This is a genomic window from Mesorhizobium sp. M7A.F.Ca.US.011.01.1.1 (genome assembly GCF_003998295.1).
Lineage (GTDB): Bacteria > Pseudomonadota > Alphaproteobacteria > Rhizobiales > Rhizobiaceae > Mesorhizobium.
In genome coordinates, this window is record NZ_RZRT01000015.1 from 1 (window position 1) to 56714 (window position 56714).

At 63.6% G+C, this 56714-nt stretch carries 53 protein-coding genes and 1 tRNA gene (1 of these 54 running past the window's edge); 26 read left to right on the forward strand and 28 right to left on the reverse strand.

Annotated features, from left to right (window positions below):
• Positions 1-132 precede the first annotated feature (132 nt).
• From EOA13_RS16410 to EOA13_RS16420, 3 genes are read left to right on the forward strand one after another with little or no spacing between them, the layout of a single operon-like run.
• A complete protein-coding gene (locus EOA13_RS16410; RefSeq protein ID WP_127294078.1) occupies positions 133-1644 on the forward strand; it encodes an ABC transporter ATP-binding protein in 1512 nt (503 codons plus the stop codon).
• Positions 1644-2699 carry an ABC transporter permease gene (locus tag EOA13_RS16415; RefSeq protein WP_127294080.1) on the forward strand — a complete coding sequence of 352 codons (1056 nt, stop codon included), beginning with the start codon at positions 1644-1646 and terminating at the stop codon, positions 2697-2699. The genes EOA13_RS16410 and EOA13_RS16415 overlap by 1 nt, the downstream gene beginning before the upstream one ends.
• Positions 2696-3640, forward strand: a complete 945-nt coding sequence (locus tag EOA13_RS16420; RefSeq protein ID WP_127294082.1) for an ABC transporter permease — start codon at positions 2696-2698, stop codon at positions 3638-3640. The genes EOA13_RS16415 and EOA13_RS16420 overlap by 4 nt, the downstream gene beginning before the upstream one ends.
• 252 nt (positions 3641-3892) lie before the next feature.
• Here EOA13_RS16420 and EOA13_RS16430 read toward each other — a convergent pair whose 3' ends face one another.
• Positions 3893-4660, reverse strand: coding sequence for an SDR family oxidoreductase (locus tag EOA13_RS16430; RefSeq protein ID WP_127294086.1), 768 nt, complete (start codon positions 4658-4660; stop codon positions 3893-3895).
• A gap of 289 nt (positions 4661-4949) precedes the next feature.
• On the opposite strand from EOA13_RS16430, the gene EOA13_RS16435 reads away from it, so the two are divergent.
• Both EOA13_RS16435 and EOA13_RS16440 read left to right on the forward strand, forming a co-directional pair.
• Positions 4950-5105 carry a hypothetical protein gene (locus EOA13_RS16435; protein ID WP_081738744.1) on the forward strand — a complete coding sequence of 52 codons (156 nt, stop codon included), beginning with the start codon at positions 4950-4952 and terminating at the stop codon, positions 5103-5105.
• Positions 5106-5214: 109 nt separating this feature from the next.
• Positions 5215-6156 (forward strand): LLM class flavin-dependent oxidoreductase, encoded by a 942-nt coding sequence (locus EOA13_RS16440; protein WP_127294088.1) that lies wholly within the window; start codon positions 5215-5217, stop codon positions 6154-6156.
• Positions 6157-6392: 236 nt separating this feature from the next.
• On the opposite strand, the gene EOA13_RS16450 is transcribed toward EOA13_RS16440, so the two are convergent.
• The 5 genes from EOA13_RS16450 to EOA13_RS16470 form a co-directional block, all read right to left on the reverse strand.
• Positions 6393-7067 carry an isochorismatase family cysteine hydrolase gene (locus EOA13_RS16450; RefSeq protein ID WP_127294090.1) on the reverse strand — a complete coding sequence of 225 codons (675 nt, stop codon included), beginning with the start codon at positions 7065-7067 and terminating at the stop codon, positions 6393-6395.
• Between the two features lie 35 nt (positions 7068-7102).
• A complete protein-coding gene (locus tag EOA13_RS16455) occupies positions 7103-8827 on the reverse strand; it encodes an ABC transporter ATP-binding protein (RefSeq protein WP_127294092.1) in 1725 nt (574 codons plus the stop codon).
• Positions 8828-8936: 109 nt separating this feature from the next.
• A complete protein-coding gene (gene fhuB, locus EOA13_RS16460; protein ID WP_127294093.1) occupies positions 8937-10940 on the reverse strand; it encodes a Fe(3+)-hydroxamate ABC transporter permease FhuB in 2004 nt (667 codons plus the stop codon).
• On the reverse strand, positions 10937-11797 hold the full coding sequence (locus EOA13_RS16465; protein ID WP_127294095.1) for an ABC transporter substrate-binding protein: 861 nt from the start codon (positions 11795-11797) through the stop codon (positions 10937-10939). The genes fhuB and EOA13_RS16465 overlap by 4 nt, the downstream gene beginning before the upstream one ends.
• A gap of 25 nt (positions 11798-11822) precedes the next feature.
• Positions 11823-14042: a TonB-dependent siderophore receptor gene (locus EOA13_RS16470; RefSeq protein ID WP_127294097.1), complete on the reverse strand. Its 2220-nt coding sequence runs from the start codon at positions 14040-14042 to the stop codon at positions 11823-11825.
• Between the two features lie 179 nt (positions 14043-14221).
• Between EOA13_RS16470 and EOA13_RS16475 the strand changes: the two genes are divergently transcribed.
• The 4 genes from EOA13_RS16475 (at position 14222) to EOA13_RS16490 (ending at position 17456) form a co-directional block, all read left to right on the forward strand.
• Positions 14222-15013, forward strand: coding sequence for an ATP-binding cassette domain-containing protein (locus EOA13_RS16475; protein ID WP_164780113.1), 792 nt, complete (start codon positions 14222-14224; stop codon positions 15011-15013).
• Positions 15014-15077: 64 nt separating this feature from the next.
• Positions 15078-16043 (forward strand): tonB-system energizer ExbB, encoded by a 966-nt coding sequence (gene exbB / locus EOA13_RS16480; RefSeq protein ID WP_127294101.1) that lies wholly within the window; start codon positions 15078-15080, stop codon positions 16041-16043.
• A gap of 4 nt (positions 16044-16047) precedes the next feature.
• The gene (exbD, locus tag EOA13_RS16485) at positions 16048-16515 is read left to right on the forward strand and encodes a TonB system transport protein ExbD (RefSeq protein WP_127294103.1); all 468 of its coding nucleotides are present in this window, start codon (positions 16048-16050) and stop codon (positions 16513-16515) included.
• Positions 16512-17456: an energy transducer TonB gene (locus tag EOA13_RS16490; RefSeq protein ID WP_127294105.1), complete on the forward strand. Its 945-nt coding sequence runs from the start codon at positions 16512-16514 to the stop codon at positions 17454-17456. Before exbD ends, EOA13_RS16490 begins: the two co-directional genes overlap by 4 nt.
• A 150-nt stretch (positions 17457-17606) precedes the next feature.
• Here EOA13_RS16490 and EOA13_RS16495 read toward each other — a convergent pair whose 3' ends face one another.
• The 6 genes from EOA13_RS16495 to EOA13_RS16525 all read right to left on the reverse strand — a co-directional run bounded on the left by EOA13_RS16495 (position 17607) and on the right by EOA13_RS16525 (position 21284).
• On the reverse strand, positions 17607-17927 hold the full coding sequence (locus tag EOA13_RS16495) for a hypothetical protein (RefSeq protein ID WP_164780107.1): 321 nt from the start codon (positions 17925-17927) through the stop codon (positions 17607-17609).
• A gap of 121 nt (positions 17928-18048) precedes the next feature.
• Complete coding sequence (locus tag EOA13_RS16500) at positions 18049-18306, reverse strand: hypothetical protein (protein WP_127294109.1); 258 nt, start codon at positions 18304-18306, stop codon at positions 18049-18051.
• A gap of 4 nt (positions 18307-18310) precedes the next feature.
• A complete protein-coding gene (locus EOA13_RS16505; RefSeq protein ID WP_023811699.1) occupies positions 18311-18565 on the reverse strand; it encodes a hypothetical protein in 255 nt (84 codons plus the stop codon).
• A gap of 68 nt (positions 18566-18633) precedes the next feature.
• Positions 18634-19596: a SagB/ThcOx family dehydrogenase gene (locus tag EOA13_RS16510; RefSeq protein WP_245490398.1), complete on the reverse strand. Its 963-nt coding sequence runs from the start codon at positions 19594-19596 to the stop codon at positions 18634-18636.
• Between the two features lie 531 nt (positions 19597-20127).
• Positions 20128-20877: a helix-turn-helix transcriptional regulator gene (locus EOA13_RS16520; protein ID WP_127294113.1), complete on the reverse strand. Its 750-nt coding sequence runs from the start codon at positions 20875-20877 to the stop codon at positions 20128-20130.
• 331 nt (positions 20878-21208) lie between these two features.
• A tRNA-Ala gene (locus tag EOA13_RS16525) sits at positions 21209-21284 on the reverse strand.
• Positions 21285-21534: 250 nt separating this feature from the next.
• Between EOA13_RS16525 and EOA13_RS16530 the strand changes: the two genes are divergently transcribed.
• Positions 21535-21825: a YggT family protein gene (locus EOA13_RS16530; protein ID WP_023811703.1), complete on the forward strand. Its 291-nt coding sequence runs from the start codon at positions 21535-21537 to the stop codon at positions 21823-21825.
• Between the two features lie 13 nt (positions 21826-21838).
• Positions 21839-22156, forward strand: a complete 318-nt coding sequence (locus EOA13_RS16535; protein ID WP_127294115.1) for a DUF167 domain-containing protein — start codon at positions 21839-21841, stop codon at positions 22154-22156.
• A 17-nt stretch (positions 22157-22173) separates the two neighbouring features.
• On the opposite strand, the gene EOA13_RS16540 is transcribed toward EOA13_RS16535, so the two are convergent.
• From EOA13_RS16540 to EOA13_RS16550, 3 genes are read right to left on the reverse strand one after another with little or no spacing between them, the layout of a single operon-like run.
• Complete coding sequence (locus tag EOA13_RS16540) at positions 22174-23055, reverse strand: MurR/RpiR family transcriptional regulator (RefSeq protein WP_013528979.1); 882 nt, start codon at positions 23053-23055, stop codon at positions 22174-22176.
• Between the two features lie 10 nt (positions 23056-23065).
• Positions 23066-24133, reverse strand: coding sequence for a sn-glycerol-3-phosphate ABC transporter ATP-binding protein UgpC (gene ugpC / locus EOA13_RS16545; RefSeq protein WP_127294117.1), 1068 nt, complete (start codon positions 24131-24133; stop codon positions 23066-23068).
• A 2-nt stretch (positions 24134-24135) separates the two neighbouring features.
• Positions 24136-24870 carry an SDR family oxidoreductase gene (locus EOA13_RS16550; protein ID WP_127294242.1) on the reverse strand — a complete coding sequence of 245 codons (735 nt, stop codon included), beginning with the start codon at positions 24868-24870 and terminating at the stop codon, positions 24136-24138.
• Positions 24871-25158: 288 nt separating this feature from the next.
• On the opposite strand from EOA13_RS16550, the gene EOA13_RS16555 reads away from it, so the two are divergent.
• The 4 genes from EOA13_RS16555 (at position 25159) to EOA13_RS16575 (ending at position 30137) form a co-directional block, all read left to right on the forward strand.
• Entirely contained in the window at positions 25159-26391 is a 1233-nt protein-coding gene (locus tag EOA13_RS16555) for a sugar ABC transporter substrate-binding protein (protein WP_127294119.1), read from the forward strand.
• Positions 26392-26866: 475 nt separating this feature from the next.
• Complete coding sequence (locus EOA13_RS16565) at positions 26867-27736, forward strand: sugar ABC transporter permease (protein ID WP_023811708.1); 870 nt, start codon at positions 26867-26869, stop codon at positions 27734-27736.
• Positions 27733-28557 carry a carbohydrate ABC transporter permease gene (locus EOA13_RS16570; protein WP_127294121.1) on the forward strand — a complete coding sequence of 275 codons (825 nt, stop codon included), beginning with the start codon at positions 27733-27735 and terminating at the stop codon, positions 28555-28557. The genes EOA13_RS16565 and EOA13_RS16570 overlap by 4 nt, the downstream gene beginning before the upstream one ends.
• 86 nt (positions 28558-28643) lie before the next feature.
• On the forward strand, positions 28644-30137 hold the full coding sequence (locus EOA13_RS16575) for a M81 family metallopeptidase (protein WP_127294123.1): 1494 nt from the start codon (positions 28644-28646) through the stop codon (positions 30135-30137).
• 147 nt (positions 30138-30284) lie between these two features.
• Here EOA13_RS16575 and EOA13_RS16580 read toward each other — a convergent pair whose 3' ends face one another.
• The 6 genes from EOA13_RS16580 to EOA13_RS16605 all read right to left on the reverse strand — a co-directional run bounded on the left by EOA13_RS16580 (position 30285) and on the right by EOA13_RS16605 (position 35577).
• A complete protein-coding gene (locus tag EOA13_RS16580; RefSeq protein ID WP_127294125.1) occupies positions 30285-32339 on the reverse strand; it encodes a M3 family metallopeptidase in 2055 nt (684 codons plus the stop codon).
• A 97-nt stretch (positions 32340-32436) separates the two neighbouring features.
• Entirely contained in the window at positions 32437-32871 is a 435-nt protein-coding gene (locus EOA13_RS16585; RefSeq protein WP_127294127.1) for a nuclear transport factor 2 family protein, read from the reverse strand.
• The gene (locus EOA13_RS16590; protein ID WP_023811712.1) at positions 32868-33512 is read right to left on the reverse strand and encodes a carbonic anhydrase; all 645 of its coding nucleotides are present in this window, start codon (positions 33510-33512) and stop codon (positions 32868-32870) included. The genes EOA13_RS16585 and EOA13_RS16590 overlap by 4 nt, the downstream gene beginning before the upstream one ends.
• 148 nt (positions 33513-33660) lie before the next feature.
• The gene (locus EOA13_RS16595) at positions 33661-34431 is read right to left on the reverse strand and encodes a DUF429 domain-containing protein (protein ID WP_127294129.1); all 771 of its coding nucleotides are present in this window, start codon (positions 34429-34431) and stop codon (positions 33661-33663) included.
• Complete coding sequence (pdxY, locus tag EOA13_RS16600) at positions 34428-35312, reverse strand: pyridoxal kinase PdxY (RefSeq protein WP_127294131.1); 885 nt, start codon at positions 35310-35312, stop codon at positions 34428-34430. Before pdxY ends, EOA13_RS16595 begins: the two co-directional genes overlap by 4 nt.
• A 13-nt stretch (positions 35313-35325) precedes the next feature.
• Positions 35326-35577 carry a hypothetical protein gene (locus EOA13_RS16605; protein WP_127294133.1) on the reverse strand — a complete coding sequence of 84 codons (252 nt, stop codon included), beginning with the start codon at positions 35575-35577 and terminating at the stop codon, positions 35326-35328.
• A gap of 162 nt (positions 35578-35739) precedes the next feature.
• Between EOA13_RS16605 and EOA13_RS16610 the strand changes: the two genes are divergently transcribed.
• From EOA13_RS16610 to ppa, 6 genes are all read left to right on the forward strand, one after another.
• Positions 35740-36378: a LemA family protein gene (locus tag EOA13_RS16610; RefSeq protein ID WP_023811716.1), complete on the forward strand. Its 639-nt coding sequence runs from the start codon at positions 35740-35742 to the stop codon at positions 36376-36378.
• A gap of 200 nt (positions 36379-36578) precedes the next feature.
• Complete coding sequence (locus tag EOA13_RS16620; protein ID WP_206535288.1) at positions 36579-37397, forward strand: YgcG family protein; 819 nt, start codon at positions 36579-36581, stop codon at positions 37395-37397.
• 4 nt (positions 37398-37401) lie between these two features.
• A complete protein-coding gene (locus tag EOA13_RS16625; RefSeq protein ID WP_127294137.1) occupies positions 37402-38283 on the forward strand; it encodes a YgcG family protein in 882 nt (293 codons plus the stop codon).
• Between the two features lie 8 nt (positions 38284-38291).
• A complete protein-coding gene (locus EOA13_RS16630; RefSeq protein ID WP_127294139.1) occupies positions 38292-38930 on the forward strand; it encodes a TPM domain-containing protein in 639 nt (212 codons plus the stop codon).
• 117 nt (positions 38931-39047) lie between these two features.
• Positions 39048-39554 (forward strand): GNAT family N-acetyltransferase, encoded by a 507-nt coding sequence (locus tag EOA13_RS16635; protein ID WP_056586049.1) that lies wholly within the window; start codon positions 39048-39050, stop codon positions 39552-39554.
• A 112-nt stretch (positions 39555-39666) separates the two neighbouring features.
• Positions 39667-40200 (forward strand): inorganic diphosphatase, encoded by a 534-nt coding sequence (ppa, locus tag EOA13_RS16640; RefSeq protein WP_127294141.1) that lies wholly within the window; start codon positions 39667-39669, stop codon positions 40198-40200.
• Between the two features lie 321 nt (positions 40201-40521).
• On the opposite strand, the gene EOA13_RS16645 is transcribed toward ppa, so the two are convergent.
• Both EOA13_RS16645 and EOA13_RS16650 read right to left on the reverse strand, forming a co-directional pair.
• Entirely contained in the window at positions 40522-41115 is a 594-nt protein-coding gene (locus EOA13_RS16645; RefSeq protein ID WP_127294143.1) for a hypothetical protein, read from the reverse strand.
• Positions 41116-41160: 45 nt separating this feature from the next.
• Positions 41161-41778, reverse strand: a complete 618-nt coding sequence (locus tag EOA13_RS16650; protein ID WP_127294145.1) for a TetR/AcrR family transcriptional regulator — start codon at positions 41776-41778, stop codon at positions 41161-41163.
• A gap of 74 nt (positions 41779-41852) precedes the next feature.
• Between EOA13_RS16650 and EOA13_RS16655 the strand changes: the two genes are divergently transcribed.
• Together EOA13_RS16655 and EOA13_RS16665 are read left to right on the forward strand one after the other, a co-directional pair.
• Positions 41853-43136: an MFS transporter gene (locus EOA13_RS16655; RefSeq protein ID WP_164780109.1), complete on the forward strand. Its 1284-nt coding sequence runs from the start codon at positions 41853-41855 to the stop codon at positions 43134-43136.
• A gap of 496 nt (positions 43137-43632) precedes the next feature.
• Positions 43633-45207, forward strand: a complete 1575-nt coding sequence (locus EOA13_RS16665) for an alkaline phosphatase (protein WP_127294151.1) — start codon at positions 43633-43635, stop codon at positions 45205-45207.
• A gap of 89 nt (positions 45208-45296) precedes the next feature.
• On the opposite strand, the gene EOA13_RS16670 is transcribed toward EOA13_RS16665, so the two are convergent.
• Complete coding sequence (locus tag EOA13_RS16670) at positions 45297-45578, reverse strand: hypothetical protein (RefSeq protein WP_245490399.1); 282 nt, start codon at positions 45576-45578, stop codon at positions 45297-45299.
• A 197-nt stretch (positions 45579-45775) separates the two neighbouring features.
• Here EOA13_RS16670 and typA point away from each other — a divergent pair, with 197 nt between their 5' ends.
• Positions 45776-47605, forward strand: coding sequence for a translational GTPase TypA (typA, locus tag EOA13_RS16675; protein WP_127294155.1), 1830 nt, complete (start codon positions 45776-45778; stop codon positions 47603-47605).
• Between the two features lie 59 nt (positions 47606-47664).
• Here typA and EOA13_RS16680 read toward each other — a convergent pair whose 3' ends face one another.
• Positions 47665-48291: a DUF1062 domain-containing protein gene (locus EOA13_RS16680; protein WP_127294157.1), complete on the reverse strand. Its 627-nt coding sequence runs from the start codon at positions 48289-48291 to the stop codon at positions 47665-47667.
• A 606-nt stretch (positions 48292-48897) separates the two neighbouring features.
• On the opposite strand from EOA13_RS16680, the gene EOA13_RS16685 reads away from it, so the two are divergent.
• Complete coding sequence (locus EOA13_RS16685) at positions 48898-49512, forward strand: LysE family translocator (RefSeq protein ID WP_127294159.1); 615 nt, start codon at positions 48898-48900, stop codon at positions 49510-49512.
• Positions 49513-49522: 10 nt separating this feature from the next.
• On the opposite strand, the gene EOA13_RS16690 is transcribed toward EOA13_RS16685, so the two are convergent.
• The gene (locus EOA13_RS16690; protein WP_127294161.1) at positions 49523-49849 is read right to left on the reverse strand and encodes a hypothetical protein; all 327 of its coding nucleotides are present in this window, start codon (positions 49847-49849) and stop codon (positions 49523-49525) included.
• 116 nt (positions 49850-49965) lie between these two features.
• Positions 49966-50529: a peroxidase-related enzyme gene (locus EOA13_RS16695; RefSeq protein WP_127294163.1), complete on the reverse strand. Its 564-nt coding sequence runs from the start codon at positions 50527-50529 to the stop codon at positions 49966-49968.
• Positions 50530-50663: 134 nt separating this feature from the next.
• Here EOA13_RS16695 and EOA13_RS16700 point away from each other — a divergent pair, with 134 nt between their 5' ends.
• On the forward strand, positions 50664-55454 hold the full coding sequence (locus EOA13_RS16700) for an NAD-glutamate dehydrogenase (RefSeq protein WP_127294165.1): 4791 nt from the start codon (positions 50664-50666) through the stop codon (positions 55452-55454).
• 84 nt (positions 55455-55538) lie between these two features.
• Here the strand turns inward: EOA13_RS16700 and EOA13_RS16705 are convergent, their stop codons facing one another.
• Positions 55539-56714: the 3' portion of a TonB-dependent siderophore receptor gene (locus tag EOA13_RS16705; RefSeq protein ID WP_127294167.1), read on the reverse strand. It continues 969 nt past the right edge of the window; the window shows 1176 of its 2145 coding nt (coding positions 970-2145); the start codon falls outside the window, past its right edge; it ends in the stop codon at positions 55539-55541.

Genomic DNA, 56714 nt, shown 5'->3' on the forward strand with positions numbered 1-56714 from the left:
AAGCGGAGCGGGGCGGGGGTCTTCGGCGTCGCAACCCCACCCCGTCTCGCAATCTCCGCTTCGCTCCGACTGCGAGCCGACCCTCCCCACAAGGGGGAGGGTGAAGCAGAGCCTCTCTCCGCAGGAGCACCCTTGCCCGCCCCCCTAATCGAAATGCGCGGCATCACCAAGAGCTTTGGCGCCGTCAAGGCGAACGAGGCCGTCGATCTCAGCGTCGCGCCCGGCGAAATCCTCGGGCTACTGGGCGAAAACGGCGCCGGCAAGACGACGCTGATGAATGTGCTGTTCGGCGCCTATGCGCCCGACGCCGGCGAGATTCTCATCCAGGGCCAGACGGTGCGGATCACCAGTTCCGCCGATGCGCTGGCCGCCGGCATCGGCATGGTGCACCAGCATTTTCACCTCGCGCCGCGGCTGACGGTGCTGGAAAACCTGCTCATCGGCATTCCCGGCAAGACAGGACGGGTCGACCGCGCCGGCGGGCTGGCGCGGCTGGCCGAGATCGGCCGCCAGCATGGGCTGATGCTTGACCCGGACCTGCCGGTCTCGGCGCTGTCGGTCGGCGAGCAGCAGCGGCTCGAAATCGTCAAGGCGCTGTTTCGTGGCGCCAGGCTGCTGATCCTCGACGAGCCGACGGCGGTGCTGGCGCCAAGCGAGGTCGACGGGCTGTTTTTGGCGTTGCGTTCTATGGCGGCGCAAGGTCTCGGCATTATCTTCATCTCGCACAAGCTCAACGAGGTGCGGGCGCTGACGCATCGCTGCACGGTGCTGCGGCATGGCCGCGTTGCCGGCCGCGTCGATGACCCGGCCAACACGACATCCTCGGAGATGGCAACACTGATGTGCGGCCATGAGATCGTGCCGCCGGCGCGGGGACCATCGGCGCCGGGTGCTGATGTCCTGACGCTCGACGGTATCTCAACCTCGCATCATTCGGGCACGGCGCTGCGCGACGTATCGCTTGCCGTCCGTGCCGGCGAAATCCTCGGCATTGCCGGAGTGTCGGGCAATGGCCAGCGGGCGCTGGCGGAGGTGATCTCCGGGACACGTGTGCCCGATGCCGGCCGGATGACGATTGCCGGCCAAAAGGTCCCTCGGTTTTCGCCGCGCGAGGTGCAGGCGCTCGGACTTGGCCGTATCCCGGAAGACCGCATGACGACCGGGCTGGTCACCAACCTGCCGCTGGCCGATTCGATGGTGCTGCCGCGCATCGGCACCACAGCGTTCAGCAGCAAGGGCCTGCTCAAGCCGGATGCGATCCGCGCCTTTGCCGAGGCGCAGATCAAGGCCTATGATATCAGGTGCCCTGGGCCGATGACCCGGGCCGGCGCATTGTCCGGCGGCAATCTGCAGAAGGCGTTGTTGGCACGCGAGCTTGCCTTCGATCCGAAGGTGCTTGTTGTCTCGCAGCCAACGCGAGGCCTCGATATCGGTGCTGCGCGCTTCATCCACGAAAAGTTCCTCGACATGCGGACCAAGGGCTGCGGGATCATCGTCATCGGCGAGGATCTCGAAGAGCTGCTGGTGCTCTGCGACCGCATCGCGGTGATGTATGAGGGCCGCATCGTCGGCACGCTCGACAGCGCCGATGCGACGATCGCGCGGCTCGGCCTGATGATGACCGGGGCGGAGGGCCACAGCTGATGTTTCGCCTGGAGGTCCGCAGCTCGACGCCGACCTGGTTCAACCTCGCTCTGCCATTGCTGGCGATCGGAGCAACGCTCATCTTGTGCAGCGGCCTGATTGCGCTGGCCGGCGCCGGCGTGCTCGAAGCTTATGGCGTGATGTTCACGGCGTCGCTGGGCGACAGCTATGCGATCACCGAAACGATGGTGCGTGCAACACCCATGATCTTCACCGGACTGGCGGTCGCGGTCGCCTTCCGAGCAAAATTCTGGAACATCGGCGCCGAAGGGCAATTCCTGGCCGGCGCGGTGGCCAGCTGCTTTGTCGGCGCCATTCCAATGCCGGGGCCGCTCGCCATGGTCTTGATGGCGGTGGCCGGCGCCGCAGCGGGAGCCGCAGTCGCGCTGGTGCCGGCGACGCTCAGAGTAAAATTCAAGGTCGATGATGTCGTCAGTTCGCTGTTGCTCAACTCGGTCATCTATTACGCCTTGATGGCGCTGATCGAGGGGCCGTGGAAGGACAGTTTCAGCGGCTATCCGATCTCGCCGCCGATCGAGGATTCGGCCAATTTCCCGGTGCTGCTCGAAGGCACGCGGCTGCATCTCGGCGTCGTTGTGGCGCTGCTCGCGGCACCGCTGATCTGGTTCCTGATCGTGCGCACCACGCTTGGCTTCCGGATAAGGGTCACCGGCGAGAACCCGGAAGCGGCTAGATATGGCGGCATCAACGTCGAGCGCGTGCTGATCTCGACGGCGCTGCTGTCCGGTGCGTTGGCCGGGTTGGCCGGCGTCGGCGAGGTCGGCGGCGTGCATTTCCAGGTGATGAGCGACATCTCGCCGGGCTACGGTTATTCGGGCATCGTCGTTGCCATGCTGGCGCGGCTCAACCCGCTCGGCGTGGTGCCGGCGGCGATCTTCCTTGCCGCCGTGATGACCGGCGCCGAGGCGATGTCGCGGGCGACCGGCGTGCCGGCCTTCCTCAGTGACGTCATTCAGGGCACCGCATTGCTTGCCATGCTGGTGGCGCTGCTGTTCACCGCCTATCGCATCCGTCGCGTCGGAGTTGCCCGATGAGCGCGGTGTTCGAACAGATATTCCAGGTTGGCTTCCTGGCCGCGATCATCCGCATTGCCACGCCGCTGGCTTTCGCGACGCTCGGCGAAATGTTCTCGGAGCGGGCCGGCGTGCTCAATCTCGGCATCGAAGGCATCATGCTGTTGTCGGCGATGACAGGCTTCACCGCTGCCAGCCTCAGCGGCAGCCTGTGGCTCGGCGTGCTGGCGGCGGTGCTGACCGGCATGCTGATGGGCGCGCTGCATGCGCTGTTCACGGTGGTGCTCGGCCTCAGCCAGCATGTCTGCGGCATCGGCGTGACGCTGTTCTCGTCGGGCCTCGCCTATTTCCTCTACCGGCTGATCTTCGGCCAGCAGTCGGTGCCGCCCAACATCAAGGGTTTTCAGACGCTGCCGATCCCGCTCCTCTCCGACATTCCGGTGCTCGGGCCGGCGGTGTTCAACCAGTTTGCGCTGGTTTACATGGCGATCCTGGCCATTCCGCTGGCCGCCTTCGTGCTCTACCGCACGCCATGGGGCCTGTCGGTGCGCATGGTCGGTGAAAATCCTCGCGCCGCCGATTCGGCCGGTGTCAGCGTCATCGCCACGCGCTTCCAGGCTGTCATCCTCGGCGGGGCGCTGATGGGGCTGGCCGGCGCCTTCCTGTCGATGGCGCAGTTCAACGCCTTCACCTTCGGCGTGGTGTCCGGGCGCGGCTGGGTGGCGATCGCGCTGGTCGTATTCGGCCGCTGGGATCCGTGGCGCTCGGCGGGGGCCGCGCTGCTGTTCGCCTTCGTCGATGCACTGCAGCTGCGCATGCAGGCCAGCGGGCTCGGACACATCCCCTACGAGGCGTTCCTGATGCTGCCGTTCATCTTCACCATCGTCGCCATGGCGGTGATGTCGCGCAACGCGGTGGCGCCGTCGGCGCTGCTCAAGCCGTTTCGTAGGGAAGAGCGGTAGACGAGTGTCCTTTCCTCTCCCTCCGGAGGGGGGAGAGGTGGCGCTGCGAAGCAGCGACGGAGTGGGGGAACCAACTGGCAACGGTCGCCAACGGATATTGAAAGGGGACCAAGGCGCAAGAACCTTCCTGTGCCGCGCCAACGGTCGACCCCCACTCCGTCGAGCTGCGCTCGACACCTCTCCCCCGATCGACGGGGTAGAGGAAGGGCGCCAAGCCGTCCCTGGGACGAAGAACCTGAACCCTGGAAAGCTTCACATCGCGGTAAAGCCGTTGTCAACGAACAGATGCGTGCCGTTGACGAAGCTCGACTCGTCGCTGGCCAGGTAGAGCGCTGCCCTCGCCACCTCTTCCGGTTCGCCGATGCGGCCCTGCTGCGCGGCCAGCGCCGCGTCGGAGACGTCGACGCCGAGCCTGCCGAGGTCGGCGACCTCGCGCAGGCCGTGCGGCGTGCGGATGAAGCCGGGGCAGACCGCATTGCAGCGGATGTTGCGGTCGCGGAACTCGACGGCGATGGCGCGGGCGAACATGTGGCAAGCGCCCTTGGTGGTGTCGTAGAGCACTTCGTTGGGAGTCCCCGCCACCGCCGAGATCGACGAAGTACAGACGATCGAGCCGCCGCCGGCCGCAATCATGCCGGGCAAAACGGCGCGCGTCATCAGGAACATCGAGCGCACATTGACGGCATGCAGCCAGTCCCATTCCTGCACCGTGGTCTCCAGGAAAGGTTTTATCACGATGGTGCCGGCGTGGTTGAACAGCACGGTGACCGGGCCGAGTGTTTCCGTCGCACCCTTCACCGCCGCTTCGACCTGTGCCTCGTCGGAGACGTCGGCGACAAAATGCTCGGCGACATGGCCGCGCGCCCTGATTGTCGCTGCGGTTGCGGCGGCCGCCTCGCCGTTGCGGTCGATGATCGCCACCTTGGCGCCTTCGGCGGCGAACAGCTCCGAAGCCGCTCCACCCATTCCCGTCGCTCCTCCCGAAATGATGGCGACCTTGCCGGCCAGTCTTGTGCCCATTTTTCTGCCCCTGTGTGACGATTTCGCTTTGCTGGTTGGGCGATGCTACCGCGCCCGCGCCGGGCGGCCAATCCACGAATTGAGTGCAGCGAGGGCAAGGTAATAGGTCCATTCACACGCAGAAGCGAGAACGGACGCGCCATATGGATCGGCCGTCGGAGGGCGCCCTCTAAGCAAGTGCCTACCAACTTCCGGCACCATAGGAGAAAACTATTCTATCTTTGGCCCAAAAATAGCAATCGACAAAGTCTACAAATTTTATAGATTAATCGCCGAGACGGAGGTCGATATGTCCTATATCCAGAACGCCCAGACGGATCGTAGCGGTCAGCGGGCGGCCAATGCCCAGGCTTTTCGCCCGGCCTATGCCGGGGCTTTCGCCTATCTCGTCTTTGCCCTTGCGTTCGTGTTCACCGGGGCAGTGGTTCTGGGTCTTATTCCCTGAGTCGTCAGATCGACCGGGGTTAACTGCCCACCGCTTTCAGGCAATCGGAGTTGAATGAACCGAATCCTCGGCGTGCTTTCGCGCGCCCGACACCACGGAGGACATGGCAATGCCGATCGAGTTCACGCATATTCCCGGCAAGACCGCCGATGCCGCGGTTCCCTTTTTCTACGATTTTGCCGAGACCGCGACCAAGCTCGGGCTGATCGAGGATGGCGGCTTCCGCAAGATCGTCGTCGACGATTCGGCCGGACTGCTGACCAACATGGATCTTGCGGCCCAAGTGCTCGACCGCACCTCGTCGCTGGAAGTCGTGCTCACCCATTGGGCGGGCGTGGTCGAACCGACCGTGGCGGCCCGCCAACTGGCGTCGATCGACAGGAAAAGCGGCGGGCGCCTGGCTCTGAGAATGATCAGCGAGCCGCTGAGCGATGCCGACGCCGAAACACGGCCGGTCGGGCACACCGTCATCTGGCAGCGCATAGACGAATATCTGGTGTTGCTGAAGCGGCTGTGGTCGAACGACCGGCCCTTCGACCACGAAGGAACGTTCTACAGCATCAAGGGCGGCTACGTGCCGCGCAAGGGACCGCACGGCGCCGACCTGGTCATCCGCATGGGCGGGCAGTCCGGAACGGCACTCAAAGTTGCCGGCCGGCATGCCGATGTCTTTGAATTGGCGCCGGGCTCGATCGATGAGATCCGGCAATTGATGGAGCGGGTGCACCGCTCCGCCACCGAACATGGCCGGGCCGGCAAGCTGCGCTTCGCGCTTCCGGTCGGGATTCACCAAGGTGCTTCCGCCTCCGGCCACAAGGCAGTCGATGTTGTCGGGCCGCCAGCCCAGGCCGCCCTGTCGCTGCTTGCCTATGCAGCCCTCGGGATCGATGAATTCATGATTGTCGGCGTCGACACGCCGCGTGAGATCGCAACGGTCGGCCGGGAAACCATCGCCCTGCTGCGCAATTCGCTGGCGCGTCGCGAACACGAGGCATTCCAGCCTGGGGCATATGCGTCTCGTGCAGGATTGGAGACGCGCGCAACGGGCTGAGTTCTGGCCTACGGAATGAAAGCTATTCCGGTAACGCCGAGATCCTTCACACCCCCTCTGTCCTGCCGGACATCTCCCCCGCAAGGAGGGGGAGATCGACCGCTTCACCCGCAGCGCTGGTCTTGCCCCGTTGGCGATTGGTGAAAGCCGAGATGACAGCCAATCTCCCTCCTTGCGGGGGAGATGGCCGGCAGGCCAGAGGGGGGTGCTGTCCCGCCGGCATTGATCTTGGCGCCCTAACTCGCCATGCCCGACAATCGCGACAAGCCTTCAATGACAGCGCTGGAATCAGCGAGCGCGCCAAAGACGCCATCCTCAACCGTCACCATGTGAAGCGCTGCTTCGTGCGCTTGTCTGTCGCCGCTGGCGCAAGCGTCCGAGATCGTCAGGCATTGGAAATTCCGGTCGCAGGCTTCGCGCAGCGTGGTGTGGACGCAGACATCCGTCGTGCATCCGGAAAACATGAGATGCGTGATGCCTTGCGCGCGCAGGACAAGCTCGAAATCCGTGTAGGTGAAGGCACTGTTGCAGGTCTTGTCGACGATGATGTCGTGCGGTGCCACGTCGATCTCCGGAACGATCTGGAACCCCTTGCCCGAGCGCAGCAGGATATCGGTGCCGTCGAGACCGGCGCGCTTGCGTCGCCATTTTTCGTAAGGCGTCATGTCGGCCATGTCAGCCCGATAGCCCTGCCTCGTGTGGATGACCCCGACGCCGGCCTTGCGCGCGGCCGCGATCAGCCGGCTCACCGTCGGCAGGATCGCTCTCAGAGGCGACGGATCATAGCCCTGCCTGGCGAAATAGCCTGATGTCGAAAGGAAATCCTGCTGCAGGTCGATGACGATCAGCGCGGTGTTTTCGGCCACCAGCCTGCCGTCATAGGGGAAATCGAAGGGCGTTGCCTTGATCATCCGGGGCTCCCTGCTTTGGCCGCTACCATAGTGGATCAACGCGATGACACCAGATGCTGGGCGTCGTGCAGGCGCCGATAGATGCCGCCGGCACGGATCAGTTCGCTGTGCGACCCCTGTTCGACGACGCCCGACTCCGAGACGACGACGATGCGGTCGGCGCTGCGGATCGTTGCCAGCCGGTGTGCGATGACCAGCGTGGTTCGGCCCTCGGCAAGTTCGGCCAGCGACTTCTGGATTTCGCGCTCGGTCTCGGTGTCGAGCGCCGACGTCGCCTCGTCGAGGATAAGGATCGGCGGGTTCTTCAGGAACATGCGGGCGATCGCCAGCCGCTGCTTCTGGCCGCCGGACAATTTTACGCCGCGCTCGCCGATGATCGTGTCATAGCCGGCCGGCAGGCCCGATATCATGCCGTCGAGCTGCGCCCGCCGCGCGGCATCGGTGATGGCCTCGTCGGAGGCGCCGAGACGGCCATAGGCGATGTTCTCGCGGATCGAGCCGCCGAACAGGAACACATCCTGCTGGACGATGCCGATCTGGCCGCGCAGCGAAGCGAGCGTCATGTCCCTGATATCAATGCCGTCGATGCTGATCCGCCCGGCGCTGACTTCGTAGAACCGCGGCAGCAGCGAGCATATGGTGGTCTTGCCGGCGCCCGACGGGCCGACGAAGGCGATGGTTTCGCCGGCGTGAATGGTGAGATCGATATCCCTGAGCACGGGCTTGCCGTCGCCGTAGCCGAAGCTCACTCCGCGGTATTCGATGTCGCCCTTGAGCCCGCTGGCGGTAACGGCATCAGGCCGGTCGGCGATGTCGGGTTCGGTGTCGAGCAGCTCGGTGTAGCGGCGGAAGCCGGCAATGCCTTTTGGATAGGTCTCGATCACCGAATTGATCTTCTCGATCGGCCGCACGAAGACGCCGACCAGAAGCAGGAAGCCGACGAAGCCGCCATTGCTCAGGCCTCCCGTAATGACGAGGTAGCTGCCGGCGATCATGACCACGAGTTGGATCAGCCTTATGCCCATATAGTTCAGCGAATTGCTGGCCGACATGATGCGGTAGGCGTCGAGCTTGGTCTGGCGGTAGCGCTGGTTGTCATGCGCGAACAGCGTGCGCTCATGCTCCTCGTTGGCGAAGGCCTGGACGACGCGCATGCCGCCGACATTCTCCTCGATGCGGACGTTGAAATCGCCGACACGCCGGTAGAGCGCCTGCCAGTTGCGCTCCATGCGGTCGCCGTAGCGCATCGTCACCCAGGCGATCAGAGGCACGATCACCGCCGTGATCAGCGCCAGATGCATGTTGACCGTGAACATCAGCACGAAGGCGCCGGCGAAGGTCATGATGGCGATGAACAGGTCCTCGGGGCCATGATGCGCGATCTCGCCGATCTCCTCGAGATCCTTGGTGACACGGCCGACGAGGTGGCCGGTCTTGTGGTTGTCGTAGAAGCGGAACGACAGTTTCTGCAGATGGTCGAAACTCTTGCGCCGCATCTCGGTCTCGATGTTGATGCCGAGCATGTGGCCCCAATAGGTGACGACCGCCATCAGCACCGTGTTAAGCAGATAGATCACCAGCAGCCCGGCGGACGCGATGATGATCAGCGTCCAGTCCTGCTGCGGCAGGAGCTGGTCGACGAAGGTGCGGACCGCCATGGGAAAGCCGAGTTCGAGCAGACCGGCCAGCACCGCGCAGGAGAAGTCGAGCGCGAACAGCCCCTTCCAGGGCGCGTAGTAGGAAAGGAAACGTCTGATCATCTAGGTGAACCGCAAGCTGTCTTGATGGACGCGGCGAGGGCGCCGGCCGCCATCGATGGGCGCTGCTTACAATCGGCAGGGCAGGGCCGGCAATATGCCAGGGCCGACTTCATTGCCTGCCTTTCCACATCAGCGCCATGAAATAGGGGCCGCCGACGAAGGCGGCGATGAGGCCGGCCGGCACTTGCCAGGGAAAGATCAGCGTCCGCCCTGCCCAGTCGGCGGCAACGAGGATCAGCCCGCCTGTCATGGCAGAGGCCAGAAGCTGCGGCACGGCGCGGCGGAAGCCGAGCATGCGCGCGAGATGCGGTGCCATCAGGCCGACGAAGCTCAACGGGCCGATGACCAATGTCGCGGTTGCGGTGGCCAATGCGGTGAGCGCAAGCAATGTGGCGCGAACACGTCCCAGTCGCAGGCCAAGGCCACGCGCGGCGGTTTCGCCGAGCGGCAGTATATCGAGCCAGCGCGCGGTCAGCGGCGCCAGCGCGAGGACGGCGACCGCGACCGTTGCGGCGGTGAGGGCATCATTGGGTGTTGCGCGATAGGTCGATCCCGACAGCCAGGTGAGCAGGAAGTCCATGCGCGGATCGCCGCTGGCCAGAAGCAGCGCGGCGAAGGCGGACGCGACCGTCGCAACGGCGACGCCGGCAAGCAGCAGCCGTTCCGGCGACAGGGCATTGCGCCGCCCGGCCAAAACAACGATCGTCAGCGCCAGCATGGCGCCGGCGAGGGCGGCGCCGAGCATTGCCGCGCGGTCGAAGCCTTCGCTGAGCAACAGCAGCGCCAGCACGCCGAAAGAGGCGCCGCCGGAAATGCCCAGGACCTCGGGCGCGGCCATCGGGTTGCCGGTCATGCGCTGCATCAGCGTGCCGGCGACGGCGAGCAGGACGCCCGCCGACAGGGCGACGACGACGCGAGGCGCGCGCAGGGCAATTAGCTCGGTCAAATCCGCAGATGCGATCCAGTGCCAACCGCCTCCGCCACGGCCAAAGCCGATGGCGAGGACAACCGCGAGAATGAGCGCCAGCAGGCCCGCGATCAAAGGCAGGCCGTTTGTCGGCAGGCGTACCGACGACACCATGTCGGCTTGCCTTTCGGGAGTGGTTCGCATTCGCGGCAACAGGAACAGCAGCAGCGGCGCGCCGAGCAAAGCGGTCGCGGTGCCGGCGGGGATTTCGCCGGCGAACGGCAGATGCTGCACCAGACGGTCGGTGAGCCAGAGCAGGGCACCGCCGACCAGCGGCGACCAGACCAGGCGGCGGCCAAGCGTGCGCGCTCCGGCCAGCCGCGCCACAGCCGGGGCGGCGAGCGCCACGAAACCGATGACGCCCACCTCGGCGACGACCAGCGCGCTGAGCGAGACGGCGACAGCCATGCCGGCAAGACGGATGACGGCCGGCCGGGTGCCGAGCGATGCCGCGCCGTCGTCGCTGAGATCGAGCAGGCGTAGCGGTCGCCAGAGCAGGAACGCGGCGCAGATGCCGGCCAGCAGCCACGGCGCCAGAGCAACGACCGCCGCGTCGCCATTCTGCACCAACGAGCCGCTCTGCCAGATGAACAGCTCCTCGGTGTATTCGCGGTTGAGCGCCATCAGCAGCGCGCCGGCCGAGCCGAAAGTGAGGCTGACGACGAGACCGGCGATGATGATCGACACCGGCGAAAAGCTGCGCCCGCGCGCCAGTGCGAAAACGGCTGATGTGGCGAGAGCGCCGCCAGCCAGCGCCACGCCTTCGCGGCCGCCTTCCAGCAGCCATGGTGCGTAGAGGGTGGCGGCCGCCAAAGCGAGGCTCGCTCCGGCATTGGTGCCGATCGTGGTCGGCTCGGCCAGCGGGTTGCGCAGCACATGTTGCATGATGGCACCGGCGAGACCAAGTGCCGCGCCGGCCAGCACGCTAACGGCGACACGCGGCAGGAAGGCATAGCGATACAGCAACTGCGCTGGATCGGATGTGTTGGGGGCGGTGAGCGCCTGCCACCACAGGTGCGTCGGCAGAAGGTGGATGAGATCGAAGACGGTCAGCATCAGCGCCAGCCCCGCAGGCACGGCTACCAACAGGATAAGCGCGCCGATGCCGTCGCTCCGTCGCGGCAGGGACATTGCCTGGGCGATCATGCCGCTGCCACGAATTCGGCGAAACGCGCGGCAGCAGTGAGACCGCCGAACGGCCAGACTGGCGGAATGGTCCGCACTTGGCCGTTCCGGACGCAGGGCAGATTGGCCCAGAGCGAGCTGCGGGCAATCCTGATCCTGATGTGCGGCGGGATAGGATCGAGCGAGATCAGCTGCGCCCCGCCGACGGCGACCAGTTCCTCGATGCCGACCGTCGAAAAACCCCATTCATTGGTGGCGCCGGTCCAGGCGTTGAGGAGGCCGAGCCGGTCGAGGACATCCTGCAGCAGGCTGCCGGCGCCGTAGACGCGGATATGCCGATCGTCGAACATGCTGACGACGCAGACCGGTTTCTGCACCGCCCGCTCCAGCTTGGCACGCGCTTGGGCGATCGAGGCTTCGATGCGCCCGACAAGGTTTCCTGCTTCCGTCCTGCGGCCAAGCATGTCGCCAAGCTGCAGCGTCACCTGTTGCGCCTGCGCGTAAGGTGGAGCCTTGCCGCTGTAGAACGGCACGTTGAAGGTCGGCGCCAATCTGGTGAAGCTGTTCTCGTCCAAGCCATAGCCATAGGCGCCGACGATCAGGTCCGGCCGCAATTCCCTGAGCAGTTCGAGATTGGGCTCGCTGCGCGATCCCAGGTCGATGGTGGCCTGCGGCAGTGCCGGGCCCTGCACCCAGTCGCCGTAACCCCTGATGTCGCCGACGGCGAGCGGCGACAGGCCGAGCGAGACCACGATTTCGGCCGACGTCCATTCCAGGCAGACGACGCGGGCAGGTGCCGCGCGTGCCATGCCGCCCGGCAAGGCGAGGCCGGTCGCGGCGAGGCCGGCAAGATACTGGCGCCGTGTCAGCGCCGCCATTTTGGGTCGGCCCGCCACCTTGCTTCTACCATGTGTATTTCACCGAACCGTTGATCCTGCGGCCCTCGCCGTAGAAGCAGCCGAAGCCCGAGGAGAAGCAGGAGGCGACGTAGCGTTTGTTGAACAGATTGCTGGCATTGAGGCTGAGCGTGGCGTTCTGCCAGGCGTAATGCACCGCCGCGTCGGCGAGCACGACCGACGGAACCTTGAAGCTGTTGGCGTCGTCGCCATAGGTCGAGCCGACATAGCGGACGCCGGCACCCAGGCCGAGACCTTCGAGCTTGCCGCTCATGAAGGTGTAATTGGCCCAAAGCGATGCGGAATGGGCCGGCACGCCGAAGGGCATGTTGCCTTCGTTGCTGACCCAGACGCCGTTGACGTCTTCGACAGCGGTCGCCTTGGTGATCTTGGTGTCGAGGTAGGTGTAGGCCGCTCTCAGATCGAGGCCCGCATCCAGGCTCGCCACGGCTTCCAGTTCCACGCCGCGCGAACGGATCTCCCCGGTCTGGAACAGATCGTTGGGTGAGCCCTCATTACCGGAACGCACGACATTCTGCCGGGTCAGGTCGAAAACTGATGCCGTAATGAAGGAATTCCAGCCGGTCGGCTGGTACTTCAGCCCGATCTCGTATTGTCTGCCGGTCTCGGGCACGAACAGATTGCCGTCGCTGTCGGCGCCCGCCACCGGCTGGAACGATTCGGAGTAGCTGACATAGGGTGCAAGCCCGTTGTCGGCGAGGTAGACGAGCCCTGCCCGGCTGGTGAAGGCGTTGTCCTTCTGCTCGGGAATGTAGCCGCCGGCCAGATTGTTGTAGACCTTGGCGTCCGACCAATCTTGGCGGCCACCAAGGGTCAGCCGCCAGTTGCCGAGCTTGATCTGATCCTGCGCATAAAGGCCAACTTGCTGCTGGGTGGTGTCGGTATCGGTGTAGGGCGTCAGATCACCGATCTTGTAGCCGTAGACCGGATCGAAGACGTTGAAACCGTCCTCGACGGTCCCTTCCGAGGCATAGTCGCGGTAAGTATAGCGTTTGTAGTCGAGGCCGACGAGCAACGTGTGGGCAAGCGGCCCGGTGTCGAAATCGGCTTGTGCCTGGTTATCGATGGTGACGCCGCTGAGCTTGGTGCCACCGGCATCTGCATAACGGTAGTAGTCGCCGCTTGAAGGTTCCAGGCTGTTCGAGTCCGTCAGTCCGCCACCAAAGACGCCTTCCTCGGTGTGGGTAAGGTGGACGTAGCGGGCATGCTGTCGAACCTGCCAGGTCTCGTTGAAACGGTGATCGAATTCGTAGCCGATCGAGGCCTGGTCGTTGTTGTAGGAGTCGAAGCCGGGTTCGCCGACGAACATGCTGTTCGGCAGGTACTTGCCGTCCTTGCCCGGTATGACCGTGCCGTAGGCAGGCAGATACTGCATCGCCCATCCCGAGCGATCGCGCTGATAGTTGGCGAGGATGGTCAGGCTGGTGTCGGCATCGGGCTGCCAGGTGATCGCCGGCGCGATGAAGATGCGGTCGTCCTCGACGAAGTCGGTCTGCGTGTCGCCCATGTGAGCGGCACCGGTGAGGCGAAACAGCAGCGACTTGTCGGCGTTCACGGCACCGCTGAAATCGAACTTGCCTTCATACCGATTGAAGCTGCCACCACCGAATTCGACCTCGCGCAGGTTTTCCTCGGTTGGCCGTTTGCTGACATAGTTGATGATGCCGCCGGGGCTTGCCTGGCCATAAAGCACCGACGCCGGTCCGCGCAGCACCTCGTAGCGTTCCGCGCCATAAGAATCGAGCGCGGTGAACAGCGTGAAATTGCTCTCCTTGAGCTGCAGCCCGTCCTTGTAGAAGACGCCATTGGCGTTCGAAATGCCACGCAACTGCAGGCCAAGGCCACGATTGTCGGTGCCGTAGAGATTGCCTGTGGCGCCGGGTGTGTAGCGCAACGCGCTGTTCAGGCTGTCGACGGCTTGCGCTTCCATCTGGTCCCTGGTGATGACCGATATCGATTGCGGCGTCTCGATCAGCGGCGTGTGGGTCTTGGTGCCGGTGGAGCCCTTGGTGGCAACGTAGCCCTTGACCGGCCCGAAAGCGCTTTCGACACGTTCCTGGACGTTGATCGGGTCCAGGGTGGTGGTGACCGTCTCCTGGGCCAGTGCATGGCCGCAGTCAAGCAGGGCCGGCAGCGACACCGTTGCGATCAGCAGGCGCTTGCGCGCTATCCGGTTCTGCCAAATCGGTCCATGTCCTGAAATCATTCGGTGCGCCCCCCGTTTCCAAATTCCGTGCCGATATTGCCGGTCGCGACGATTTGTTGATCGTTGCAGTCATCTTCAATGTTGACTAGTAAGGTCATGTTTCATAGTCAACCGGGCATGACCCGTCGAAAGCCGGAATCTGGAAATGCGGGCGGCCGCACTGGAGAAAAGCCATGAGCATGGCTGGAATTGATACCCAGACTGCCTTCCATATCGATGCCGTACGCTTTGCCGTCGGCGAGCGGACGCTGCTCGGTCCGGTTTCGCTCGAACTGGAGCGCTCGCGCGTCTATGGGCTGATCGGCCACAATGGTTCGGGCAAGTCGACGCTTATCAAGCTCATGGCGCGCCAGCAGCCGGCGAGTTCAGGCGCCATCACTTTCGCCAGGCGTCCGTTGCCGCAATGGGGTGCCCGCGAATTTGCCCGCGCGCTTGCCTATCTGCCGCAGACGACGCCTGCGGCGACCGGCCTGACGGTGCGCGAACTGGCGACGCTCGGGCGCTATCCCTGGCATGGCGCGCTTGGCCGTTTCCGCGCCGAGGACAGGCAGCATGTCGAGGAGGCGCTGGCCCTGACCGATATGGAGGGTTTTGCCGACCGGCTGGTGGACGAATTGTCGGGCGGCGAGCGCCAGCGCGCCTGGCTCGCCATGCTGGTGGCGCAGAACGCCGGCGTCATGCTGCTCGACGAGCCGATCTCGGCACTCGACATCGCCCATCAGGTCGAGGTGCTCGGGCTGGTCAAGGAGCTCAGCCGCAAACGCGACCTATGTGTCGTCGTCGTGCTGCACGATCCCAACATGGCGGCGCGCTACTGCGACGAACTGATCGCGCTGAAGGACGGCAAGCTGCTGACGCGCGGCACGCCCGGCGAGATCATGCGCAGCGATGTGCTGAAAGGCATTTTCGGTGTGGAGATGGGCGTGTTCGCGCACCCCGTCACCGGCCAGCCTGTCGGCTATGTGCAGTGACAATATCTGATGCGGCGGCGGGAATAAAAGGCGGCAGGCCGCTATGAGAACAAGGAAGAAGCTGTTGTCGAGAACTGGTTTGTTGGCGGCGTTGGTCGCATCCGTCATCCTGTCGGCCGGCAGCGCGATGGCCCAGGAGCAACCCGCCGGTGCCGCGCCGGCGGTCGAAGCCCCCGCCGTGCCCGCAGCCCCAGCGCCGATTGCACCCGCACCCGCCGCACCGGCAGTCGCTCCGCCGGCCACAATGGCGCCTTCGCAACCAGGCACGCAGCCGAATATGGCCGCGCCGGCCGAGGCCGGACCTTCGACGGCGATGGAGATGACCTTGCCGCATGACCTGTCGCCATGGGGCATGTTCATGGCGGCCGATATCGTCGTCAAGGCGGTGATGATCGGGCTGGCCTTTGCCTCCCTCGTCACCTGGACGATATGGTTGGCCAAGTCGCTGGAGCTTCTCAGTGGCAAGCTGCGCATCCGTCGCGCCGTGCGGGCGATCGGCGGCGCCGCCACGCTGAAGCAGGCCAGCCGTACCCTTGACCGCAGCGGCGGTCCCGGCGCGCTGCTGGTGCGGGCGGCCGAGGAGGAGACCGCACTCTCGGCCGGCGCGCTCGATCATGTCTCGGGCGACGGCCTCAAGGAACGGGTCACGTCGCGCCTGTCGCGCATCGAGGCGGCGGCGGCGCGGCGCATGTCGCGCGGCACTGGCGTGCTGGCGACGATCGGCTCGACCGCGCCCTTCGTCGGCCTGTTCGGTACGGTCTGGGGCATCATGAACGCCTTCATCGGCATCTCGCAGGCGCAGACCACCAATCTCGCCGTGGTCGCGCCGGGCATCGCCGAAGCGCTGCTGGCCACCGCGATGGGCCTGGTCGCGGCGATACCGGCCGTCGTCATCTACAACGTCTTTGCCCGCTCGATAGCCGGCTATCGGCAGATCCTCGCCGATGCCTCGGCCGGGGTCGAACGGCTGGTCAGCCGCGACCTGGACTTCCGCACCGTTGCGCCGGCAACGCCACTGGCGGCGGAGTAGCGCCATGGGAAGCAGAATCCGACAGACCATGGATGACGATCTCGAGGAAAGCCACGAGATCAACGTCACCCCGTTCATCGATGTCATCCTGGTGCTGTTGATCATCTTCATGGTCGCGGCACCGCTGGCCACGGTGGATGTCAATGTCGATCTGCCTGGTTCGACGGCAACGCCCGCAGCGAGGCCCGAGACACCGCTGTTTCTGACGCTGAAGGACGATCTGACGCTGGCGATCGGCAATGACAGCGTGCCGCGCCCGGCTTTCGTCACGACGCTGGACGCCAAGACCAAGGGCGACAAGCAGACGCGCATCTTCCTGCGCGCCGACAAGGCGGTCGCCTATGGCGACCTGATGGAGGCGATGAACCTGTTGCGCGGTGCCGGCTATCTGAAGATCGCGCTGGTCGGCCTGGAGACGGCTTCCGCGTCCAATTCTCCGGCGCCCGCAGCCACGGGTGCGCCGACGCCATGACGCAGGCGGTCGCTGTGCCCTCGGTCCAGTTGTCGCGCTTCGGTTGGCGCGACCTTGGCTTGTGGGCCGGTGCTGCCGCGCTGGTCCTTGGAGCCCATGTCGCGGTCGCCTATGCAGTGCAGAACCTCACAATGGTCACCGAAGCGGATGGCGGCCCACCTCCGGCCCAGATGATCGAGATGGCACCGATGGTGGTGATGCCGGCCGTGGAAGAACAGGTCGCCGCGCTGGATGCGGTGACGCCAGATCAGACCGAACCGACACCGACGACCAAGCCGACACCTGAAGAACCGGTCGAAAAGGCGGAGCCGGTTGTCGAGCCGCCGGAAGCGGTCGCGCCAGACGAGACCCAACCCACCCAGACCGAAACGGCTGAAGAGGTCGATCAGCCGCCGCCGGATGAGGTCGTCCCCGATGTTGCCGAGGCTGTCACGCCCGACGTCGTCATTCCCTTGCCGCAGCCGAAACCGGTCGAAGCTGTCAAAGACAAGAAACCGGTCGCGGCCAAGGCGAAAAAGCCTGTCGAGAAGCCCAAGCCGCGGCCTAAGAAGGAGAAGGCGCCCCCGCCGAAGACGGCAACCGCCGCCAGCGCGGACGCACGGCCCGCGGCCAGGACCGCCGCGCCGAAGTCGGCGGAATCGACGTCTCGCTCCGGCGACTCCAGCAAATGGGACTCCCGTCTGGGCGCCTGGATCAAGCGGCACACGCGCTATCCCAGCTCTGCCAAGGCCCGACGCGTCGAAGGCAGGCCGTATGTCGCCTTCACGGTCGACTCGTCCGGCCGGGTCCTGTCCGCCAGGCTCTCTCGTTCCTCGGGGGATGCGGATCTGGACCGTGCGGCGCTCGCCGTGCTGCAAGGCGCCACGGTGCCGGCACCGCCACCGGAACTCGGTTCGCGTCTGAGCCGTACAGCGCCGTTCGTGTTCAGCCTGCGCAACTAGAGCATTTCACCGTTTCACGGAAACGGCGAACTGCTCTAACTGTTTGTTTTGACGCAATTATCTAGGGAAAGCGCTACGCGCTTTTCCCGGGAAAACCGCTTCACACTTTTCCTAGAATTGCTCTAGAGCCGAACTTGATCGGCCGGCCTGTCAATAGGCCAATGACAGGCTCAGGGCCTCGACCTGTTCGAGATAGAATCGGCATTTCGTGCGCAAGGGCCCGAGGCCCGGGTCATCGGCGCCGTTGATCTCGATGGTCTGCATCATGAAGTCGAAATGGGCGTGGAAAGCATCCACTGTACCCCAGAGACTGTCGGCCTGGCAGCTGTCGGCAATCGCCATCGAGACGAGTTGGCGGGCCTCGACCCGCGCGGCGTCAGGCGATGGCGGCCGCCTGGCGATCAAGACGTCGAGCCGGCTGAAAATGCTTTCCCTGGCATCGACGCTTCTGATGTTGGCTATCATGTTCATGTGCAGGTCCCCCTTGGCATTCCAGACGCGCAATAGGTTCCGGTCCGAAATTGAAAAACTGGTGATCAGAGCATTTTCAGCGGCGCCAATGAACGCGTCGCGTTTGGGCGGGCGACATGCATCAAGCTTGAGCGACCGACTGCCGGTCCTGCGGGCAGGATGCAATCAGGGCCGGGATGGCGGTTGCATCGGAGGGGTGGCCCCTGATGATGTTGGCGACCTCGGCGTCGGCCTGCTCGAACCAGTAGACCATGTCGGCGCGGCGCAGATCCGTCGCGGCCTTCTTCAGCAAGGGCAGCAGGCTTTGCAACGCGCACAGTGTCTCCCAACGGTTTGGGGAGGTCCAGCCGGCCACCGCGCATGCGGCTGACGATTGCATGTCGCTACGCTCTCCGTGGCTGGACGGCCCGAGTGTCTTTTGCCTGCGCCTTGGGGTGCAGCGGGTTGCCGCTGAGCTGCGCATGCCTGGCCGGCCGTGCGCCGCGAAGAACGTCGAAAGCCTCTGCATAGGCCATGCCGAGCAGATAGGAGATCATCGGAAAACGGCTGGCTTCGGCCATTTGCACGAGCTCATTGGTCATCGACGAAATATATTGAAGACTATCGATTTCCGACTGGCGTAAGGATTGATTTGGCACGTGCTGCTCCTGTCTCTGGTTATACCCTGGGGAACGCGTTACTGGCCGGACGGCACATAGTTGGTCGACTAATTGATGGATTGGCCCGCCGTCGAGGGATCTCTTTCCGGGGTCGAGAGGGTCAAGGCATAGATCGGTGCGTCGGTGAAACTGTCGAGACCAAGCAACCGCTTGATCGCGGAATGACTGAGCGCGGCTGTCGGACATGCCGACAGGCCATGGTTGGTCGCCGCCAGCATAATGTTCTGGCCGATATGGCCGGCCTCGATCAGCACGACACGATAGGCGTTGGCGTCCTCATATTTCCACATCGTGCGATCGAGCTTGGCGCAAAGCAGGACCAGGCACGGCATGGCGTCGGCCCACTCCTGTCCGCCGACCAGTTCGGAGATCTTCGGCAGATGGTTTGCGGAAATCCTGCCAAGGTCGTGATCCGCGGCGGAATAGTGATAGACACCGGGTTCGAGGCCATCGACGCCGAGCGCGACCACATAGGCCTCATAGGGATTTCGCGCGCCGCCGGAAGGGGTCATGCCGAGCGGCAGGGTGCCAACGCAATTGGCGGTCTCGCCGATGATGCCGAGCCCTGCAAACAGGCAATCGGAAAGCTGTTTGGCCGTGATGGTGGGCTGAGCCGCCGTGCGGTTGGTGCGGCGCCGCGCCATCAAGCTAAGAAGTTCATTGTCTTCCAGTGCATTCGGCAGCTGGATGGCGCCCGCGGAATTCTTGAGCATGAGGTTCGGCTGCGGCGTATGACCGGCGCGTTCTATCTGCCGCTCTTCCGCTTGCTCGATGGTCATGTATTCGCTGTCCTGGACGCAGAAATGCATCAGCGCCGTCGGAAGCCCCCAACGCCATTGTCCTGAAAACTGTTCCTCCTGCTCGGCGAGAGGCGATCCGGCTGTGACCAGCGCGGAGAAATCGAGCAACTGGGGAACGACAGCCTTCAACTCGGACTTCGACCATCCATGGGCGCGGGCAATGTCCGCCGTCGATGCCCATTTGTCCCACGATGCGAGAAGGCCGACCATCTCGGGGCTGCATTCAAACACGCTTCTGGTCAGGAAGTTGCATGCCGTGACCTTGTTCGGTCCGGGGTAGAAAACAAGCGTTTTCGAAGAGCGCATTTTCATGAAGCTGGATGCCATCTGCGGAGCCGAGGCGCCGACAAGCGAACCGCTCGTCGGCGCAGAACGGCTTCAGCGCTTGTTGTAGTGCATGCCCTGCGAAAAGAAGACGGTCTGCGTGCCGGCGGCAATCGTCAGCTTCGGAGCATTGGTCACTTTCTTGGCCATTTTTTATCCCTTTCTTGACCCCCATTCGGGTCCGTTGAAAGACCCCCAGAACGGGATCCGCGTAAAGAAAGGTAAGGTCGGGAGAGTTAATAGTTTGTTAAAATCATAGTAAAACCACGAGCCGAAGACGGACGCGTGGATTATCTTTCCTGGCATTAAAGTGTAAAATATCGATTTTATTCAGATACAGAGTAGACAATCGCTGCGATACGCTTTATCGACGTATACTTATTCTTATTTGGCGTAAGAGACGGCGGCCCGAGGGGACTAGCCCAACCCGTCTCGGGTGAGGCTGACAACCAGTTGGTCGACGCCCGGATCGTCGAGACTGATGACATGCGCCATGCTGATGGCATCCCTTGCGTGGATGTTGGCAATGTCTCGCCGCATGATGACGGACACGAATGCCGGGCCGGCCTCCGTCAGAAGCATGGCCTTGCCCATCAGCACCGGTTCGGAGATGGGGGCCCATTGCACGGAGATCAGCGACGGCTCCCCGGTCTGGCGGCGATTGATGCCGCTGAAATAGATCCAGTTCAGCCGCGAGATCGCCACGCCATAGTGATTGCCGCGCGCTCGTGCCCAGGTCGATCCCCGGCGCTCCGACCATCCGGTGACCCTTCGGAAGGTGACCAGTTCGGCTTCGCGCCGCACGAAGGTCACCGAGCGCATCAGGAGGTCGAGGCGGCCCGGGATCGAGAAATAGGTGAAATAGGTGCCGCCCGCGATCGAAGGACTGGGAGGGCGGATCATCTGGTTGAACAGGCTCTCGGAAACCGGCGGCAGGCCACGCATCGCTGGCTCGGGTGCGCCGGGATCCTGGTACAGTTCGGCTTCGTCGATCCGAAAGTAATCGCATATCAGCTTGGCGGTGGCCTTGTTGGGAACGGTCTGGCCCTGCAGGTAGCGTTCGAACTGCGTGCGATTGATGTGCAGCTCACGGCATACCGCACTTACGGAGGCATGCTCCTTGCACAGCCGTCTAAGGTTTGCAGCGAGATTCTCGCGAATTGACACGTCTTTGCTTCCGCAGGCGGATTTTTCATTTCGACTCGAAATCCATATAGCGTCTCCGGTCGCCCCCGCCGAAACGCCTGGTCACAACGCACAGAAAAAACTGATTTGGTAATGTCAATTTAGTGGGGCGGCTTGCAAAAAAAACGGAAACAATCGATGAGCGCTTCCGCCATAAGTCCAATTGACAAAAGTCTTGCCGGATATTGCGAAAACAGGCGGTGCGGCCTGCGGCCTTTTAAGGCGCGCTGGCACAGCAAATGCCAACCGCGGGGGCAAGCCGGGACGAGCGTCGCGGACTGCATCTGGCACGGAGAGTGAAGAATTATTCCGCTGGTGGAGCTGAGGAGGATCGAACTCCTGACCTCGTCATTGCGAACGACGCGCTCTCCCAGCTGAGCTACAGCCCCGTCCAGCGGATGGGCGCATTTATCGGGCGCCGCGGTTTCCTGTCAAGGCGGAGGTTTGCCGAAATCCAGTGCGTCAAGCGTCGAGCTGGCGCCGGCGGAAGGCGGCCTTGCCGGTGCAGTCGCGCGTTCGTTGCAGTGTCGGCGACATACCCTACAGGTCCGACCGGGCCGGCATTGGCGCCCCACAGAAAGGCGGCCCTTGCCGGTTTCGCGTGCAATGGCTACATGTCGGCAACAATTGGAGACCGGCATGCTCGCCCTCATTCAAACAATCGTCATGGCGCTTGACCTCTACTGGTGGATCATCATCGCCTCGGCGATCTTTTCCTGGCTCTACGCCTTCAACGTCGTCAATTCGAAGAACCAGTTCGTCGGTTCCATCGGCAACATGCTCTACCGGCTGACCGAGCCGGCGTTGCGGCCGATCCGCCGTTTCATGCCGGACCTTGGCGGCATCGACATCTCGCCAATCATCCTGCTTCTGATCCTGTTCTTCCTGCGGCAGTTTCTGCTCACCACGGTGGCGCCTCTGATCCTGTGAGCAGGATGACCTTATGAGCACGCCGTTTCGCCTGCGCGAAAACGGCGCCGAGCTGTTTGTCCGGCTGACGCCAAAGGCTGCGCTGGACAGGCTCGAAGGCTTCGAGACCACGGCGGACGGGCGAAGCCATCTGAAAGCGCGCGTCCGCGCCGTGCCGGAAAACGGCGACGCCAATCATGCGCTCGAAAAGCTGCTGGCCAAGACTCTGGGCATGCCGGGCTCCGCTGTCTCGGTTGTCGCCGGCGGCACCGCGCGGCTGAAGACCGTGCGCATTGAAGGCGATCCGGCGACGTTGGCGAAAAGCATCGAGGCGCTCGGCCATCAGTCCTGATGTCCTTGTCGGAGGGTTCAATCGCCCAATGGCAAACGCGGATCGTCGACTTTCAACGTGTTCACGCTCTGCTTGATGCGGCGCAGATTTTCCAGAACCCTTGGTCCGCGCGTCTCGGCGACCGAGGTGACGATCATGTCGACGATCGACAGCAGCGCGTAGCGCGACGATGTCGGCTTGTAGATATTGCCGTCCTCGAGCGACTGGAAATGGATGACCGTGTCGGCGACCTTGGCGAGTGCGGAGTCCGGCGGGGTGATGGCGATCGTGGTGGCGCCATATTGCTGGGCGACCTGGACCGCATCGATGACCGATCGCGCATAGCCGGAGACAGAGAAGGCGATCAGCGTGGTGTCAGGGGTGGCGACGGCGGCGTACATGCGTTGCAACTGTCCGTCGATCTGCGCCAGCACCGACACGCCAAGCCTGAACAGCCGGTTCTGCATTTCGGTCGCCATCATGGACGAAATGCCACCGGAGCCGATGCACAGCACATTACCGGAAACAGCGATGCGTGCGGCGACGGCGACCAGCGTCGTCATGTCGAGGTTTTCGCTGGCGCGTTGGATGGCCGATATCGCCGCTTCGGTGATGGCGGAAGCGATGCGCTGTTCGCGGGCATCGCGGCTCAACGGCTCCGGCGACAGATACTGGCCGCCGATGGCGATGGCTTGCGCCAGATAGAATTTGAAGTCGCGCAGGCCCTCGCAGCCGAGATTGCGGCAGAACCGCGTCACCGTTGGCTCGCTGACACCAACGCGCGCGGCAATTTCCGAAATCGCCGCCTTGGAAACGAAATCGAGGTCTGCCAGGACGAAGCCGGCCAGCTTGCGATCCGACTTCGTTCCGTCCTGCGACATCAGCTGCAGGCGCGTGATGATGTCGGCCGGCGTCTTCATGCTGCTATTTTCATAGAGGCAGGCCCGTTGCCTTGTCGAACAGATGGATGTTGCCGGGGTAGACAGAGACCGGCAGCAGGTCTCCCGGCCTGACCGGCACCCTGTCACGGAACACGGCGCGTACCGTATCAGCACCGATAGCGCCATAGACATGTGTTTCGGAGCCGGTGGGCTCGACGACATCCACCCTGATCGCCATCGCGTCGACAGCTTCGCCGATGACAAAGTGCTCGGGCCGGATGCCGGCTTCCACCGCACTGCCCGCCGGCACCTGTTTGCCGGCAAGCGCAAGCCGCCCGCCGCCGGTCGACTCGAACCAGGTTTTCTCAGGTGATGTCTTGAGAGAACCCGACACAAAGCTCATCGACGGGGAGCCGAGGAAACTAGCGACGAACTTGTTGGCCGGCCTGTCATAGAGCTCCAGCGGCGCCCCCACCTGCTGTATCCGCCCGCGATCCATCACGACGATGCGATCGGCCATGGTCATGGCTTCGATCTGGTCGTGGGTGACATAGACGATCGTCGACTTCAGCCGCTGGTGCAGCGCTTTGATCTCGACGCGCATCTGCACGCGCAATTGCGCGTCGAGGTTGGACAGTGGCTCGTCGAACAGGAACACCGACGGCTCGCGCACGATGGCGCGGCCCATGGCGACGCGCTGGCGCTGGCCGCCGGAGAGCTGGCGGGGATAGCGGTCGAGATAGGAGAAGAGATTGAGGACGCCGGACGCCTTCTTGACCTTCTCGTCGACCACTGTGCGCGCCTCGCCGCGTATCTTCGGACCAAAGCCGATATTGTCTGCTGCCTTCAGATGCGGAAACAGCGCGTAGGACTGGAACACCATGGCGATGTTGCGCTGCTGCGGCGGCAGCGCGTTGGCGCGCACGCCGCCGATCAACAGGTCGCCGGAGGTGATCGTCTCTAGGCCGGCCAGCATGCGCAGCAAGGTCGACTTGCCGCAGCCGGACGGGCCGACCAGCACGACGAACTCGCCGCTCTTGATGTCGAGGCTGATGTTCTCGAGGATCTTGTGCTGCCCGAAGGATTTCGACAGGTCGCGGAACTCGACGTCGGTCATGCTCACGCTCCCAATATGTCGTCGATGAAGGGCAGGCAACCGGCGGTCAGTCCCGCGTCCACGGGCATCACCACGCCTGTTATTCCCGATGCGCGATCGGACGCAAGGAAGGCGACGGCTTCCGCCACTTCCGCAGCGTTGACGATGCGGCCGAGCGGATAGAGCCGCTGCAATTTGCCGAGGATTTCGGGATCCTTGGCAAGGCGGTGGTCCCAGGCGGCGGTGCGGATCGATCCGGGGCAGACGACATTGGCGCGCAGGCCGCTGCGGCCGAGCTCGACGGCGATCGCCTTGGCATAGGCGTTGATGCCGGCCTTGGCCGCGGCATAGGCCGGATTGCCGAAATGCGCGATGGCATTGACCGACGAGATGAAGACGACACTGCCGGAGCCGCGACCAGCCATCGCCTTGACCAGCGGATCGGCGAAATTCATCACGCCGGTCAGGTTGAGGTCGAGTTCCTGCTCTATCCTGTCGGGATCGAGCGCCGAAATCGTCTCGGCACGCGTCCAGCCGGCATTGTTGACGAGAATGTCGGGCACGCCATTCCGGTCGAGGATCGCGGCGACCGCCGTGGCTATCGATGGCCTGTCGAGAAGATCGAAGACGTGGTGGGAGGCAAGGTGCGGACTGTTCAGCGCCTCGCTTGACTGATCGCAACCGACGACCTTGGCGCCTCTTTGCGCCATCAGCGCCACGATGGCCGTGCCGAGGCCGCCGCCGGCACCCGTCACCACGACGGTCTTGCCCTCGAACTCGGCCCGGCCTTCGAACTTGGCCCTGCCTTCGAACTCGGTCCTGCCTTCGAACTCGGCCCTGCCTTCGAACTCGGATTGCGAAACCACCGTGCGTCATCCTCCGGGAGTTCTGACAGATCGCAGAAGGCCTAGGCCTGTAAATGTAATTAAGCAACAGAATAATCCGCTTGCAAGCCTTCAAATGATCGATAATGTAGGAAAGTCACATAAATCTTCTGCTCCGGCACGAAGAGGCGCGCAGGCGCAAATCAAAATGGGAGAGATCAAATGAGCCTTGCAAAATGGACTGTCGGCCTGATGGCCGGAATGAGCATGCTGGCAATTGCGGCGCAGGCGGATGCGGGCGAGGTGCGGGTCACCGTGGCCGAGTACAGCGCCAAGACTGCTCCCTATTTCGCCGACGTCAAGAAGGAATTCGAGGCGGCGAACCCCGGCATCACCGTCAAGTTCGAAGTGGTGCCGTGGGATGTGCTGCTGCAGAAGCTGACCACCGACATCACCGCCGGCACCAATGCCGATCTGTCGATCATCGGCACGCGCTGGCTGATCGACTTCGTCCAGCAGGATGTCGCCGAGCCGCTCGACGGCTACATCAAGCCCGACTTCAAGAACCGCTTCATCGACACCTTCCTGTCGCCCTCGATCATGGACGGCAAGACCTACGGCCTGCCGATCGCGGCCTCGGCGCGCGCCATGTACTACAACAAGGAGCTGTTCGAGAAAGCCGGCATCGCCAAGCCACCGGCAACCTGGACCGAGCTGCAGGAAGATGCGCGCAAGATCAAGGCGCTGGGGTCGGGCACGTTCGGCTTCGGCCTGCAGGGCAAGGAGATCGAGACCGACGTCTATTACTATTATGCGATGTGGTCCCAGGGTACCGAGATCCTCAACAAGGACGGCACTTCGGGCCTGAGCACGCCAGGTGCGCTTGAGGCCGCCAAGCTCTACAAGTCGATGATCGACGAAGGCCTGACCGAACCCGGCGTCACCTCCAACAACCGCGAGGACGTGCAGAACCTGTTCAAGCAGGGCAAGGTCGGCATGATGATCACCGCACCGTTCCTGTCCAACCAGATCAAGGACGAGGCGCCGAATCTGAAATACGGCGTGGCGGCCATTCCCGCTGGACCGACCGGCGCGCGCGGCACCTATGGCGTGACCGATTCCATCATCATGTTCAAGAACTCCAAGAACAAGGACGAAGCCTGGAAGCTGCTCGATTTCCTGTTCACCACAGAGCAGCGCGCCAAGTTCACGCAAGGCGAAGGCTTCCTGCCGGTGAACAAGGAAGAGGCCAAGATGGACTACTACGTCAACAATGCCGATCTGGCGGCGTTCACCGCGCTCCTGCCCGACGCCCGCTTCGCGCCGGTCATTCCGGGCTGGGAAGAAGTTGCCCAGATCACGTCGGACGCCATGCAGAAGATCTATCTCGGCGGCGACCCCGAGGCGGGCTTGAAGGACGCAGCCGCCAAGGCCAACACCGTGCTGAAGAAATAGGGCGTATCTCCCTGCGCCCGTGGCGCGCTCCGCTCAGGCGGGCGCGCCACATCTTGCAGACATTGAGCAGAAGGACAGTTCGTCGATGTCAGCGCCACCCCAGCCAGGTTCCTTTCCTCTCCCTCCGGAGGGGGGAGAGGTGGCTCGGCGAAGCCGAGACGGAGTGGGGGAACCACCTGGCAACCGCCGCGTACGGACATAGGAAGGGCGCTAGGCGCAAGCATAAGCCTCGCCTTGCGTCTAAAGGTCGACCCCCACTCCGTCGAGCTTCGCTCGACACCTCTCCCCCGATCGACGGGGGAGAGGAAGGACCCCTTTCCGCAACTGCTGCGGAGGACGGGCAGGCAGGTGAGGGGCGCGCCGACGGTTACAAGGAATCCTGAAGCGGTGCCTTGAGAAGAACGAGGCGGGTTAAGTCAATCTCTTAAGCCAGCGCAATCCAATCTCCACCCGCAACACGATATAAAGCCAGCAGATGCAAAATCGTTTCTTGCCCTATCTCCTGACCTTGCCCAGCCTGTTTCTGGCGGCGGTGGTCATCTTCTGGCCGGTCTGGGACCTGATCCAGATCTCGACGCATGAGGTCAGCCGCTTCGGCCAGCTTCGCGACTTCAACGACTTCGCCAATTTCGCGGCACTCGCTGCCGATCCCGATTTCACGGCCGCGCTCTGGCGCACCGGCCAATGGACGGTGATGGTGGTCGGCGGCGCGCTTCTCTTGTCGATCCCGGTGGCGATGATCCTCAACACCGATTTCTATGGCCGCGGCATCGCTCGCGTCATCATCATGCTGCCCTGGGCGGTGTCGCTGACCATGACCGCGGTGGTCTGGCGCTGGGCGCTGAGCGGCGAAAGCGGCATGCTGAACTCGGCGCTGATCGGCCTCGGCCTCATCGATCACAACATCCAGTGGCTGGCGAGTGCCGAAACCGCCTTTCCGATGCAAGTGCTGATCGGCATCCTGGTGACGGTGCCGTTCACGACGACGATCTTTCTCGGCGGGCTGTCGTCGATTCCGGACGATCTCTACGAGGCGGCGGCGCTCGAAGGGGCGACGCCGCTGCAGCAGTTCCGCGAAATCACCTTTCCGCTCCTGAAACCGTTCATCAACATCGCCATCGTGCTCAACACCATCTACGTCTTCAATTCCTTCCCGATCATCTGGGTGATGACGCAGGGCGGGCCGGCCAACTCGACCGATATCCTGGTCACCCATCTCTACAAGCTGGCCTTCCGCATCGGCAAGCTGGGCGAAGCGTCGGCGGTGTCGCTGGTGATGTTCGCCATATTGCTGGTCTTCACCATGATCTATGTGCGGCTGGCGATGCGGGAGCAACGCACATGACGAGCAAGCTGAAGCGCTCCATCATCGCCTGGCTGCTGCTGGCGCCGCTGATCGTGGTGACGCTCTTTCCCTTCGCGGTCATGTTCCTGACCGCGGTCAAGCCGAGGCAGGAAGTGCTGTCGCCGACCTGGTGGCCGAGCGAATTCCGCTGGTCCAACTTCTCCGACATGTGGGTGGCGACCGGCTTTGGCCAGGCGTTGCTCAATTCGCTCTACGTCTCTGTGATCGCCACCGTCGGCGCCATCCTGATCTCGGTTCCGGCGGCCTACGCGATGTCGCGCTTCCGCTTTGCCGGCTACGGCGCCTTGCGTCAGTTCCTGCTGATTTCGCAGATGATCTCGCCGATCGTGCTGGTGCTTGGCCTGTTCCGGCTGATGGCGGCCTGGGGCCTGGTCGAGAGCACGACGGCGCTCGGCTTCATCTACATGGCCTTCAACGTCGCCTTCACGGTGTGGATGCTGCAGAGCTATTTCGACACCATCCCGCGCGATCTCGAGGAAGCCGCTTGGATGGAAGGCGCCGGTCGCTGGCTGACCTTGCGCCAGGTGTTCCTGCCGCTGTGCCTGCCGGCGATCGCGGTGACCGCGATCTTCACCTTCATCAACGCCTGGAACGAATTCGTCGTGGCGCTCACCATGCTGCGCAGCCAGGAAAGCTACACGCTGCCGATCCAGGTGTTTTCGCTGGTCGCCGGCCGCTACACCATCGAATGGCACCACGTCATGGCCGCGACGCTGCTGGCGACCGCGCCGGTGGCCATCCTGTTCATCTGGCTGCAGCGCTACCTCGTCAGGGGCCTGGCGCTCGGGGCGGTCAAGTAGCCGCTCTATTTCTTTTTTTGACGCAATCCCGGACGGAAAACCGCTTCACACTTTTCCTGGAATTGCTCTAGACCCACGGAGCTTTCATGCGCATCTTCACCGCCTCGCTGGCGACGGAAACCAACACATTCTCGCCGGTGCCGACCGACAGGGCCTCGTTCGAGATGGCCTTCTATGCCGGGCCCGGCAAACATCCGGACACGCCGACGCTGTGCTCCTCGCCGATGGTGGCGCTGCGCCGGCGGGCAGCGGCCGAAGGCCTTGATGTCATCGAGGGCACCGCCACCTGGGCGGAGCCCGGCGGTCTGGTGCAACGGCAGACCTATGAGGCGCTGCGCGACGAGATCCTTGGCCAGCTCGAGGCGGCGCTGCCGGTCGAGGCTGTCATCCTCGGCCTGCATGGCGCCATGGTGGCGCAAGGCTATGACGACTGCGAAGGCGACCTGCTCGAACGGGTTCGCGCAATGGTCGGGCCGGAGGTGGTGATCGCCGTGGAACTCGATCCGCACAGCCATCTGACACCGAAGCGCGTGGCGGCCTCCGACATCCTCGCCTACTTCCTCGAATTTCCGCACACCGATTTCTATGAGCGCGGCGAACACGTCGTCGAGCTTGGGCTTGCGGCGGCGAGGGGCGAGATCAAGCCGGTCATCTCGACCTTCGATTGCCGCATGATCCAGGTCCTGCCGACCAGCCGCGAGCCGATGCGCTCTTTCGTCGACCGGATCAAGGCGCTGCACGGCAAGGACGGCGTGCTGTCGGTCTCCGTCATCCACGGCTTCATGGCGGCCGACGTGGCCGAGATGGGCACGCGCATCCTGGTCGTCACCGACAATGACAAGGCCAAGGGCGACGCGCTGGCGGAACGGCTCGGGCGGGAACTCTATGCGCTGCGGGAAAAGACGGCGATGACGATGCTGAGCGCCACCGACGGCATCGACCGAGCCTTGGCCGTGCGCGGCAAGAATCCGGGCAAGCCGGTGGTCATCGCCGACATCTGGGACAATCCCGGCGGCGGCGTTCCCGGCGACGGCACCTTCGTGCTGCGCCAGATGCTGGCGCGTGGCCTGGACAGGTTCGCCGTGGCGACGATCTGGGACCCGATCGCGGTCACCTTCTGCCTGGCGGCGGGCGAAGGCGCGGTCATCGATCTGCGCTTCGGCGGCAAGGCCGGTCCGCAGGCCGGCGAGCCGATCGACGCGCGCGTGCGCGTGCTCAAGGCGGTTGCGGAGGGTTGGCAGAGTTTCGGGCCAAGCCGGGTGACGCTCGGGCCGACGGCGCTGGTCCGCCTCGAAGGCACCGAGGTCGACATCATCCTCAACACCAATCGCACACAGACCTTCGAGCCGGATATCTTTTCCAACATCGGCGTCGATCCGCTGGCCAAGGACGTGCTGCTGATCAAGTCGACCAACCATTTCTACGCCGGCTTCGAGCCGATCGCCGCCGAGATCATCTATGTCTCGGCGCCAAGTTCATATCCCAGCAATCCGGCGGTGACCGATTACAAGAAGCTGACGCGGCCGGTGTGGCCAAGGGTGGCTGACCCTTGGAAGGATGCTGGTAATCTCCCCCCTTGAGGGGGAGATGTCGCCGAAGGCGACAGAGGGGGTCGTCTCTCGTGAAGCGCCAACCTTCTTCTGCCGCGGGAGGTCGAGCCCGGTCGGACCGACCCCCTCTGGCCGCTTCGCGGCCATCTCCCCCTCGAGGGGGGAGATTATTCGGTGCTATACCAGCCCGCGCTTGACCATCATCGCTTCCGGCGACGGCATCTTGCCGCGAAACGCCGTGTAAAGCTCCTCCGGATCCTTCGAACCGCCGGCGGCGTAGATGTTCTTGCGCAGCCGCTCGGCGAGCGCCGGGTTGAAGGGGTCTCCGGTTTCTTCGAAGGCAGCGAAGGCATCGGCGTCGAGCACTTCCGACCACATGTAGGAATAGTAGCCGGCCGAATAGCCTTCGCCGGAGAAGACGTGGCCGAAATGCGGGGTGCGGTGGCGCATGGCTATGGTGTCCGGCATATGCAGTTCTGCAAGCGTTTCGGTTTCGAAACGAAGCGGCGCTTCCGGCGCATCAGCGCGCGCGTGATAGGCCATGTCCATCAAGGCGGAGGCGGTGAATTCTACTGTTGCAAAGCCAGCGCCAAAAGTCCGCGTGGCCAGCATCTTGTCGAGCAGCGCCTTGGGCATCGGCTTGCCGGTCTTCACATGCAGCGCGTGTCTTTCCAGCACCGCCGGCACGGTCAGCCAATGTTCGTAGAGCTGCGAGGGCAGTTCGACGAAATCGCGGCTGACCGAGGTGCCGGAAACCGAGGGCCAGGTGACGTCGGTCAGCATGCCGTGCAGAGCATGACCGAATTCGTGGAACAGCGTTTTCGCCTCGTCCACCGACAGCAGCGCCGGCTCGCCGGCTGGCGGCTTGGCGAAGTTCATGATGTTGTAGATGACCGGGCTCGCACCGTGGCCGAGCCTGTAGCCGGATTGCAACGCGCTCATCCAGGCGCCGGAGCGCTTTGACGGCCGCGCGAAATAGTCGGCCAGGAACAGGCCGCGCTCGCTGTCGTCTGCATTTTTCACCACGAAGACGCGGGCATCCGGATGCCAGGCCGCGATGCCCTTTTTCTCTTCGAAGGTGATGCCGAACAGCCGTGTCGCCACATCGAAGCAAGCGTCGATGATGCGGTCGAGCTGCAAATAAGGCTTCAGTTCCGCCTCGTCGAAGGCGAATTTTTCCGCGCGCAGTTTCTCCTGGTAGAAACGCCAGTCCCAGGCAGCGAATTTTTCGTTGCTGCCGGCCTCCGTCGCCAACCGTTGCAATTCGATCTGGTCGCTTGCTGCCTTCTCAAGCGCTTTTTCCCACACCGGATCGAGCAGCGCGTGCACGGCCTTCGGCGTCTTGGCCATGGTGTCATCGAGCTTCAGCGCGGCGAAGGAGGCGTAGCCGAGCAGCTTTGCCTTCTCGGCGCGCAGGCGCAGCATGTCGCGCACCACGTTCGTATTGTCGGTGGCGCCGCCATTCTGGCCACGCATGGTGAAGGCGCGGAAGGCGATCTCGCGCAGATCGCGGCGTTCGGAGAAGGTCGAGAACGGCTCGTAGATCGAGCGCGACAGGGTGACGGCATAGCGGCCCTTCTGGCCACGCATTTCGGCGGCCTCGGCCATGGAGCTTTTCACGAAATCCGGCAGACCGATAAGGTCGGCTTCATCGAGAAACAGCGCCCAGTCGCGCTCGTCGGCCAGAACATTCTGGCCGAAAGCCGTGCCGAGCGAGGACAATTCCTCGCTGATGCTTGCCAGCCGTTTCTTGCCGTGGGCGTCGAGCTTGGCGCCGGAACGGACGAAGCCCTTCCAGGTCTTTTCCAGCACCCGCAGGGTCTCTGCGTCGAGCTTCAGGCTCTCGCGGCGCTGGTAGAGATCGTCGATGCGGGCAAACAGCCGCTCATTCATCGAAATCGCCGAGAAATGCCTGGACATTTTCGGCGAGATGTCGCGCTCCAGCGCCTGGATCGTCTCATTGGTGTAGGCGCCGGCGCGGCACCAGAAGATCGACGAGACGCGATCAAGCGCTTCGCCGCCGAGTTCCAGCGCGGCAAGCGTGTTCTCGATGGTCGGCGCATCCTTGTTGCCAGCGATCGCCTCGATCTCGGCCTCGTGCGCCTTCAGCGCCGCGTCGAAGACCGGGGAGAAGTCGCCGTCGCCAATGCGCGTGAAATCGGGCAGGCCGAGCGGCCCTTGCCACGCGGTCAGCGGATGGGCGGCGAGGTCGACGGCTTTCGTGGAAGGCATGGACAGTCTTTCGCTGGTGAGGGCAGGCAGGTGGGTGGTACCCGATGTAGGGCGCGGCTGGCGGGCCCGCAATATGCCGATTTGGCCGATATCGGCCTCAGAAGCCGTCGCAGTTCTCGGCGATCGTGGCTTGCGAACTGGCGGTGATGCGGTTGTCGATTACCGCGAAGGTTTCGTGCATCAGCATGTCGTTGTTGGGGAAATCGTAGCAGGCGACCACCGTGGTGACGCCGCCTTCGCTTTTCTCGACCCTGTGCCGGATTGCCGCACCGGCAACCGCACCTTTCCACTCGTCTATCGAAGCGATGAACTCCTGCTTGCTTTGCACGATGCCGAGGTCGTCCAGCTTGATGTGGACATCGTCGGCGAGCAGGTCGGACAGCTCGGTGCGGTCGGCGACCAGCAGCGCCGAATACCAGCGGCTGATGAGGGCACGATCATCGGCGCGGGCGGCAATAATTGCTACCAGCAGCGCGGCCGCCGTCAAGATGATCGACCGGATGTTCACCACCTTGCGCGCCGCTGTGTTCATCCCAGCTCCGGCCGTTCGAAATCGCCGGTCTCCTTGTTCATCGTCCAGAGTTCGCCGGTCGAGATATCGAACCAGGCCCCATGCAGCGACAGTCGCCCCTTGCCCTCGAGAATCGAGACGCAGGGAAAGGTTCTGAGGTTGGCGATGGAATAGCGGATCGAGATGCGCTCCAGCGCGGTCTGGCGCTCCGACGCGGTCATGAAGGTGCTGGAGGAGACGGTTTCGGCCGCCGGCGCGATCAGGCTCATCCACTTGCCGATGAAGTCGCCCGGCGAAAGCGGCGCTGAATTGGTGTCGAGCGCTGCACGGATGCCGCCGCAGCGGCCATGGCCCATGACGACGATGTTCTTGACCTTGAGGCTCTGCACGGCGAATTCAAGCGCCGCCGAGGTCGAATGGAACTCGCCGTCGGGAGCATAGGGCGGCACCAGATTGCCGACATTGCGCAGCACGAAGAGTTCGCCGGGCCCGGCGTCGAAGATCGCCTCGGGCGCCGAACGCGAATCGCAGCACGCGACGATCATCGTCTCCGGCGCCTGGCCTTCCCGAGCGAGATCGCGATAGCGCCCGCTCTCTGTGAGATAGCGGCCATTCATGAAATTGCGGTAGCCGGCGAGAAGATGTTCAGGGAGATGGGACATGAGCGGCGTCTGGAGCCTTTCCGGGTTGGATGCGGCAGCTCGTTGCGATCTAGAGAGGCTCTAGCGGCAAAAGCCGGTCGCGAGCAATGCAGAATTATGAGGGCTGGCTAGAAATGCCATGCATCGAGCGCAACCTTGGCCAACAGCGTTACGCCCAGATGGCGACAGGAATGCCAAAGCTGTCGCGGCCCGGCGGGTCGGGCAGCGGCCGTGCCTCACAGCTGGCGATGCGACCGGCGATCAGCATCATTGCGGCCGCGTCGAGGAAATCATCGGCGGCTGCGCCGCGCGGTGGCGGCTGGTTGAGAAAGCCCGTCTCATAGCCATGCCGGCAAAGCAGAGCCTTGCGTTCCGCCATGCCGGCCGGATTGATGCTGCCCTTGATCTTCTTCGGCAGTTGCATGGCCTGATCGCCGTTCAAGCGGCAGAAAGCGACTTCCGGATGCGATTCGAACACGCGGCCGCGCAGATCGGGCCGCGCGATCAGCAGGGCGTCGATCTCGCGAATCTTGGCAAAAATGCCGAAGGCCTGGATCGAGACGCCACGCGGCGGGTCGGATGTGGTCATGGCCACCTCGCTTGCGCGGATGTGAGCGGCATACCAGGCTTCGATGGTGGTGAAGCCGTTGGTGTCGGCATAGAGCGCGGCGCGGGAGGGGATCGAGAAGACGCTGGATTGGCGTGCCCCGAGCAGCGGCCGCACCAGCGCTTCGGGGCCGCGACCGCCCTTGCCCGAAAACTCGGGCAGGCCGATCGGCATGTCGACAGCGATGAAAGTATCTGTGGGAAGGGATGCGAGCAGGGCGGTGAAGGTTGCAAAGACACCGACCGACGGTGCCATGCCAGAAGCGCGCCGGACGGCGATCCAGCCGGCCTTGCAGCCGTCGACGCCGACAAGCACGGCCTCAGTCGACGTCACGCCCGGCGGCCCCGCCCCGGATGCGTCAGGTGGCGAAGCTGGACCATCGCCATCGGATGCGACAGGCTCTGCGCATCGGTTTCGAGCTGCAGTTCGTCGCCGCCGCGCTTGGCGGTGCGCGCCAGGATCTCGTAGACCGCCGCCGTCGTCGATTGCAGCGCCTTGATCGGCGGCTGGCCGGACAGGATACGTGCCAGATAGACGGCCGCCGTCAGATCGCCCAGGCCATTCGGCGGCTTGTCGATCAGGCGATGTTCGGCGAGCAGCGCCTGGCTGCTATCGAGCAGCAGATTGCCGGTGCCGCCCGTCATCATCGACGGCGCCGAGGTGACCAGCATGGTCGATGGCCCGGCGTGGAGTGCGGCCGCGATCACCGATTTCAGGTCTGGCAACGCGGCGCCGGCCATCCATTCCAGTTCGTAGCGGTTGGGGGTGGCTATGTCGGCGATCGGCATCAGCCGATCGCGCATGGCGATGGCGGTTGGCTCGGGCACATAGAGGCCGCCCGAATCACCCATCACCGGATCGCAGATATAGACGGCGCCGGACGTCCTTGCCTTCACCGCGGCGACCAGCGAAGCGACGGCCTCGGCCTGGCCGGCTTCGCCGAGATAGCCCGACAACACGGCGCCGACTTCACCCAGCCATGGTGCCCGCTCGAGATCGGCCATCAGCGCCTTGAACTGGTCGAGCGGCGGCACGATGCGCGTTGCCCGCCCATGGCCGGGATGCCAGGGCAGGATGACGGTCGGCACCGCCCAGACAGGGAAACCCAGGGTCTCCAGCGCAAAGACGGCGGCACGGTTGCCGACCGAGCCGCGCGCGACATGGCTGGAAATGACGATGACCGCACGCGGCGCGTCGATTTGTTCGGCGCTCATTGTCGTTTGATTCCTAACAGCCCCGGATGACGTAAAGCACGAGCCAGACCATCAGGCCCAGCGCCAGCAGGAGGCCGAGCGTGCGGCCAAAGCGGGTGCCCCAGACTTCGATCGGATCGGCGCGATCAGCATCGGCCGCGGTGGCGTGATCGTGCATGCCTTTCGCGGCCCGCCCCGCAAACGAGTCGCCCGCCGGATTCGTCTCGTGCGCGATGCGCTCGAGGATACGGCGCGATTCCTTCTCGCTGTCCTGGTGCTCCGCCATGATGATGTCCCGTTTTGCAGGACCTTATCGCGTTCGCACGGCCAATCACAGACCCTTGCAGCGGCATTGGGCATGCCAGGCGAGGGCTGCCGGCCCGGGCGGTTTTCTTGCGCGCTGATTGTGGTAATGCTTCGCGTGCAACTTCTACCGAGGGACCCCATCATGTTTGCCCAGCGCCTTGCCTCGCCGTCCACGTTCCGCACGCTGCCCGCCTTCCTGATGATGGCGATCGTGCTGCCGCTGCTTGCCGGCTGCGGCTACAACACCATCCCGACGGCGGAAGAAAACGCCAGGGCGGCATGGAGCGAGGTGCTGAACCAGTATCAGCGCCGCGCCGACCTCATCCCCAACCTGGTCGAGACGGTGAAGGGTTATGCCTCGCACGAAAAGGATACACTCGACGCGGTGGTCGAGGCACGCGCCAAGGCAACGCAGATCACGGTAACACCGGAAACGCTGAAGGATCCCGAAGCCCTCAAGAAGTTTCAGGATGCCCAGGCGGGGCTGACCAGCGCGCTGTCGCGGCTGATCGCGGTCTCGGAAGCCTATCCCGACCTCAAGGCCAATCAGAATTTCCTGGCGCTGCAAGCCCAGCTCGAAGGCACCGAGAACCGCATCGCGGTGTCGCGGCGCGACTACATCCAGGCGGTCAGGGACTACAATCTGACGCTGAGGACCTTCCCCTCGGTGTTGTGGGCGACCTTCTGGTTCCGCGGCAACGAGCCCTTTGCCAATTTCACCGTCGCCGAAGACAAGATGCAGCCGCCGAAGGTCGATTTCGGCACGAAGCAGGGCGGGTGAACGTCGACTGATGATCCTGGTTCTTATCAGCCTTGCGTTCCTTCACACCCCCCTCTGTCCTGCCGGACATCTCCCCCGCAAGGGGGGAGATCGGCAGCCGTGGTGGTTTCGCTAATTTTCGACGTCGCAGAAGTGTTGCTGTCAGCGATGACAGCCAATCTCCCCCCTTGCGGGGGAGATGTCCGGCAGGACAGAGGGGGGTGCGACGGAACGCAAGGCTGACATTCCTGGCGGTCATTTTAAGCCTTTTCTTCCTCCCCATCATCGCCTTCGCCGCCGAACTCCCCGCCCTGACCGGCCGTGTCGTCGACAATGCCGGCATCATCGATGCCGCGACCAAGGCGGCGCTGAAGCAGAAGCTCGCCGACTTCGAGACAAAAGGCTCCGACCAGATCGTCGTCGCGACGATCCCCAGCCTCGATGGCGAGGAGATCGAGCCCTACGCCAACCGCCTGTTCCGCTTTTGGAAACTTGGCCAGGCGGGCGAGAACAACGGCGTGCTGCTGCTGGTGGCCCCGAACGACCGCAAGATGCGCATCGAAGTCGGTTATGGGCTGGAAGGTACGCTGACCGACCTGCATACCAAGCTGATCATCGAAAACGACATGGTGCCGGCCTTCCGCGCCGGCGATTTCTCCGGCGGTATCAGCAAAGCCGTAGACGACATGATCATGGTGCTGGAAGGAAATCCGGAGGAGCTGGAGGCGCGCGGCGAGCGCAACCAGCAGGCGCCTTTCGAGTCCGACGACCTGTTCTTCGCCGTCTTCATCAGCATCTGGGCGATCATCTTCTTCGGCAGCATCGCGGTTTCCGTGCTGCCGCCGATCTTCGGCCAGAAGCTCGGTCCCGGCCGCTACCGCTGGCTCGGCATGACCTTCGAGCCAAGCCGGCGATCCTCCCGTGGTGGCTGGTCGTCTGGAAGTTCCAGCGGCGGCTGGTCTTCGGGGTCAAGCAGCGGTGGAGGCTTTTCCGGCGGCGGCGGTTCGTCCGGCGGCGGCGGCTCGTCGGGAAGCTGGTGATGGCATGACGATACCCAGCATCAGCCTGTCGAAACGCGACCGCCTCGCCTCGGCCGTCCTGATTGGCGCGGTCGTGCTGTTCTCCTGCGTCATGGCCCTCGCCGCCGATCTCCCCGCGCTAACCGGCCGTGTCGTCGACAATGCCGGCATCATCGATGCCGCGACCAGGGCGGCGCTGACCCAAAAACTCGCCGACTTCGAGACAAAAGGTTCCGACCAGATCGTCGTGGCGACGATCCCGAGCCTCGATGGCGAGGAGATCGAGCCCTACGCCAACCGGCTGTTCCGCTTCTGGAAACTCGGCCAGGCGGGCGAGAACAATGGCGTGCTGCTGCTGGTCGCCCCGAACGACCGCAAGATGCGCATCGAAGTCGGTTATGGGCTGGAAGGTACGCTGACCGACCTGCATACCAAGCTGATCATCGAAAACGACATGGTGCCGGCCTTCCGCGCCGGGGACTTCTCCGGCGGTATCAGCAAAGCCGTCGATGACATGGTCATGGTGCTGGAAGGCAATCCGGAGGAGCTGGAAGCGCGAGGCAAGCGCAATCCCGCCGATGACGGCACGTCCATCGATCCGATCGTTGCCGTGTTCCTGATCCTGTGGGCGACGATGTTTTTCGGCGGGTTGGCGATGGCGTTCCTGCCGCCGATGTTCGGCACGAAGCTGTCGCCGGGCGTGTACAGATGGCTGGGCATGACGTTTCGTTACGGCCGTGGGCCGAGCGGGTACTCGGGCAGCAGCGGCTGGACAACGGGTTCGTCTTCGGGCGGCTGGTCGTCGGGGAACTCCGGTGGTGGTTGGTCTTCGGGATCAAGCGGCGGTGGCGGGTTTTCCGGTGGCGGCGGCTCATCGGGTGGTGGCGGTTCTTCAGGAAGCTGGTGAGACATATCATGGCAACACGACCAATCAGCCCGCAGGATCATGAGCGCATCGCAACCGCGATCCGCGGCGCCGAGGAGGAAACCGACGGCGAGATCTACTGCGTCGTGGCCCATGCCAGCGACGGCTATTTCTTCCCGGCCGCCTTCATGGCGACCGTGTGCATGCTGATCGTCAGCCTGGCGGTCGGCTACGGTCTGGAGGCCTGGTGGCTGTCGATCCGGCTGCCGCATTTCGTCCTCGCCCAGCTCCTGGCGCTTGCCTGCGTGCTGGCCTTGTTGTGGGCGCTGCCCGGCCTGCGCATCCATCTGGTGCCGAGGCGGCTGCGCTACCAGGCGGCGCACGCCAACGCGGTCAAGCAGTTCCTTGCCCGCAACGTCCACCGCACCACGGCGCGCACCGGCGTGCTGGTCTTCGTCTCGATCGCCGAGCGCTATGCCGAAGTGGTTGCCGATTCGGGCATCGACGCCAAGGTCGGCCAGCATGTCTGGGACGGTGTCGTGCGCGACCTTACCGCGCATGCCGGCGACGACCGGCTTGCCGACGGCTTCGTCAAGGCGATCGAGCAGGTGGGTGCGGTGCTGGCCGAGCATTTCCCAGTCACAGCGGGCGACAGCAACGAACTTGACGACCATTTGGTCGAAATCTGAGTCCTTCCAGTGAAGCTTCGAGGGCCCTGTCTGAGGTGGTGACCGCCTGTGAGAAAGCAGCCGGCGGGCCGCCGGGACTCTTGCAATCGGGCGATGCGGGTTTATGGTTAACAAATCATGAATACGCTGACGATCGACATCCGGAAAGCCGACCCGCGCGATGCCAGTGCCATCGCCGAGGTGCATCTGGAGGCCTGGCGCGGCGCCTATTCCGGCATCATTCCGCACCGGACCCTGACATCGATGATCAACCGTCGAGGCGCCGACTGGTGGGCGAATGCGATTCGCCGCGCCGCCACCGTCCTGGTCGTCGAGATCGGCGGCAAGATTGCCGGCTATGCGACGATCGGCAAGAACCGCGCCCGCGAACTGCGCCAGCAAGGCGAAATCTACGAATTGTACCTGCGGCCGGAATATCAGGGCATCGGGCTTGGCAGCCGGCTGTTCGCGGCGGCCAGGGCGCGCCTGGCCGACCATGGGCTGAAAGGCATGGTCGTTTGGGCGCTGGAAGACAACCAGAACGCGCTTGCCTTCTATGCCGGCGCCGGTGGCCGCGACGTTGCGGAAGGCGTCGAGATCTTCGAGCAGAAGGCGCTCAAGAAGGTCGCTTTCGTCTGGGAATGACAGCCCGGCCTTTCGGCCATTGCGTCTCCCGATTTCAGCCAGCACCATTCGCCGCATTGCACCATGACGCGCCGCCCGCTATCGATCGTCCATCGAGAGAGGGATTTAAGCCATGCGCATTGAAGCCATAGCCAGCGGAAAGAACCCGCCTGAGGACGTCAACGTCATCATCGAGGTGCCGATCGGCGGCGAGCCGATCAAGTACGAGATGGACAAGGAGGCCGGCACGCTGTTCGTCGACCGCTTCCTGCACACCTCGATGCGCTACCCCGGTAATTACGGCTTCGTGCCGCACACGCTGTCGGGCGACGGCGATCCGATTGACGTGCTGGTCTGCAACACGCGCGCGCTGGTGCCGGGTTGCGTCATCAACGTCAGGCCTATCGGCGTGCTGATCATGGAAGACAATGCCGGCCAGGATGAGAAGATCATCGCCGTGCCGTCGCCGAAACTGACGCTGCGCTACGAGAACGTCACCGAATACACCCAGCTGCCCGACATCACGCGCCAGCAGGTGCAGCACTTCTTCGAGCACTACAAGGATCTCGAGCCCGGCAAATGGGTCAAGATCGAAGGCTGGCACGATTCCAAATATGCCAAGAAGATGATCGTCGAGGCGATCGAGCGGGCCAAGGCGAGCAAGTAGCTGGGCTTAGGCTCTGCGGAGCATCAACCCCGCAGGGCCTAGGCCTCGCGAGGCCCCTCGACTTCGTCATACCAGGGCGGAGCAGCCGCGAAGCGGCGTCGCGGAGACCCTGGTATCCATGCCGTGACGCTCGGTGAAGTGCGCGGCTAAGCAGAATTCTGCACCGTTGTGGTGTTGTTGGTGTCGCGGCATGGATCCTCGGGTCTGCGCTGCGTCGCTACGCTCCTTGCTGCGCCCGTGGATGACGAAGTCAAAGGCGTTTCGGCCAATCCCAACGTGTGCGACCTGCATGTGGCAGAGGTTCCGTGCTAAGCAACTGATCTAGTTATCCACCCGGCCGAAAGCCGGCACATTGCCGATGACGGTGCGCCTGTCCTTGCCGCAGGCGAAGGTGCGTGCCTTGTCGTCGGCAAGCTTGCGCGCCTGGTCGTTGGCGGTGGGATTGCCGGTGGCCAGCACCAGGCCAACGGTGCAGCCGTCGCGGGCGTCCATCTGGCCGACCTTGGCGACGAGCAGCACCTCGGTCGGCTTTTTCTCGTCCTCGGGATTGCTGATCGAGCGGCGATGGATGGCTGCATAGGGCACAGCCTTGTCGCCCTTGGTCTCGATGCGCCATTCGATCTTGGCTCCAGACGAATTGAAACCGGAAAAGCTCTCCCAGACCGTCGTCATGTCGCCGCCGGGGGGAAAGCCGTAGAACAGCGATTCACGGGCATCGTCATAGGCTATCAGCACGGGATAGCCGCGATAGCCCGAACAGGCGAGTTCGGCCCAGTCGCCGTCGCCTTCCTCGGCTTGCGCATAGGTCACGCAATCCTTCTTCGAGTCCAGATCGGTGTAGGCGCTCGCAATGCCGTCGGCATGTGCAGCCTGGCAGAAGCCAGCGAGGATGAGCGGAATCAGCAGGCTACGCATCGCGGGACATCTCCGTTGGAGGTTGTCCTAGCGTATCGCCTGTCGCTATTTCTTCAAGCTCGCTTCAATCAGCAGGTCGGCGTTGCGGGCGACCGCTTGCGCCGGGCCACCAAGCCCGAACAGCTGGCCACTGATATAGGCGCCTTCGATCAGCAGGAGCAGGCCGTCGCCCAGCGTGTCAGGGTCTTGCGCGCCCATCGCAACCGCCATGGCGCGCAGGCGGCGGCGCAATTCCTGCTTGTTGGCCTCGCTGACCACGCGGGCCGGATGGCTGTGGTCGGGATATTCGACCGCCGCGTTGGTCATGCCGCAGCCGCGATAGTCCGCCACTTGCGTGCGTTTGCCGATGCGGGTCAGGAAAGCCTTGATCTGTGCGCGCGGGTCGCCGGGATGAGCGGCGACCGCTTCGTCGAAACGCTCCCAATATTCAAGATCGTACTGCCTGAGATAGGAGGCGGCCAGTTCATCCTTGGAGGGGAAGCTGCGATAGAGGCTGGGCTTGGTGACGCCGGCGCGTTTGACGATCTCGTCGACGCCGATCGCCCGGATGCCGCGCCGATAGAACAGGTCATAGGCCACATCGAGGATCTTCTTGGCGGCCTTCGGCGGCGCCGATGCATGACCGTCGCTGATGGTCAGATCAATATTTTTGTCCGTTGGCATCGTGTGACTCGATTGACAATGTTACCGATCGGTACGTATACATGTTCCCACCCTGCAACGTACCGGTCAGTAACATGATAGCTCAATCCCGCCCCTTTGGCCAGCGCTACGCTTTCGTCGTGGTCGGCGTCATCTTCCTTAGCCTGCTGGTCGCGGCCGGTCTGCGCTCCGCTCCCTCTGTCATGATGCTGCCGCTGGAGACCAGTTTCGGCTGGCGGCGCGACATCATCTCGCTGGCCGCAGGTGTCGGCATCCTGCTTTACGGCCTGACGGGGCCATTTGCCGCAGCCCTGATGGAGCGCATCGGGCTGCGCCGCACGCTGCTGGCCTCGCTGGTGGTGATGTCGGGCTCGACCGCGCTCAGCCTGCTGATGACCAAGCCGTGGCATTTGTTCATCACCTGGGGCGTGTTCTCGGGCATTGGTTCCGGTGCTGTCGCCAGCGTGCTCGGCGCCACCATCGTCAACCGGTGGTTCAAGACCAATCGCGGCCTTGTCATGGGATTGATGTCGGCCTCCAGCGCCTCGGGCATGCTGGTGTTCCTGCCGCTGATCGCCGCGCTGGCGCAGTCGGGCGGCTGGCAGCCGGTTGTCATTGCGGTGGCGATCGCGACCGCTGCCCTGATACCGCTGGTCTGGCTGCTGGTGCCGGAGCGGCCGGCATCGATCGGCATGGTGCGCTACGGCGCCGAGGCTGACGATGTGCCGCCGACCCCGCCTGCGTCACAGGGCAACTTTCTGGCGCATACGTTCTCGACGCTGCGTCGTGCTGCCGGCACGCGGGTGTTCTGGTACCTGTTCGCCACCTTCTTCGTCTGCGGCTTCACCACCAACGGGCTGGTCGGCACGCATCTGATCGCGTTCTGCGGCGACATGGGCATCGGCGAAGTGCAGGCCGCCGGCCTGCTGTCGATGATGGGAATCTTCGACCTGATCGGCACGACGTTGTCGGGTTGGCTCACCGACCGCTATGATCCGCGCAAGCTGCTCGGCGTCTATTACGGCATCCGTGGCCTGTCTCTGATCTATCTGCCCTATTCCGGCTTCTCGGCGACCAGCCTGATCATCTTCGCTGTGCTCTATGGTCTCGACTGGATAGCCACCGTGCCGCCGACGCTGCGGCTCGCCAACGAGGCGTTCGGCGATCGCAGTGGGCCGATCGTGTTCGGCTGGATCGTCGCCGGCCACCAGATCGGCGCGGCCACAGCCGCCGCCTTTGGCGGCACCATGCGCGAGCTGCAGGGCAATTACGAACTGGCGTTCCTGATCGCCGGCATGACTGCGATTGCCGCCGCCTGTATCTCGCTGCTGATCAACACCAGCAAGCCGGCCTTCGAGCCGGAGCCGCAGGCGGCGTAGGGCTGTCGATCTCCCCCCTTGCGGGCAGGGCTATCGCATATGGATTTTTGCGAAGAAGAACCCCACCCTAACCCTCCCCACAAGGGGGAGGGAACGCTGCCGCGTGCCTTTAATTCTTGTTGGCGCCGAAAAGACAGGCGATTCTCCTGGGTCAGCGCCAACGGAAGTCTCCCTCCCCCTTGTGGGGAGGGGTTAGGGGTGGGGGTCCGTGCCGGGCAGACATCTCAGGAATTCCATATGCGATAGCCCTGCCCTCAAGGGGGAGATGTCGCCGAAGGCGACAGAGGGGGTCGTCTCACGTGGAACGCCGACTTCCTGCGTCTGCGACAAAGGGCCGAGCCCGGTCGGACCGACCCCCTCTGGCCTGCCGGCCATCTCCCCCTCGAGGGGGGAGATCACCCTGTTGATCGTCAGAAAAACTTCATCATTTCGAGATGTGCCTGAAACATTGACGCTGGATTTTGGTGGCACCGTTCAAGCCATCCAGGAGACAGCCGTGAACAAGCTTTCGATGACCCGCCGCGCTTTCGTCACTTCCGCCGGCGCCGTTGGCCTGGCCGGCGTTTCGGGTCTGGCGCTGCCCTACTATTCGCGCGCCAATCAGCGGCCGGCCTTCACCCATGGCGTCCAGTCGGGCGATGTCGACGCAACCAGCGGCATGGTGTGGACGCGTACCGATCGCCCGTCGCGCGTCATGTTCGAAGTGTCGTCGACGGAAAATTTCGCCAATGCGACACGCCTGGCGCCGCTCGATACGTCGCCGGCCAGCGATTACACGGTCAAGCGGCTGCTCACCGACCTCGCTTCGGACCAGGACATCTTCTATCGAATGACATCGGCCGATCTCGCCGACATCAACGCCGTTTCGGAGCCGATCACCGGCCGTTTCAGGACGGCGCCGGCCTCGAAGCGCGACATCCGCTTTGCCTGGTCCGGCGACACCGCCGGCCAGGGCTGGGGCATCGATGAGACCGGCATGAAGACCTACGCCACGATCGGCAAGCACACGCCCGACTTCTTCCTGCATTCGGGCGACACCATCTATGCCGACGGCGCCATGAAGGACGAGGTCGACCTGCCCGGCGGCGGCAAGTGGAAGAACGTCGTGCTGATCGACGGCAAGCGCAAGGTCGCCGAGACCCTGGACGAATACCGGGACCAGTGGAAATACAACATGATGGACAAGAACGTGCTCGGCCTCAGCGCCATCTGCCCGACTTTCTACCAGTGGGACGACCACGAAGTCCTGAACAACTGGTCGGATTCCAAGGATCTCAGCGCCGACAGCCGCTATACGGAAAAATCCATCCACGTGCTGGCGGCCCGTGCGGCGCGGGCTTTCCACGAGATGACGACGATCCGCTACGAACCGTCCGAGCCCGGCCGCGTCTATCGCAAGATCGCTTATGGGCCGCTGCTCGACGTGTTCTTCCTCGACATGCGCTCCTATCGCGGCCCCAATGGTCCCGACATGCAGGATGAGATGACGCCGCAATCGCGCATGCTGGGCGAGCAGCAGACGAAATGGCTGAAGCGCGAACTGGCGAATTCGAAGGCGACCTGGAAAATCATCGCCGCCGACATGCCGCTCGGCCTCGTCGTCTGGGACGACGGCACCAAGAAAGTTGGCGCCGAAGCGGTCAGCAATGGCGACAATGGCTTGCCAAAAGGGCGCGAGCTCGAGATCGCCGACCTGCTGCGCTTCATCAAGAATGCCGGCATCAGCAACACCGTCTGGCTCACCGCAGACGTGCATTACACGGCCGCGCATTATTACAACCCGGACAAGGCGCAGTTCCAGGATTTCAATCCGTTCTGGGAATTCGTCTCGGGTCCGATCCACGCCGGAACGTTCGGGCCGAACGATTTCGACATGACGTTCGGTCCGGAGCTGAAGTTCATCAAGGCGCCGACCGCCGAACAGGGACAGAACCTGCCGCCCTCGGCCGGTCTGCAATTCTTCGGGCTGGTCGATATTTCAGGCGCCAGCGAGCAGATGACGGTGCGGCTGATGGATCGCGACGACAACGAGCTCTACAAGGTGACGCTCGACCCGGTGCGGTCGGCGTAAGCGCACTTCTCACCCTCCCCTTGTGGGGAGGGTCGGCGCGGCGGCTTCGCAAAGCGAAGCTGGCGAGACGGGGCGGGGTGAAGCGCTGACTAGTCCGGGTAGCAGACCATGGGGACATTCGGCCAGACGGCGCTGTCGCAGTTGGCGGTGTCCTGCCGCTGCTTGAAGGCGGCGCTGACCGGGCCGGTCACCATCGGGTCGACGCCGTCGGGCGCGTCGGCGAAAATCTGCTCGGCCGACTGTGCCTCTGATGGCAAGGCAGGCCGTGATTCCTTCATCGTCGCGGCCGACTGCGCGGCGTTGGCCGCCAGCAGGACGGCGAAGGCAACTGAGGCGATGAGCGGCCAAAATCGGTTGAGTTTATCGGTCATGACGTTCGAACTGTCTGGGCCCCGAAGGGTTCCCGCCTTGGTTAACAAAATCATCTCACACGCAGATGCTTAAGATTTGATGAGTATTTGGTGACGCGCCTCCTCTTTCGCAACTGCGAAAAACCCTGTATGAGCCGCGCAACCGAAAGAGGCAGCGCCTTTTGGCCTGCTGCCTGCAACGCTTCCGAGACCAGAACATGAAAATTCGTAATATCGCGATCATCGCGCACGTCGACCATGGAAAGACCACCCTGGTCGACCAGCTTTTGAAGCAGTCCGGCTCCTTCCGAGACAATCAGCGCGTCGCCGAGCGCGCCATGGATTCCAACGATCTCGAAAAGGAACGCGGCATCACCATCCTGGCCAAGGCGACTTCGGTCGACTGGAAGGATACCCGCATCAACATCGTCGACACCCCCGGCCACGCCGATTTTGGCGGCGAGGTCGAACGCATCCTGTCGATGGTGGACTCAGCCATCGTGCTGGTCGACGCAGCCGAAGGGCCGATGCCGCAAACCAAGTTCGTCGTCGGCAAGGCGCTCAAGGTCGGCCTGAAGCCGATCGTCGTCATCAACAAGATCGACCGTCCGGACGCCCGTCATGTCGAGGTGGTCAACGAGGTGTTCGACCTTTTCGCGGCGCTCGACGCCACCGACGAGCAGCTCGACTTCCCGATTCTGTACGGTTCAGGCCGCGATGGCTGGGTTTCAGAAAATCCGGAAGGACCCAAGGACCAGCAGCTGGGGCCGCTGTTCGACCTCGTCATCAAGCATGTGCCGGAGCCGACCGTTCATCCCGGCCCGTTCCGCATGATCGGCACCATCCTGGAAGCCAATCCGTTCCTCGGCCGCATCATCACCGGCCGCATCGAGAGCGGCACGCTGAAGGCCAACCAGCCGGTCAAGGTGCTGCACCATGACGGCATCCAGATCGAAACCGGCCGTATTTCGAAGATACTGGCCTTCCGCGGCCTTGAGCGCCAGCCGATCGAAGAAGCGCAGGCGGGCGACATCGTCGCCATTGCCGGCCTGTCGAAGGGCACCGTCGCCGACACGTTCTGCGACCCGAGCGTGAGCGAACCGCTGCATGCGCAGCCGATCGATCCGCCGACCGTGACGATGTCGTTTCTGGTCAACGACAGTCCGCTGGCCGGCACCGAAGGCGACAAGGTGACCAGCCGCGTCATCCGCGACCGCCTGCTGCGCGAAGCCGAAGGCAATGTCGCGCTGAAGATCGAGGAATCGCCCGACAAGGATTCGTTCTTCGTCTCCGGCCGCGGCGAATTGCAGCTGGCTGTGCTGATCGAGACGATGCGCCGCGAAGGCTTTGAAATCGCCGTGTCGCGTCCGCGCGTCGTCATGCAGAAGGGCGAGAACGGCGAATTGCTGGAGCCGGTCGAAGAAGTCGTCATCGACGTCGATGAGGAGCATGCCGGCGTCGTCGTGCAGAAGATGTCCGAGCGCAAGGCCGAGATGGTCGAACTGCGCCCATCCGGCGGTAACCGTCAGCGCATCGTCTTCCACGCGCCGACCCGTGGCCTGATCGGCTACCAGTCGGAGCTTTTGACCGACACGCGCGGCACCGCCGTGATGAACCGGCTTTTCCATGCCTATGAGCCCTACAAGGGCGAGTTGCCGGGCCGCACCAATGGCGTGCTGATTTCCAACGAACAGGGCGAATCGGTCGCCTACGCCATGTGGAACCTGGAAGATCGCGGCCCGATGGTCATCGATCCGGGCGTCAAGGTGTATCAGGGCATGATCATCGGCATCCATAGCCGCGACAATGATCTTGAAGTGAACGTGCTCAAGGGCAAGAAGCTGACCAACATCCGTGCCGCCGGCAAGGACGAGGCGGTCAAGCTGACCCCGCCGATCCGCATGACGCTGGAACGCGCCCTGGCCTGGATTCAGGACGACGAACTGGTCGAAGTGACGCCGAAGACCATTCGGCTGCGCAAGCTCTATCTCGATCCGAACGAGCGCAAGCGGTTCGAAAAGTCGTCCAAGGTGGTCGGCGCGGCGTAAGCTCTCTATTTTCAAACAACCGAGAGGGGCGGAGCAACCAGTGTTCCGCCCCTTTTCGTTCATCCACCGGCAGCCGCGATGATGGCCTGCCGATCGGTCTCGCCGGCCAGATCGATGCGGATCGTGATGCCCGCGCGGGCCGGCTTGCGCAGGGCCTTTGCTCCATCCGGGTCAACGATGAGCAGCCGCTTCTCCTCCAGCGCCTGAAGCCGTGATCGCGAGATGCCGAGTTCGCCGGCGAGCAGCCGGTCGAGTCGCAGCGATGTCGGCATTTCGAGCCCAAGCTGGAGTTCCAGAGCGGTCGCGGTTTCCCTTGTCTCGACGAGCCTGCGCTTGTGAACGCTGACATCGGAGAACTCCTCGACGCGTCTGATCCGGTTGCGCAACGCGATTACATCGAAGGCATGACGATGAGCGAGTGCAGGATCGTTGCTTTCGAGTGCCGCCAGCAGCGCCGGGTCGATGTCGCGGCGGTTGCAGCGCTCGAAAATGCCGAAATTCCAGGAGTTGTCGCAGTCGATGCAGCGATAGATCAGCCACACGTCGATGCGTTTGCCGTTAGCGTTGACGCGGAATTTCCCGCTGCTGCAATAGGCCTTCACAGTGCCGCAGCGATTGCAGCTGATGAGCGGCCGAGGTGGGGTTTTGGGTGCGATTGCCCAGTGGATACGCTGAAGTCCAGACATGCCGATAAGCCCTTCCCGTCGGGAAGTTCATCAGGCCGGCGATGTCGAGATGCCCATGCGGGCACGGCGTGGCGAGAGGCTGCGGTTTCTGGAAATCGGGTGTCGCGGGCAAAAGCCGCGCGACGCGGTTCAGCAGTGCCAAACCGGTCTCGAACCGCCGCCCAGAAGAACACATGGAAACGAAAACAGACACCGCGAACGCGGTGTCATGCCTTGTGTCGGGGGAGTTGGCGAGACCGGCGGTTACGTAGGCAAAGTGAAGCTCGAAATTGTTTCGCGGCGGCCTTTCTAACCGCGAGATGCTGGAGGTGCAAGGGACCTCGCAAGCCTTGGGTTCCTCGCCCCCACGGGAGTGGGGAGAGGTGGCTCGGCGAAGCCGAGACGGAGAGGGGGCAGGCTCGGCGTTCCAAGCATTCGGAGCAAACTCACCAGCGCCGCGGGCCCCCCTCTCCGACCGCTTCGCGGCCACCTCTCCCCCGCTTTGCGGGGGCGAGGAACCCAAGCCTTGGTACGTCAGCGCCAATGGTCCGTATCGGGTTGCCTTTGCCAGAGCCGCAGCTGTCGAGTATTTGTGGTTGATTGAGCCCTGACACCGAGACCCTGGCCATGCACCCCACCTCGCTCCTGATTTTCGCCGCCGCTCTGTTCGTTGCCGCCGGCTCGCCCGGGCCATCGATCGCGGCGCTTGTCGCCCGCGTCATCTCGAAAGGATTTCGCGACGTGTTCCCGTTCCTGCTCGCCATGTGGATCGGCGAGGGCATCTGGCTGTCACTGGCGGTGTTCGGCCTGGCTGTCGTGGCGCAGACCTTCCATTTCGCCTTCGTCGTGGTGAAATGGGTCGGCGTCGCCTATCTCGCTTACCTCGCCTGGAAGATGTGGACCGCGCCTGTCGATGCAAAAGAGGGCGAGATGCCGCGCGAGGATTCGGCGATAAAGCTGTTCTTCGCCGGCATGGCGGTGACGCTCGGCAATCCCAAGATCATGATGTTCTACCTGGCGCTGCTGCCGACCATCATCGACCTCGCTTCGGTCAGCATTGTCGGCTGGGTCGAGCTGACGGCGACCATGGCCGTGGTGCTGGTCGCCATCGATCTCGCCTGGGTGCTCGCCGCATCACAGGCGCGCAAGCTTTTGAAGAGCAAGCGCGCCATGAAGATCGCCAACCGCGTCAGCGCCACGACGATGGCCGGCGCCGCGGCGGCCATCGCGGCACGGTCCTGAGCCGAAAGCGTCAGCCCATCATATTGATGATCGGCGCGATCTCGACGTTGCAGTTCGGCTCCATCAGGATCGGACAGTCCCTGGCCTTGCTGGCAGCGTCATCGATGTCCTTCGCCTCGATGATCGAGTAGCCACCGGTCGGATTGCTGCCGCCATTGTTCTCGATCACGCCGCCGGGCAGCACAGTCTTCGACATGCCAACCGGATTGCCGCGGTCGACCACAGCCGAACCAAGCTTTCCGAACCAGCCTGTCCAGGCATCCGTCATCGCCTTGAGGTCGGCCTCCGTAGTCGGCATTTTGCCCGAGCCGTGATAAACGTAGAGAAACTGTGCCATGTTCTCCTCCTTTGATTGGCGGCATCAAACCGGTCACGCCGCAGCCGATCATCGGCCGAAATTGGGGAACAGGCAATTAGAATAAGCAATTGCTAATATACGAATGGCACCGAGCCTCACCGTGCCATGGCGTGGTATTCGTCGTTCGGGCGCATGTCGATTGCCGCAGCCACCCGGTTCGACATGTTGAAGAAGGCAGCGGTCGAGGCGATGTCCCAGATGTCGCGGTCGGTGAAGCCGGCCTGACGCAGCGCGGCGCGGTCTGCCTCGACAATCTTGGCCGGTTGTTCGGTCAGCTTGACGGCGAATTCGAGCATTGCCGCCTGCCTGGGCGAAAGACCGGCGGCGCGGAAATTCATCACCATCATTTCGCCGAGCTGCGGGTCGCCTGAGAGCTGGCGCACCGCCGCGCCATGCGCGGTCAGGCAATAGTAGCAATGGTTAATGGAGGAGACGACGACCGCGATCATCTCGCGCTCCAGCTTGGTCAGCCCGGACTCACCCAGCATCAAATCGTTGTACATGTCGGTGAAGGCGCGCAGCTTCCTATCATCGAAGGCATAGGCCTTGAGCACGTTGGGGACGAGGCCGAGCTTCTCCTCGCATTTGGCGAAATAGGTTTTCGTCGCCTCGCTCAGTTCTCCCTGGCCAAGATCAAGCGCGCTGATTTTGCCGGTCATGGATCATTTCTCCTCGTTGGGCGATTCTTGGTGCCGAATTCCGATATTTCTTTGCAAGCCGTCAAACCTTTGTCGCCAAACAGCGGTCATCTGCTACCATAGTCGTAAAAGCATTGACGGGAGGGAAGTGCGTCATGGCCAGCGTGAAATCCGCGAGCAAGCCGAAGAAAAAAGCCACGGCGGCGATTAAAGCGGAGGAAAGGCCAGCCAGGCTTGCGGACTATCTGCTCGCCCGCGCGCCAGCTGAAGACATTGCTCCCTACGATGTGGCCGACCTGGAGCGGGCTGCCGATCTCGCCGGACAGGCAGTCGCCACTCACAGGAAAGGCGAGTGCGTCGTCGCCGTCGATGCCGATTCGGGTGTTGTGCGAGACGGCCGCCCAATGACGGTTGTCACAGTCGTCAACGACAACATGCCGTTCCTGTTCGATTCCATCCTCGGCGAGATCACCGAGACATCGGGCGAACCGACCCTGGTCACTCATCCGGTTATCGTCGTGCGCCACGGCAAGGGCGGCGTGGAAGAAATCCTCGGCGACGGCAATTTCGCCAAGGACGATGGCAGCCACGACCGGCTGAGCGTCATCCATGTCCACATCCCACGGCTGACATCCGAGCAGGCGAGCGGATTGAGCGAGCGGCTGCGCAAGATCCTTGGCCAGGTTCATGCCGCCGTTCACGACTGGAGGCCAATGCTGGCCCGCCTCGATCAGGCGATCTCGGAATTCCGCTATACGGCCGTGCCGCTCGACAAGAAGAGCGTTGCCGAGGCCCTCGCCTTCCTGGAGTGGCTGCGCGACGACAATTTCACCTTCCTTGGCATGCGCGAGTTCAAATACACCGGCGGCGAGGAAAGCGGCACGCTGGAGCGCGCTGAAAAGCCTGGCCTCGGCATCCTGTCCGACCCCGACGTGCTGGTGCTCAGGCGCGGCACCGAAGCGGTGACGACGACGCCGGAGATCCGCGCCTTTCTGCATGGGCCGGAGCCCTTGATCGTCACCAAGGCCAATGCCAAGTCTTCCGTGCACCGCCGCATCTATCTCGACTATATCGGCGTCAAGACCTACACCGCCAAGGGCACGCTCGCGGGCGAATTGCGCATCGTCGGCCTGTTCACCTCGACCGCCTACACGCGCTCGGTGATGAAGATCCCGTATCTCAGGTCCAAGGCCGAAACCATCATCGCCAAGTCCGGCTTCGACCGGCACGATCATTCCGGCAAGGCGCTGATCAATGTTCTGGAAAGCTATCCGCGCGACGAATTGTTCCAGGTGCCGGTGCCGGTGCTGAGGAAGCATGCAGCGGCCATTCTCGGCCTGGTCGAGCGGCCGCGGGTGCGGGCGCTGGTACGCGCCGACCAGTTCGACCGTTTCGTCTCGATCCTCGTCTTCGTGCCGCGCGACCGTTACGACAGCGTCGTGCGCGAGAAGATCGGCTCCTATCTGAAGACCGTATTCGAAGGCCGGCTGTCGGCCTATTACCCGGCCTTCCCCGAGGGCGGGCTGGCGCGCGTGCACTTCATCATCGGCCGCTCCGGCGGCAAGACGCCGAAGGTCGAGCAAGCGACGATTGAGGCGGCGATCCGCGACATCGTGCGTACCTGGGAGGACGCCCTTTCCGATGCGGCCGAGGCCAGTGGCGGCGACCAGGCTTTGAAGGCGATCGCCGCGCGGCTGCCTGAAAGCTATCGCGATTCGTTCAGCGCGGGGGTGGCGCTGGCCGACGCCGGGCGTATCGCCAGGATCAGCGCCGGCAATCCGATTGCCATCGACTATTATCGCCACGCCGAGCAGAAGCCGCACCAGGCGGCGCTGAAGATCTATCACCACGGCAGTCCCGTGGCGCTGTCGCGCCGGGTGCCGGTGCTGGAAAACATCGGCTTCCGCGTCATCAGCGAGCGCACTTTCGAGGTTGGCGATGACCAGTCCGGCTTAGTCTTCATTCATGACATGGAACTGGAGAACAGCTACGGCAAGCCGATCGACCTGACCGATGGCGGCGCGCTGTTCGAGGACGCGTTCCTCTCCGTCTGGCGCGGCGACGTCGACAATGACGGCTATAACGGCCTCGCCCAGACCGCCGGCCTGTGGTCGGGCGAGATCACCATCCTGCGCGCCTATGGCCGCTATCTGCAGCAGGTGGGCATTCCGCAAAGCCAGGATTTTATCGCCGCCGCGCTCAACCGCTATCCCGACATCGCGCGTGGCCTGCATGCGCTGTTCATCGCCCGGCTTGGCCCGACAGCCGAGGTCGAAGGCATGGTGGCGGCAAAGCACCTCAAGGCCAAGATCAAGGACGCGCTGGAAGATGTGCCGAACATCGACGACGATACCATCATCCGGCGCTACCTCAATCTGATCGAAGCCTCGCTGCGCACCAATCATTTCGTTGCCGATACGAAAGAGAAAGGCCAGTCGCTGGCGATCAAGCTCGATTCGCACGCGGTCGAGGGATTGCCGGCACCGCGGCCGTGGCGGGAGATCTTCGTCTACGGTTCCGAGGTCGAAGGCCTGCATCTGCGCTTCGGCCCGGTGGCGCGTGGCGGCCTGCGCTGGTCGGATCGCGCCCAGGACTACCGCACCGAGGTGCTTGGCCTGGTCAAGGCACAGCAGGTCAAGAATGCCGTCATCGTGCCGGTGGGGGCCAAGGGCGGCTTTTATCCGAAGAAGCTGCCGATGAGCGCCGGTCGCGACGCGATCTTCGCGGCCGGCACCTCGGCCTACAAGAATTTCGTCTCCAGTCTGCTGTCGATTACCGACAATATCGGTCTCGACGGTGTCATCCCGCCGGCCGGCGTCATCAGACGCGACCCGGACGATCCGTATTTCGTCGTTGCCGCCGACAAGGGCACGGCGACTTTCTCCGACACCGCCAACGCGATCTCGGAGAAGCACGGCTTCTGGCTCGACGACGCCTTCGCCAGCGGCGGCTCGGCCGGCTACGACCACAAGAAGATGGGCATCACCGCCAAGGGCGCTTGGGAAGCGGTCAAGCGGCATTTCCGCGAGATCAACCGCGATATCCAGACCTCGTCCTTCACCGTCGTCGGGGTCGGCGACATGTCGGGCGACGTGTTCGGCAACGGCATGCTTTTGTCGCCGAAAACCCGGCTGATCGCCGCCTTCGACCATCGCGACATCTTCATCGACCCCGATCCCGATATGGCAGCCTCGATGGCCGAGCGCGAGCGCATGTTCGCGCTGCCGCGTTCGAGCTGGCAGGACTATGACAAGGCGAAACTGTCGGAAGGCGGCATCATCGTCTCGCGCAACCAGAAATCGATCACCTTGCCGGCGGCGGCGGCGGCGGCGATCGGCCTGGCCAAGACCACCGCCACGCCGGTCGAGATCATGACCGCCATCCTCAAGGCGCCGGTCGATCTTCTGTGGTTCGGCGGCATCGGCACCTATTTGCGGGCATCGACCGAGACCAATGCCGAGGTCGGCGACCGCGCCAACGATGCCATTCGCATCACCGCGCTCGACGTGCGCGCCAAGGTGATCGGCGAGGGCGCCAATCTCGGCGTCACGCAGCGGGCGCGCATCGAGTTCGGCCTGAATGGCGGCCGCTGCAATTCCGACGCCATCGACAATTCGGGCGGCGTCAACTGTTCCGACGTCGAGGTCAACATCAAGATCGCGCTGGCATCCGCCATGCGCAAGGGATCGTTGACGCGTCCGGCCCGCAACAAGCTGCTGGCCGAGATGACCGACGAGGTCGGTTCGCTGGTGCTGTCCAACAACTACCAGCAGACGCTGGCGCTTTCGATCGCCCGCAAGCGCGGCCTCGCCGATATCGCGCATCAGAGCCGTTTCATGACGGCGCTGGAGGCGCGCGGCCTGCTTGACCGCACTGTGGAGACGCTGCCGTCGCCGGCATCGCTTGCCGAGCGCGAGGCGCGTGGCGAACCGCTGACCAGGGCCGAACTTGGCGTGCTGCTCGCCTATGCCAAGATCGTGCTGTTTTCCGACATCGTCGCCAGCGACGTGCCTGATGACGCGCATTTCGATCGCGACCTGATGGGCTACTTCCCGGACCGGATGGCGAAGAAATACGCCACTGAGATCCATGGCCACCGGCTGCGCCGCGAGATCATCACGCGCGTCGTCGCCAACGATCTGGTCAATCGCGGCGGCCCATCCTTCGTCAACCGGCTGCAGGAAGCCACGGGGCGCACCGCCGCCGACGTGGTGCGGACCTTTGCCTTGGTGCGCGACGGTTTTGCGCTGCCGGCGCTCTATCGCGAGATCGATGCGCTCGACAACCAGATCGACGGCCAGGTGCAGCTCGATCTCTATCAGATGGTCAGCCGGCTGATCTATGTGACCAGCGGCTGGTATCTGAAGAACGATGCCGGCACGGCACCGCTCGGCCAGCGCATCGCCGAGCTGCAGGAAGCACGCAAGGCGCTGGAACCCAAGCTCGTTTCGCTGCTGCCGGCTTTCTCGCGCGAGCGCATCGAGGAGAAGCGGCACGGGCTGTTCAAGAGCGGCGCGCCGGAAGGGCTGGCCGGGCAACTGGCGCTCAGCGAGGTGGCGGAACTTATCCCCGACATCGCGCTGACGGCGCGCACCGCCGGCGCCGATATCGTCGCTGCGGCCAAGGCGTTCTTCGCCGTCAGCGATGCCTTCCGCATCCCGCGTGTCGAGGACGCCGCACGCTCGATCACGCCTTCGGACTACTATGATCAACTGGCGCTGTCGCGCGCCACCGACACGATCGGCGCGGCACGGCGCGGCATCGCGGTGGCGGCACTCACCGGCCACGCCGGGACGGCCGATCCGGTGGTTGCCTGGCTGGACGCCGGCGGCGAGCGGGTGGCGCGCATCCGCGAGCGGCTGCAGGCACTGACCGAGGGCGGCGACATCACCGTGTCGCGGCTGTCGGTGGCGTCGGGGCTGATGACAGATCTGACGGGGATGTGAACCGCCGACCATCACCACACGCATCACCGGATGCGTGTGGCTCCTTTCGAATGCCATCCGCTTCGAAACTAGCGTTCAAAAAGCTCACCAGGAATGTTTGAGCGTGCCGACGATTTTCAGCCGGTCGCCGTAAAATTCGGTTCCGTAATAGCTGGTTGTCAAATACTTCCGGTCGAACAGGTTCGTTGCGTTCAGGGCCAACGTCACGTCCTTGGTCATCTTGTAGCTGATCGCCGCATCCACCAGTGCGTAGCCGCCAATCGAAACCGTGTTCGCGTCATCCCCGTAGGTTTGCCCGATATAGCGCACGCCTCCGCCGATGGTCAGGTCGCCACGCCGTCCTTCCTCGGGAAGCGTATAATCAACCCAGGCCGAAGCCAGGTGGCGAGGGACACGTTGCGGCCGATTGCCGGCATTTCCGCCAATACCGTCTTCCAGGATCTCGGCATCCCAGTAGGAATAGGCAAGTGTCAGGTTCAGGTTTTCCGCAATGGCGGCCTTGCCCTCGAGTTCGATGCCGCGGACGCCGACCTTGCCGATCTGCTGCTGGACAACAGGCGTGACATAGGTCGGAACATTGGTTTGGGTAAGGTCGAAGACCGCGGCCGTGAACAGGCCCTCGAAGCCGTCGGGCTTGTACTTGATGCCTGCCTCATACTGCTTGCCCTCTTGAGGCTTCAGCGAACCCGAGACCGCATATCCGTTGGCGCTTGGCGCCACGAGCGGCTGGAAGCTTTCCGAATAGTTGGCGTAGACCGCGAGGTTCGGGGTGAATTTGTAGGTCAGGCCGGCGCGCTTGGTGAAGGCGGATGCCGTGTCGTCGTCCTGCGTTCCCGAGTCGAGATAGTCCGCCGTCGTATCCACGCGGTCCCAGCGCCCGCCCAGGGTGACGATCCAGCGGTCGTCAAACGTCAATTGCTCCTGGGCATAGACACCGACCGCCTGTTGCTTGACCCGCCAGTTCACGTAGGGGCCGAGATTGATGCAGGACAGACCGCAATAGGTCGGATTGTTGATGTCGATGGGACCGGCGGTGCCGAAGAGGATGTTTTCGCGGGTGTTGTCATTGGCGTAGTCGACGCCGACAAGCGTCTTGCTGTCGATCCCGTCCCAGCCCGTATCGTATTGCAACTGATTGTCGAAGGCATAGCGGTTGGACACGCCATCGACGGAAAATGCCGTGCGGTCGGCCGTGGGGTCAAGCGACGCGCCGTAGACCTCGGCGTAGTCGAGGCTCAAATGCGTGTAGCGGGCATTGGA

What these genes read in the sequence shown, in the direction of transcription:
- EOA13_RS16415 (WP_127294080.1), top strand. Translation starts at nt 1,644, where the DNA reads ATGTTTCGCCTGGAGGTCCGCAGCTCGACGCCGACCTGGTTCAACCTC.
- EOA13_RS16420 (WP_127294082.1), top strand. Translation starts at nt 2,696, where the DNA reads ATGAGCGCGGTGTTCGAACAGATATTCCAGGTTGGCTTCCTGGCCGCG.
- EOA13_RS16430 (WP_127294086.1), bottom strand. Translation starts at nt 4,660, where the DNA reads ATGGGCACAAGACTGGCCGGCAAGGTCGCCATCATTTCGGGAGGAGCG.
- EOA13_RS16435 (WP_081738744.1), top strand. Translation starts at nt 4,950, where the DNA reads ATGTCCTATATCCAGAACGCCCAGACGGATCGTAGCGGTCAGCGGGCG.
- EOA13_RS16440 (WP_127294088.1), top strand. Translation starts at nt 5,215, where the DNA reads ATGCCGATCGAGTTCACGCATATTCCCGGCAAGACCGCCGATGCCGCG.
- EOA13_RS16450 (WP_127294090.1), bottom strand. Translation starts at nt 7,067, where the DNA reads ATGATCAAGGCAACGCCCTTCGATTTCCCCTATGACGGCAGGCTGGTG.
- EOA13_RS16455 (WP_127294092.1), bottom strand. Translation starts at nt 8,827, where the DNA reads ATGATCAGACGTTTCCTTTCCTACTACGCGCCCTGGAAGGGGCTGTTC.
- fhuB (WP_127294093.1), bottom strand. Translation starts at nt 10,940, where the DNA reads ATGATCGCCCAGGCAATGTCCCTGCCGCGACGGAGCGACGGCATCGGC.
- EOA13_RS16465 (WP_127294095.1), bottom strand. Translation starts at nt 11,797, where the DNA reads ATGGCGGCGCTGACACGGCGCCAGTATCTTGCCGGCCTCGCCGCGACC.
- EOA13_RS16470 (WP_127294097.1), bottom strand. Translation starts at nt 14,042, where the DNA reads ATGATTTCAGGACATGGACCGATTTGGCAGAACCGGATAGCGCGCAAG.
- EOA13_RS16475 (WP_164780113.1), top strand. Translation starts at nt 14,222, where the DNA reads ATGGCTGGAATTGATACCCAGACTGCCTTCCATATCGATGCCGTACGC.
- exbD (WP_127294103.1), top strand. Translation starts at nt 16,048, where the DNA reads ATGGGAAGCAGAATCCGACAGACCATGGATGACGATCTCGAGGAAAGC.
- EOA13_RS16490 (WP_127294105.1), top strand. Translation starts at nt 16,512, where the DNA reads ATGACGCAGGCGGTCGCTGTGCCCTCGGTCCAGTTGTCGCGCTTCGGT.
- EOA13_RS16495 (WP_164780107.1), bottom strand. Translation starts at nt 17,927, where the DNA reads ATGAACATGATAGCCAACATCAGAAGCGTCGATGCCAGGGAAAGCATT.
- EOA13_RS16500 (WP_127294109.1), bottom strand. Translation starts at nt 18,306, where the DNA reads ATGCAATCGTCAGCCGCATGCGCGGTGGCCGGCTGGACCTCCCCAAAC.
- EOA13_RS16510 (WP_245490398.1), bottom strand. Translation starts at nt 19,596, where the DNA reads ATGGTCGGCCTTCTCGCATCGTGGGACAAATGGGCATCGACGGCGGAC.
- EOA13_RS16530 (WP_023811703.1), top strand. Translation starts at nt 21,535, where the DNA reads ATGCTCGCCCTCATTCAAACAATCGTCATGGCGCTTGACCTCTACTGG.
- EOA13_RS16535 (WP_127294115.1), top strand. Translation starts at nt 21,839, where the DNA reads ATGAGCACGCCGTTTCGCCTGCGCGAAAACGGCGCCGAGCTGTTTGTC.
- EOA13_RS16540 (WP_013528979.1), bottom strand. Translation starts at nt 23,055, where the DNA reads ATGAAGACGCCGGCCGACATCATCACGCGCCTGCAGCTGATGTCGCAG.
- ugpC (WP_127294117.1), bottom strand. Translation starts at nt 24,133, where the DNA reads ATGACCGACGTCGAGTTCCGCGACCTGTCGAAATCCTTCGGGCAGCAC.
- EOA13_RS16555 (WP_127294119.1), top strand. Translation starts at nt 25,159, where the DNA reads ATGAGCCTTGCAAAATGGACTGTCGGCCTGATGGCCGGAATGAGCATG.
- EOA13_RS16565 (WP_023811708.1), top strand. Translation starts at nt 26,867, where the DNA reads ATGCAAAATCGTTTCTTGCCCTATCTCCTGACCTTGCCCAGCCTGTTT.
- EOA13_RS16570 (WP_127294121.1), top strand. Translation starts at nt 27,733, where the DNA reads ATGACGAGCAAGCTGAAGCGCTCCATCATCGCCTGGCTGCTGCTGGCG.
- EOA13_RS16575 (WP_127294123.1), top strand. Translation starts at nt 28,644, where the DNA reads ATGCGCATCTTCACCGCCTCGCTGGCGACGGAAACCAACACATTCTCG.
- EOA13_RS16580 (WP_127294125.1), bottom strand. Translation starts at nt 32,339, where the DNA reads ATGCCTTCCACGAAAGCCGTCGACCTCGCCGCCCATCCGCTGACCGCG.
- EOA13_RS16585 (WP_127294127.1), bottom strand. Translation starts at nt 32,871, where the DNA reads ATGAACACAGCGGCGCGCAAGGTGGTGAACATCCGGTCGATCATCTTG.
- EOA13_RS16590 (WP_023811712.1), bottom strand. Translation starts at nt 33,512, where the DNA reads ATGTCCCATCTCCCTGAACATCTTCTCGCCGGCTACCGCAATTTCATG.
- pdxY (WP_127294131.1), bottom strand. Translation starts at nt 35,312, where the DNA reads ATGAGCGCCGAACAAATCGACGCGCCGCGTGCGGTCATCGTCATTTCC.
- EOA13_RS16605 (WP_127294133.1), bottom strand. Translation starts at nt 35,577, where the DNA reads ATGGCGGAGCACCAGGACAGCGAGAAGGAATCGCGCCGTATCCTCGAG.
- EOA13_RS16610 (WP_023811716.1), top strand. Translation starts at nt 35,740, where the DNA reads ATGTTTGCCCAGCGCCTTGCCTCGCCGTCCACGTTCCGCACGCTGCCC.
- EOA13_RS16625 (WP_127294137.1), top strand. Translation starts at nt 37,402, where the DNA reads ATGACGATACCCAGCATCAGCCTGTCGAAACGCGACCGCCTCGCCTCG.
- EOA13_RS16630 (WP_127294139.1), top strand. Translation starts at nt 38,292, where the DNA reads ATGGCAACACGACCAATCAGCCCGCAGGATCATGAGCGCATCGCAACC.
- EOA13_RS16635 (WP_056586049.1), top strand. Translation starts at nt 39,048, where the DNA reads ATGAATACGCTGACGATCGACATCCGGAAAGCCGACCCGCGCGATGCC.
- ppa (WP_127294141.1), top strand. Translation starts at nt 39,667, where the DNA reads ATGCGCATTGAAGCCATAGCCAGCGGAAAGAACCCGCCTGAGGACGTC.
- EOA13_RS16645 (WP_127294143.1), bottom strand. Translation starts at nt 41,115, where the DNA reads ATGCGTAGCCTGCTGATTCCGCTCATCCTCGCTGGCTTCTGCCAGGCT.
- EOA13_RS16650 (WP_127294145.1), bottom strand. Translation starts at nt 41,778, where the DNA reads ATGCCAACGGACAAAAATATTGATCTGACCATCAGCGACGGTCATGCA.
- EOA13_RS16655 (WP_164780109.1), top strand. Translation starts at nt 41,853, where the DNA reads ATGATAGCTCAATCCCGCCCCTTTGGCCAGCGCTACGCTTTCGTCGTG.
- EOA13_RS16670 (WP_245490399.1), bottom strand. Translation starts at nt 45,578, where the DNA reads ATGACCGATAAACTCAACCGATTTTGGCCGCTCATCGCCTCAGTTGCC.
- typA (WP_127294155.1), top strand. Translation starts at nt 45,776, where the DNA reads ATGAAAATTCGTAATATCGCGATCATCGCGCACGTCGACCATGGAAAG.
- EOA13_RS16680 (WP_127294157.1), bottom strand. Translation starts at nt 48,291, where the DNA reads ATGTCTGGACTTCAGCGTATCCACTGGGCAATCGCACCCAAAACCCCA.
- EOA13_RS16685 (WP_127294159.1), top strand. Translation starts at nt 48,898, where the DNA reads ATGCACCCCACCTCGCTCCTGATTTTCGCCGCCGCTCTGTTCGTTGCC.
- EOA13_RS16690 (WP_127294161.1), bottom strand. Translation starts at nt 49,849, where the DNA reads ATGGCACAGTTTCTCTACGTTTATCACGGCTCGGGCAAAATGCCGACT.
- EOA13_RS16695 (WP_127294163.1), bottom strand. Translation starts at nt 50,529, where the DNA reads ATGACCGGCAAAATCAGCGCGCTTGATCTTGGCCAGGGAGAACTGAGC.
- EOA13_RS16700 (WP_127294165.1), top strand. Translation starts at nt 50,664, where the DNA reads ATGGCCAGCGTGAAATCCGCGAGCAAGCCGAAGAAAAAAGCCACGGCG.